We start from the raw sequence: 57,671 nt of genomic DNA, 5'->3' as shown, positions 1-57,671 counted from the left end.
GTTAAACATTGTGTATCTTTGAATTGTGATTGCGGAAAACAATTGCTATGAAAAAGTTTTTTGATTTTGTAATCAGATTGTTTATTAATTGGTTAGGTTGTTTAAAAGTGTGCTTTCAAGGGAAAGCACACTTTTTTTGTAAGGATCTACCTTGCCTCTAGACTAAGATAATGTTCAAAAAATAAATAAATAAAATAAACATAAATACAATATATTATGACTGCTAAAGCTGCTGCAAAAAAGCCTACTAAAGAGAATATCATATCTGCTTACATGAATTTTGTGCTGGAAAATGAAACCGTTCCTAAATCTGTTTTTAAATTTTGTAGGGAAAACAAAATAAAAGAGGAAGAATTTTATAAACTTTTTGGTTCTGTCGGCGGAATTCAAAAGGCTATTTGGGATTTATTTCTGGAGAATACGATGAAATTAGTATCTAAAAATAAGGAGTATCATGAATTTTCCAGCCAGGATAAGATGCTCACTTTCTTCTTTACTTTCTTTGAAATGCTTAAGCTAAACCGGAGCTATGTTCTTTTTGCATTAAATGAAGATAAAAATCCTTTAAAGAATCTGGAGCAACTGAAGGGAATGCGCAACGGAATCAAAAATTTCGCAAAAGAATTGATTGAAGATGATAATAGCGAAAAAAGCTCCAAAATTACGCAACACAATCCGGGATTATTTTCAGAAGGTGCCTGGGTTCAGTTTTTGTTTATCCTTAAATTCTGGATGGAGGATACCTCAGCAGATTTTGAAAAGACAGATATAGCAATAGAAAAATCAGTCAAAACCATTTTTGATGTATTTGATAATACGCCTCTGGATAGTATCATTGATTTTGGAAAATTTCTTTACAAAGAAAACTTTTCTTAATCAACCTAACTGTAATTAAATGAAAACTCTAGATAAAATTCCCACGGGTAAAATTGAGAGGGCAGGTAAGCTTGTAACGACCGGGGTTAAAGTAGGTGGCAATTATGTCAAGTATTATGGCAAAAAACTGGTCAACCCGGAGCACGACAAAGAGGAGTTGAATGAGGACAATGCTTCTGATATCTACAATGGTCTCAAATCATTAAAGGGCAGTGCACTCAAAGTAGCCCAAATGCTCAGCATGGAGAAGAATTTGCTTCCATCAGCATATGTAGAAAAATTTTCTTTGGCACAATTTTCTGTGCCTCCCCTTTCCGCTCCTTTGGTTCGTAAAACTTTTAAAAGGTATTTGAACAAATTCCCCGAAGAAGTCTTTGATTCCTTTGAACGTAACTCCATAAATGCTGCAAGTATAGGGCAGGTGCACAAAGCAACAAAAAATGGAAAGGAATTGGCGGTTAAAATACAATATCCCGGCGTAGCGGAGAGTATAAGCAGCGATTTGGCAATTGTTAAGCCCATAGCAATACGCATGTTTAATCTTCAGGGAAAAGATTCGGATAAATATTTTAAAGAGGTAGAACTTAAACTTCTAGAAGAAACCGACTATAGCCTTGAATTTATTCAAAGTGAAGAAATAACAAAAGCTTGTCGAATAATCCCGAACCTGGAATTTCCAAAGTATTACCAGGAATTATCCAGTGAACGAATACTTACCATGGACTGGATGCATGGGAGGCATTTAAGTGAATTCACCAGGCAAAGTTTTAGTTCAGAATTGGGAAATAAGTTAGGTCAGGCCCTATGGGATTTTTATATGTTCCAGTTACACGGGCTCAGAAAGGTTCATGCAGATCCGCATCCCGGAAATTTCCTGGTTAGTAAACAGGAAACACTGGTAGCCATTGACTTTGGTTGTATAAAGGAGGTCCCCGATGAGTTTTATGTGCCGTATTTCGAACTTGCAATAAAGGAGAATATTGAAAATGATACCATTTTCATGGAAAAGTTATATGAGTTAGAAATACTTTCACCATCAGATTCAGCAATAGAAGTTAAATTTTTTAAAGCCTTATTCAAGGAAATGCTTGGTCTTTTTACAACTCCTTTCCATGACGAATTCTTTGATTTTGGGAATGAGGAATTTTGGTCAAAAATTGCTGCACTCGGAGAACGGTATTCTAAAGACGAGCATATACGAAAAATGAATGGAAACAGGGGGTCTAAGCATTTTTTGTATATTAACAGAACCTTTTTTGGCTTGTTTAATCTCTTACATGATCTCAAAGCAAATGTTGAAGTAAACTCATATAGAAATTACTTAAACTAGTCAGCAAGCCTTCTTAAATCATCAATTATTTTTTAATTATCTTAGATTTTGGAAATAAATTTCCTGATCCGACATTTTCCGGAAGTTAAGGCAATTCTTTTTCAGACTAACTAACTCACAAACCAGGTAATGTATAATTCAAAAATTAGTGGACTGGGGTATTTTGTACCCGATAATGTGGTAACTAATGATGATCTCTCTAAAATCATGGATACCAATGACGAATGGATTCAGGAGAGGACGGGTATTAAGGAACGGAGACACGTGATAAAAGGTGAGGACACAACTTCTACTATGGGCGTTAAGGCGGCCAGAATAGCAATTGAAAGGGCCGGACTGGATAAGGACGAAATAGATTTTATAGTGTTTGCAACCTTGAGCCCGGATTATTACTTCCCCGGACCTGGCGTATTGGTACAAAGAGATCTTGGAATAAAGACTGTTGGAGCAATAGATATAAGAAATCAATGTTCGGGTTTTGTTTATGGAATATCACTGGCGGATCAGTATATAAAGAGTGGTATGTACAGGAACGTGCTGGTTATAGGATCAGAATTACATTCTGCAGGCCTTGATATGACCACAAGGGGTAGGGGAGTATCCGTAATATTTGGCGATGGTGCCGGTGCTGTTGTGCTTAGCAGAGAGGAAGATAATACGAAGGGAATTTTGTCTACCCATTTGCATTCGGAAGGTGCCCATGCCGAAGAACTTTCCTTAATTGCTCCCGGGATGGGTAAGAGATGGGTCCTGGATATACTGGAAGACAACGACCCAAATGATGAATCCTACTACCCTTATATGAACGGACAATTCGTTTTTAAAAATGCTGTTGTTCGTTTTAGCGAGGTAATAATGGAAGGATTAAAGGCAAATAACCTTGGGCCTGCAGACATTGACCTGCTAATCCCCCACCAGGCCAATTTGCGAATTTCACAGTTTGTTCAGAAAAAGTTTGGGTTGCGGGATGACCAGGTTTACAATAATATCATGAAATACGGAAATACTACTGCTGCTTCAATACCCATAGCCCTCACCGAAGCATGGGAACTGGGAAAAATAAAGGAAGGAGACCTGGTAGTCTTGGCGGCATTTGGGAGCGGATTTACGTGGGGAAGTGCTATAATACGATGGTAACACTTAAACCAAATACAGATGGGAAAACGTTCTGAAAGTCTGGATTCAAAACAAATAGATTTTATAGCTAAGCAAAAACTTTTTTTTGTGGCAACTGCCATGAAAGACGGATCCATTAATCTCTCTCCGAAAGGAATGGATTCTTTCAGAATTATTAATGACACAAATATTCTTTGGTTAAACCTAACAGGCAGTGGTAATGAAACGGCCGCACATCTGCAATACAATAATAGAATGACGATTATGTTTTGTGCATTTGAGGGGAAACCTATGATTTTACGCCTGTATGGCGAGGCCAGGGTATTCCACGAGCGAGATTCCTTCTGGAAAGAACATATTGATCAGTTTCCTGAAATTGCCGGCAGCAGGCAATTAATTGATATGAAAATAAAGCTCGTCCAGACTTCTTGCGGGTTCGGTGTTCCACTTATGGATTATAAAGGGGAGCGAAATACGCTCAATATCTGGGCAGAAAATAAAGGGAAGGACGGCCTGAACGAATATATGGGTCTTAAGAATGTTAAAAGCCTGGATGGGTTGCCTACGGGAATATTTAAATAATCTTCCTGAATCTAAAACCCCCGGCTAATTAGCAGGGGGTTTTTTAATTGACAAATATTACATGAGATAACCAACCAATACTCCGAATATTTTATCAATTAATATTTATAAAATACCACCCCCCCCTTGCTTGGTATTACTATCTCTTCTTTTTCGTTTAGCCGCTTTGTTTTTTCCACTTCCAAAGCGATATGAAATTCCTGCAAAGACCGTTTGGCTCTCCCAATTAAATTCGGCTACCTGGGCAAAAGGCCTATCCCCGCTGGCTGCAAATCGCATTGTATTAAAAACGTCATTGAAATTAACACTCAAAGTACCCTTGCCCTGGGCAAAATTGTAACGAGCACCCAGATTCACAAAATACATGGGCTCTACATCAAACTGTATGGTCCTGTTTTGTCCTCTGTAGAATCCAAATAGTTGAAAAGTTAAATTTTTGGCAGCCTTGAAACTATTATTCATTCTAAAATTCCAGGCCGTATTTTCCACTTCAATTTCCTCGGTAACAATGTCATCTATTGTTGCGGAATTATTATCACTTTGTAAGCTCTCGGTAATTCCCCGCTGGGTTTGCGAATACAGGTCAAAACTGGCATTAAAACTCCACCATTTAGTCAGTTTATAATTACTTGACACCTCAATACCATATGCGGAAGTGTCATCGAAATTGTCAAAGGTTAATATAAGTTTGTTCAGGTCTAATCTGTCTACAAAAATAGCCCTGTTAATTTCATCTTTAATATTCCTGTAAAATATCCCTGATGTTATGCTTCCATTCTTCAGGCGTCTGGTATAATTTATTTCATAAGAAAATGTAAATTGAGGAACAAGTGTTGGGTTTCCAAATGAAGATAATAAAGGAGTAGACCACTCTCGAATAGGATTCACCTGTGTAAGTCCCGGACGGTCTACCCTCCTGCTAAAACTAAATTGAAACTGATTTTTATCTGTTGGACTATAGGTGACAAAACCGGAAGGATATAATTCAGTATACTTATCCGTAAAGGACCTTACCTGGTTGGTATCGGCTTTAACCTCAACGTCTTCAACACGCAGTCCAACCTTGTACCCCCATTTATCATAATTCTGTCCGAAACTGGCATAGGCTGAGTAAATGTCCATGCCATAAACAAAATCGGTATCCGGAGTTGGAATTATACTTCCATCGGGTGAATATGAAAGTCCGGTTGAGGAATAATCCACATTGGTTTCAAAAATTCTTGCTTCCAGACCAACTTCAAGTTTGGATATGGAATCCAAAGGATTTACATAGTCCAGGTTTACAAGAGTTTGATCCCTTTTGGTATCTACAAAATCCTGATAATCGGGGAATAATGTATTTCCGGTCGATTTAAATTGGGCATTTTCTTCATCAGTAAACTTATTGTAATCTACTTCCAGTTCAATGTTATGCCCTTCTTTATTAAAGTCAAGTTTATAGTCAAAATTGTACTGCTGGCTGTGATTATCACTCTTATTTATGAATATTTGATTTGTATTCAGCGGTGGATCATCAAAATAGGTAACCTGCGTCTGTCCGTTAGTTTTACCATCAAAGTAATTCTGGTTTGTGAAAAATGAAATGGTGTTTTTATCATTGAGATAAAAATCCATTCCAACTTTAAATAGATTAGATTTCCTGTTATCTATAATATCAAACAATTGTTCAGAATTCTCGTCTATTCTGAATATGTATCCATCGTTTACATATTTGCCGATATTGTTTCCGAAATTTCCATACACATTTACCTTGCCATTTCTATAATTAAGATCGATTGAACTGTTGAACTTTGCTTCCTGACCTACGGTTAGACCAGTATTCAGATTCCCGTTAAAACCATTATTTGAGTTTTTGTGAAGGATGATATTTATGATGCCACTCATCCCATCAGGATTATATTTGGCCGAAGGATTAGTAATTAATTCAATAGACTTTATGGAAGTTGACGGTATTTGTCTTAATAATTGTGCAACGGGCACATTGGTAAGTTTGCCATCTACCATAACCCTTACATTTGAGTTCCCCCTCATGCTGAGTTGTCCGGTTTGCTGATCTACGTTAATTGAGGGAATATTATTCATTATATCAGAAGCGGTGGCCCCGGCCGTGGTAAGGTCTTTGCCTACATTTACCACTTTGCGATCTATACGTTGTTCTATAGTCGTTCGCTCTGCCACAATTTCGACCCCTGCAAGTTCTTCAGCTTCTTCTTCAAGGGAAATAATCCCTAAATCCGGATTGCGGTTGTCTTTAGACAATGTAATCTGCTTTATAAACGATTTGAAGCCTATAAATTGAACCTCTACAATAAAAGATCCTTCCGGTAATTTTTTTATTTGAAAAATACCGTCTTTATCCGTGATTCCACCGGTAATTGTGGTGTTGTCTGAAGTCCGCTTTATAACTATTGCTGCGTATGCAACGGGTTTATTCTGGATATTGTCCACTACCCTTCCGCTAATGCTTCCAAATACAATATCGGGATCAGATATTTCCGCTTTTGCCGGGTATACCGCACCTAATAGAAGGATGTAGATTAGAACTTTTTTGATCATGAACTTTGTGATTGTGATTGATTGATGATACATACATGACGACAATAGATGGGTAATGTTACCATGAATAAAGATTTTAACATATATTCATGCCTCAAATACTGGTTTTTATTTTAAGCCTTTTTTGAATCTGATTTGAATAAATTCAAGTAATATATTAACTTTTTTAAGGGTAATGGATACCTTCAATGGGCCTATTGTAATGAAATAATAAAACCCCGACCAAATTGTCGGGGTTTCTTTCGTTGATGAGCTATATTAAACACTAACCATTAACTATAAAAATATAGCACCAACAACGAATTAATTCTTTGAGTTACTATTTAAAGACGAATAATAATTTGAAAAGTTACAGTCATTAACACACTTTAACGCAACAGGAATTATTTTATGAAAACTACTCTTGTTTTTGGGGCTTCCCTAAATCCGAATCGCTACAGTAATCTGGCCATAAATAAATTGCGGTCAAAAAAAATTGAAACTACTGCTTTTGGTCTCAGGGGGGGTACTGTTGCAGATGTACAGATAGGTACAGATCTTAATAAAATTCAGAACATTCATACCATTACCTTATATCTTAATGCCATACGGCAAAAGGAGTATTACGAACAAATCATTGAGCTTAAACCGCAAAGGGTGATTTTTAATCCCGGGACCGAAAACCCGGAATTCTATACACTCCTTCGAAAAAGTGAAATCATGGTGGAGGAGGCATGTACTTTAGTGTTATTAGCCACAGATCAATATTAAATAATAGGGCAAAGGCATTTATTTTTTTCTTGAAGACCTTGAGCTTCTAAAAGCAACAATCATTGAAAAGCACTAATCGTGTTTTTTTCTTATCAGATATAATCCAAAAAAAGTAAATAATCCGTTAACAGGCAACAGTTCATAACCTACGGCATATCCTCCCAGGTAAACAGGGGGAATATTCGAAATCCCAATTGCCATTAGAACCGCAGCACCTGCTACAATCCAAACGTAGTTGTCTTTTATCTTATAAGGCGTAAAGATTCCAAATGCAAACAGGCCCAACAAAGGGCCATAGGTGAAGGTTGCAACCGTTAAAAGGCCGTCAATAACATTCCTGTCTAAAACATATTTGAATAGTATAACCATTAGGATCAGGAGCACACTCATCCAGACATGGGTTTTTTTTCTTATTGTTTTTTGAAGGTTGGCCGGTTTCTTTTCAATTCCCAGAAAATCTACACAAAACGAAGTGGTCAGGGAAGTAAGAGCACTATCTGCGCTACTGTAGGCTGCCGCAATAAGCCCAAGCATAAAAGTTACGGCTACGGTTATACCCAAACCGCTGTTTAATGCAATCTCAGGAAATAGGAGATCAGATTTGGGTTCCCCATCCATTAGCGGTGTTGCGATATCAAATTTAGCCGCGAAAATAAAAAGCAATGCACCCAAAAGCAGAAAAACAAAATTTACCACAATAAGGATAAGGCTGAAGGAAACCATATTCTTCTGAGCATCTTTTAAATTCTTGCAGGTTAAATTCTTCTGCATCATATCCTGATCCAGTCCTGTCATACAAATAGTAATGAACATGCCCCCCAGAAAGGATTTTATAAAGTGGTTTTTTGCAAAAAAATCATCTGTAAATAATACCTGGCTGTACTCCTTTAATTCCTCAGAATTAATATACTCCGTAAAGCTCCAGCCTAATTTTGCATTGATAAAGTAGATAGACAGGCCTACAGATAATAACATAAACAGGGTTTGCAAAGTGTCTGTCCAAACGATAGTTTTAATCCCCCCCCGAAAAGTATATATCCAAATTAAAAGGATAGATAAAACCACAGTAACTTCAAATGGAACATTCCAGGCGTCAAATACAAACTGTTGCAGCACAATGGCTACCAGAAAAAGACGGAACGAGGCTCCCAACACCCTGGAGACAAAGAAAGACAAAGCCCCTATTTTATAACTAACGTTTCCAAAACGCTCCTTTAGGTATTCGTAAATGGAGGTTACATTTGAGCGATAATAGATTGGCAAAAGTATAAAGGCAACAACAAAATAACCCACTAAATACCCAAAAACAACCTGCATATAGCTGAATTGGGAGCTTTCTACCCAGCCGGGCACGGATATAAAAGTAACCCCGGATAAGGATGCACCAATCATACCAAATGCTACCAAATACCAGGGTGATTGCTTTCCTGCCTTAAAAAAATCAGCATTGGAATCGTTTTTTCCGGTGAAGTAGGAGATAAGCAATAGCAAGAAGAAATAACCGCCAATAAGGAGCAGAATATGCGATGCTGTCATAAAAATAAATTACTAGCGCAAAGTACAAAAACTTAAAACATTATGTAATTTTGCCTTTATGGAATTTTCATCTAAACTCTTGGAAAATGCAGTATACCATATGTCTCAGTTGCCGGGAATTGGTAAACGAACTGCTTTGCGGTTAGTACTTCACCTTTTAAACCAGCCGGAGGAACAAACTTCAGATTTATCCCGTTCGCTTCAGGCGCTCAGAGGGGAAATTAAATTTTGCTCAAATTGCCATAATATCTCGGATGTTGAACTTTGTCAAATTTGTGCAAATCCAAAAAGGGAGCAGGATGTGGTATGTGTAGTTGAGGATATTCGGGATGTCATGGCCATTGAAAACACGGGTCAATATATGGGGTTATACCATGTGCTTGGGGGCAAAATATCCCCGATGGAGGGCGTTGGTCCACAGGATTTAACTATTTCCTCTCTGATCACAAAAGTTAGTCAGGATAGGATAAAGGAACTGATATTTGCCCTGAGCTCTACCATGGAAGGCGATACCACCAATTTTTATATCTATAAGCAATTAAAACCTTATGATGTAAAAATATCTACGATTGCGAGAGGTATTTCGGTAGGCGATGAATTGGAATATGCAGATGAAGTTACACTGGGCAGAAGCATACTTAACAGAATTCCATTTGAAGGTTCCTTAAAGGCTACGTAAAGATAATTGATACAATAAATTTAAAAATAAGGACGTTTTTTTAGTATTTTTGCAAAATATTTAATCAAAAAAGCACTTTAAATAATAATATGGCAAAGTTTGAATTGAAATTGCCGCAAATGGGTGAGAGTGTTGCTGAAGCAACCTTAACAGCCTGGTTAAAGGAGGTTGGCGATGCTATAGAAATGGATGAGGCGGTTTTTGAAATTGCTACGGATAAGGTAGATTCTGAGGTGCCCAGCGAAGTTGAGGGAGTGTTGCTGGAAAAGCTTTTTGAAATAGACGATGTTATAAAAGTCGGACAGACTGTAGCTGTAATAGAAATGGAAGGCGGATCTGATGTTGCGGACATTGCTGATTCAGAACAAAAAGAGGAAATTACGGAAGTTCTTCCACAGGAGGCTTCAGTTTTAGAAGAAAACGTTGCAAATGTTCAGGAACTTGTTGGTAGTGCCACGCAAAGTATAGCGGATACTACCAGGTTCTATTCGCCCCTTGTTAAAAATATTGCCAGAGAAGAAGGCATAACCAGGGAGGAACTAGATGCAATAGAGGGTACTGGAAAAGAGGGCAGGGTTACCAAAAATGACATCCTGGCCTATGTTAATAAAGACAAGCCTGAAATTACTCCGGTTTCAAAACCCCCGGTAACCATGGTTAAGGAAACCGAACCTGCAATAAAGCAAACCACTGTTCGGTCAGAGCCACATCAGGTTACAAGGGTGCAGTCTAATGGTGAAGATGAGTTAATACCAATGACCAGAATGGGTAAACTCATTGCGCATCATATGATAGAGAGTATCTCAACTTCGGCTCACGTTCAGAGTTTTATTGAAGTAGATGTTACCAATGTAGTTGCATGGAGAAATAAGGTTAAGGATGAATTCCAGAAAAGTGAAGGCGAAAAATTAACCTTTACCCCAATTTTTATGGAGGCCGTTGCCAAGGCCCTAAAAAAATATCCAATGGTTAACATTTCAGTTGAAGGGGATACCGTGATAAGGAAAAAGAATATCAATATTGGAATGGCTGCGGCATTGCCCGATGGAAATCTGATAGTACCGGTAATAAAAAATGCAGATCAGCTGAATTTGGTTGGAATGGCCAAAGTAGTCAATGACCTCGCGAACAGGGCAAGAAACAATGCACTAAAACCAGATGAAATAAAAGATGGTACCTATACAGTGACCAACGTAGGTTCTTTTGGAAGTGTTTTCGGAACGCCTATCATAAACCAGCCACAGGTTGCAATATTAGCACTTGGGGCTATTCGTAAAATGCCTGCTGTTATAGAAACTGAGGAAGGGGATTTTATTGGGATCCGAAGCAAGATGTTTCTTTCACACAGTTATGATCACCGGGTTGTAAACGGCGCATTGGGTGGTATGTTCGTTAAAACGGTTGCGGACTATCTTGAAGCCTGGGATGTGGATAGGGAGATTTAGAAGTAGAAGTAATTTTTTAATTCTTCAGGAAAATATCCTGATTTGCGCTCATTTAGCTAAAATTGTACAAATCCCAACTATTTAAGTACGATTCAACTCTGTTTTATAAACTATCTTTGCCTAAAACCTCACAAATGGAACTAAAACTCAGCAAGCCCATCTGTTTTTTCGATTTGGAAACCACGGGGACCAATGTGGCCAAAGACCGCATTGTTGAAATTTCTATCCTGAAAGTTTATCCTAATGGCAATAAAGAAGGCAGGACCTGGCTGGTTAATCCTGAAATGACCATTCCCGATGAGGTAATTGCAGTTCATGGCATTTCTAATGAAAAAGTAGCCAATGAGCCTACCTTTAAGGAGCTGGCCAAAGAAATTTACAGCATAATAAAAGACTGCGATCTGGCCGGCTTTAATTCGGACCGCTTTGATATTCCGCTTCTGGCAGAAGAAATGCTTCGTGCAGAGATTGATTTTGATTTAAAAAACATGTCATCTGTAGATGTGCAGACCATCTTTCATAAGATGGAAAAACGAACCCTGGAAGCTGCCTACAAATTTTATTGTGATAAGGATTTAGCGGATGCCCATAGTGCTGAAGCAGACACCATTGCTACATATGAAGTGCTACTCTCCCAGTTAGATCGTTATCCGGAATTGGAAAATAATGTAAAGAAACTGGCAGAATTCTCTACACATAGAAAATTTGCCGATTTTGCCGGCTTTATCAGTTTTGATGAAGACGATGAGGAAATTTTTTCCTTTGGGAAGCACAAGGGCAAAAAAGTGCTGCAGGTCCTGGATCAGGAGCCGGGATATTTTGGATGGATCCTGAATGCGGATTTTCCACTTTACACAAAAAAGGTTCTTACTCAGATAAAACTAAGTCAGCTTAATAATAAATTAAGCTAAAATAATCAGAAATTACGGATGAAAATTATTTGTATTGGTCGTAATTATGTAGATCATATAGAGGAGTTGGACAATGAAAGGCCCAAAGATCCCGTAATATTTATAAAACCCGATTCTGCAGTTCTTCCGAAGGAACAGGATTTTTATATTCCGGATTTCTCAGACGAAATTCATTACGAATTAGAAGTACTGGTGAAAATTAAAAAAGTGGGGAAACATATTAATGAGAAGTTTGCACATACGTATTATAACGAGATTGGACTTGGGATAGATTTTACAGCCAGGGACCTGCAATCACGGTTGAAAGAAAAAGGTCTTCCCTGGGAAATTTCAAAGGGATTTGATGGTTCGGCTGTAATTGGAAAATGGGTTGACAAGAATAAATTTGAAAATTTGAACAAATTAAATTTTTCACTTTTTAAAAATGGTAATCTGGTTCAACAGGGAAATACAGGCTTAATGCTTTGGAGCATAGATTCCCTGATTTCCTATGTATCCAAATACTTTATGCTCAAAAAAGGAGATATTATTTTTACCGGAACTCCCGCCGGGGTTGGTAAAATAAGTGCAAATGATTACCTTTCCGGTACGCTTGAAGGGGAAGAACTACTCACAGTAAAAATTAAATAAATGATCTACAGTTTAGATAAAATTAATGAGATGGCCGAAGGGGATGAAGATTTCATAAACTCCGTTATTACTGTATTCCTTGAAGAAGTACCACAGGATTTGGAAGATCTTGAAACTGCCATTGAAAGTGGGGATTATGAAAACGTTTATAAACTGGCACATAAAATAAAACCCAATGTAGATTTATTGGGCATGGAGCAAAGCAGAGAGGTTGCTCTCGACATTGAAACTTTAGGTAAAAGCTCCGCAAATAAAGATGAAATTGAAAAAAAGTTCCCGCTACTGAAAAAAGATATACAGCAGGTAGTTTCTGAACTTAAAAAGGACTTCAATTTCTGATGTTAGCAGAAATTATTACCATTGGCGATGAAATTCTGATAGGGCAAATAGTAGATACCAATTCTGCTTTTATTGCCGCCGAATTAAATAAGATAGGAGTTTCTGTGTTCCAGATCACTTCTGTTCAGGATGACAGGCCTCATATACTCAAGGCTTTTTCAGATGCCGAAAAAAGAGCAAAAATCATCATTATTACCGGAGGTTTAGGCCCAACCAAGGATGATATAACAAAACGTACACTTTGTGAATATCTGGACGATAAACTGGTTGAAGACAAACAGGTATTAGCCCATATTGAAGAGTTATTTAAAAATTATATTGCTACCCCGATTTCGGATGTCAACAGGCATCAGGCCCTTGTGCCGTCTAAAGCTCAGGTATTGCACAATGAATATGGCACGGCTCCGGGAATGTGGATGACTACGGAAAAAGCCACTTTTATTTCCCTTCCGGGAGTACCTTTTGAGATGAAAAATCTTTTGAGCAATGCCGTTATACCAAAGATTGCCGCTACTTTCCATCGTCCGCATATTTACCACAAGACAATTATGACTTATGGCCTGGGAGAAAGTGCGATAGCTGCGAGAATAGAGGATTGGGAGGACAATTTGCCGTCTTTTGTTAAACTGGCCTATCTCCCTAATCTGGGTAAAGTAAGATTGCGATTGACAGCTAAAGGGCCGGACAAGATGCTCATAGAGAAGGCTGTAAAAAGTGAGACGGAAAAATTGTATGCCATAATCGGGGATATCATTTATGGCGAAGAGGAGGATGGATCCATAGAATCCGGAGTTGCTGGATTACTTACTGCTAAGAAGATGACCCTGGCCACGGCTGAAAGTTTTACCGGAGGTAAAATTGCAGAGCAACTCACTGCCATTCCGGGAGCCTCGGCTTATTTTTTGGGAAGTGTGGTAGGTTATGCCACTCAGGTCAAAATAGATATTCTTAAAGTGCCTGAAGAGCTGATAAAAAAGAAGTCTGTAGTAAGTGCGGAAGTTGCAAAAGCGATGGCTATAAATATCAGGGAATTGCTGAAGTCAGACTTTGCCGTTGCAACAACGGGCAATGCAGGCCCTTTAAAAGGAGATTCGGATGCTCCTATTGGGACAGTTTACATAGCAATTGCCACTCCGAATGATGTATTAGTTGAAAAATTTACCATGGGAAATCACCGAACCAGAATCGTGCAAAAAGCAGTACACAAGGCTTTTCAGATGTTGCAAAAAGAAATTTTAAAATTCTAGAACAGAATTTTGTCCATCACACAAAAATGAATTAAATTTGCACCCTGTTTAAAATCAAGTAAAAAGTAGCATAATGTCAAAAGTTTGTGAACTTACCGGGAAGAGAGCTATGTTTGGAAACAATGTATCCTTCTCTATCAATAAAACGAGGAGAAGATTTGATGTAAATCTTTCCAAAAAGCGTTTCTATATTCCGGAAGAAGATAGATGGATCACCCTTAAGGTTTCTACTAGGGCGCTTAAATCAATAAACAAAAAAGGCATTTCTGCTGTTTTAAAAGAGGCTAGAGCAAAAGGGTTGATTAAATAATCCTTTATTATATAGAATACAATGGCAAAAAAAGGAAACAGAGTTCAGGTAATATTAGAGTGCACAGAGCATAAAAACTCAGGTATGCCGGGTACATCCAGATATATTACAACCAAGAACAAGAAGAATAGCCCGGATAGGCTGGAGATTAAAAAATTCAATCCTATTCTAAAGAAAATGACGGTTCATAAAGAGATAAAATAAGAAAGCATGGCAAAGAAGACGGTAGCAAGTTTACAATCCAGTTCCAAAAGACTTACCAAAGCTATAAAAATGGTAAAATCACCTAAAACAGGTGCTTATACTTTTGTAGAATCTGTTATGCCACCAGAAATGGTGAACGAATGGTTGACTAAGAAGTAACAAACTAACTAAAATTTAGTTCGGAGCCGCTTTCTGTTGAGAGCGGCTTTTTTAATTTCATATATTTGCTCAACGACTTTTAATGGTGCTATGAGCTTATTCAAAAAAATATTTACCTCACAAAAAAAAGAAACACTGGATAAAGGTTTGGAGAAAACTAAAACCAGTTTTTTATCCAAACTTAGCAAGGCTGTAGCGGGCAAGTCTAAAGTAGATGATGATGTTTTGGACAACCTGGAGGAAGTTTTGGTGACCTCTGACGTTGGAGTGGCAACCACCCTTAAAATCATAGAACGGATAGAAGCAAGGGTTTCCAAAGATAAATATATGGGTACCGATGAGCTGAATGGAATACTCCGTGAGGAAATCGCAGGCCTTTTATCAGAAACGAATGTGGGTGAAGCGGAAGAATTTGGGATACCCGAAGGCAAAAAACCTTATGTTATTATGGTTGTTGGGGTAAATGGGGTAGGTAAAACAACTACAATCGGAAAACTCGCCTATCAATTTAAACAGCAAGGCTTGCAGGTTGTAATAGGAGCAGCCGATACTTTCAGGGCAGCAGCAATAGATCAGCTTCAGGTATGGGCAGATCGCGTGGATGTCCCTTTGGTGAAACAAAAAATGGGTAGTGATCCCGCATCTGTTGCCTTTGATACGCTAAGTTCCGCAGTGACTCAGGGTGCAGATGTTGTTTTGATTGATACCGCAGGGAGATTGCATAACAAAGTGAATTTAATGAATGAACTTGGCAAGGTAAAGCGCGTTATGCAAAAAGTGGTGGATGATGCGCCACACGAAGTGCTTTTGGTACTCGACGGGTCTACCGGCCAAAATGCATTTGAACAAGCCAGGGAATTTACCAGGGCTACAGAGGTAACTTCATTAGCGGTTACAAAATTAGACGGCACTGCCAAAGGGGGCGTTGTAATAGGTATTTCAGATCAGTTTCAGATTCCCGTTAAATATATAGGCGTTGGTGAAGGAATAGAGGATCTTCAGGTATTCAACAAATTTGAATTTGTGGATTCATTCTTTAGTATAGCTAATTGAAAGCCTTAAATTTCATACTTATTTTATTGTGCTCAACAGTGCTTGCTGCGCAAATTGAGATTCCTGTAGCCAGTCCGTTTTCAAAAGTAGAACAGGACGTTGGATTTACAAAAATCACGGTTGCATATTCAAGACCCGGAGCCAAAGGCAGAAAAATTTTTGGCAGTCTGGTGCCTTATGGGCGTATTTGGAGGGTTGGTGCAAATGAGTCTACCAAATTTACTGTAGATTCCGATATATCTGTTATGGGTAATTATTTACCCAAGGGCACATATGCCCTTTATGCCTTCCCATATGAAGAGTATTGGGAGGTGGTCTTTCATAAAAACACTGAACATTGGGGTGATGGAAGAAAAGCATACGACCCTGCGGAAGATGCCTTCAGGATCCGGATCAATCCTGTGAATAATTCTGATTATCAGGAAAACTTCCTTATCACTTTTGATGAAATTGATCACAACTCTAGCAATATGTTATGGATTTGGGAACATACGCTTATAAAAATTCCAATCGCAGTAGATACAGATAGTAAAATGATGGAGGGGATTGCAAAAGGAATAAAGGAAAACCCCACGGCTCAAACCTATTATGAAGCGGCACGCTATCTGCAGGAACAGGGAAAATTATACTCCCGGGCCTTGTTATATTTAAATAAAGCTATTGAAATTGGAGGGGATACCTATTATTTTTACAGGGTTAAATCTTTGGTTGAAGCTGCTTTGGAAGATTACAAGAGTGCAATTATTTCGGCACAAAAATCACTGGAATTAGCTCAAAAAGAGGATAAAGATGAATTTGTTCGTATGAATGAACAAAATATCTCTCTTTGGAAGGATAAACAAATAACTACGAAACAATGAAAAAGCAAATTTTCTTACTTGGCTTATTGGTCATTATTTCCTGCAAGGAGACTACAAATAGAGATTATTCCTCTATTGTGCTTTGGAAGGACAATGATGAAACCAGTGAGATAGCCGCAAATCAGGATCACGAGAAACCCCGGATGCAATACAAATTAATACAATCCAGGGTTTCTGACAAGAATGAGATATTCCGGCCGCTGTACCATGAAGTGGCAGAAATGTCAGAGGCGGAATACGAACAATTAAAACCTTTAATACTGGAACAGGATATTCCCACTATTCAACAACATATCAAAGACGGGAAAATTAATTACGAAAAACTGGTTCGTTTCTTTCTGTATAGAATTTATCTGTTTGAACTCGATAGTAAAACGAGTCTGCATACAATAATAGCTCTAAACGAGAATGTAGTAGAGGAGGCCAGGGAGCTTGATAAGTTAACTGCTGCAGACCGACATCCAATTTTTGGCATGCCCATCCTTCTTAAAGACAATATTGGTACGGAAGGCATGAATACAACAGCCGGGGCAATTGCCTTAATGGGGAATGAAACAAATGATGCTTTCATTGTTGAGCAGTTAAAGAAGAACAAAGCTTTGATATTGGGTAAGGTCAATCTTAGTGAATGGGCTTACTATATGTGTAATGGCTGTCCTTTGGGATATAGCGCTATTGGTGGTCAAACACTAAATCCGTATGGAAGGCGAGTTTTTGAAACAGGTGGTTCCAGTGCAGGGAGCGGAACCGCAGTAGCTGCGAACTACGCAGTGGCAGCCGTAGGTACAGAGACTTCGGGATCTATTCTTTCTCCTTCGGGTCAGAATTCCGTTGTTGGGTTAAAACCAACGATTGGACTTTTAAGCAGGACAGGCATAGTGCCAATTTCCAGTACGTTGGATACGCCGGGACCAATGACCAAGAATGTGGTGGACAACGCCATCTTATTATCGGCAATGACCGGCAAAGATGCAGCGGATGCAAAATCAGTCAGCACCAGCGAAGATTTTGTTGGGGCTGTTAGTGTTCCGGGAAGCCTTAAAGGAAAACGTTTTGGTGTTTTCAAAGACCTGCTGGAAACAGATTCTATTTATTTGAAAACGGCAAATAAACTTAGAGATCTGGGTGCAGTAATAATTGAGTTTACTGCACCGGAAGTATCCATGGATGGGTTTCTGACACTTCTCAATATAGATATGAAAAATGATCTACCGGAATATCTCAATGCACATGTTCAGAACAAGGAGGTAATTCCTATGCGCACTCTTAAGGATATTGTCGAATTTAATCTGGCCGATTCACTACTTCGTGTTCCTTACGGGCAATCTATTTTTGATGGTATCCTTAAAGATTCAACTTCATTGGATGAATTGCAGCTTATTAAAAACAGACTGGAGAAAAACGGACGATTATTTTTTGATACCCCTATGGATCAGCACCAGCTAGATGCTATCTTATCCATAAACAATTACCATGCAGGTTTTGCCGCAGTAGCAAAATACCCGGCATTGACTGTGCCCATGGGCTACAGGGAAACCGGAGAACCGATAAGCCTGACTTTTATTTCAAAGCAATTCCGGGAGCGTAGCTTACTTAAATTGGGCCATGCATTTGAGACCGCCACCAAAATAAGAAAACTACCTGCGACCTTTAAATAACCCCAGCAAATACTTATCTTTTCATATAGAATTTTAACATTAATTGACTAAGTTCTATAAATGATAATACAAAAGTAGAATTTGAAGAAGACTACGATACATATTGTTCTATTACTGATTGTAATGATCTTTTCCCAACTAAACTGTTTCTCGCAAAAAACGGACACCATTGTTCATAAAAACGGAAATATACTAAAGGGGGATTTTAAAAAAATGGAATATGGTATCGTTACCTGGAAAATGGATGGGATGGGAACCATAAGTGTTGAGGAACCTTATTTAGGTACTATTATTTCGCAAAAGCAATTCGAGATTTTAATGAAAAATGGCCTGCTTTATTATTCTTCTTTTGAAGCTTCCGATAGTGAAGGAGAAGTAATTATTACAGTGGGTGGCCGGAAAGTATCGATATTAATTGATGATATTGTTGAAATACATCCTATAAAAGGGAATTTTTGGCAGAAATTTTCTGGCAATCTAAGCCTTGGGGGTAATTTTTCAAAAAGTAGCGCCTTAACAACCATAGCCTTCTCGGGAAATCTGGATTTCAGGAATAAGAAAACGTCATTTAATACAGACTGGTTTTTAAACTTGTCTTACCAGAATGATAGCTTAATTACCAATAACTCGCAAGTTAATGTTGCCTGGCAGCACCTGTTTAAAAATAAGTGGTCCTCATTGTTAGCTCTGGGCAGGAGCCAGAATTTGCAATTGGGGATAAAGCAAAGGTACAATCTGGCTATAGGGGCAATAAAGGATATTACGAATAATACATGGAGCAGATTATATATTACGGGAGCTATGACAGGTATTTCAGAAAAATCATTCGATCCAAATAGCCAGACAGAACAGGATTTGGCCGGAGTAATTCAACTTGCCTATGATATTTTTAAATACACAAGTCCAAAAATCTCATTGAAGTCTAACATAACTTACATCCCTTATTTTACGGGAGACAGAAGATCCAGAATGAATTTTAATCTGAATCCAATGGTTAGCATTTTTAATAATAACTTTAAGGTTGGGTTTAACTTTTACTATAATTATGATAGCAATCCTCCTGCCAGTTCGCTTTCCAACGAGGACTACGGAATAAACCTTCAATTAACCTATTCCTTGAATTAAGAAAGGTTTCAGTAAGCAAAGCAAATCCCGCAAGGAAGTTTATTTTATAAGCTCGCTCATTTTTCCCCAAAAGTTTTATTGAAGAATTGTTAATTTCATTTGATTTGATTTTTTAATTAAAACGGTAAGATGAATAACGTTTTAAGGTAGAATCAGAAGAATTCATCCTAAAATGATGCCCTTCTTCTATTCTATTGTATTTTTGCACGGCTAAAGAAAATCCATGCGAACAAAGTCGGTAAAGAAAAACAGAATAAATGTAGTAACACTTGGATGTTCCAAAAACGTCTATGACTCTGAAGTTCTGATGGGGCAACTCAGGGCAAATGAGAAGGAAGTAGTGCATGAGGAGGAAGGAAATATCGTAGTTATAAACACCTGCGGATTCATAGCCAATGCCAAAGAGGAAAGTGTAAATACCATTTTGGAATATGTAGATAAAAAGCAGTCAGGTGCAGTAGATAAAGTTTTTGTGACGGGATGCCTTAGTGAACGTTATAAACCGGATCTGGAAAAGGAAATTCCTGATGTTGATGAATATTTTGGAACAAGTGATTTACCTAATTTACTAAAGGCGCTGGGTGCGGATTATAAGCATGAATTAATTGGTGAACGCCTCACAACCACCCCAAAGAATTATGCCTATCTAAAGATCGCCGAAGGATGTGACAGGCCCTGTTCTTTTTGTGCAATACCCATAATGCGCGGCAAACACAGAAGTAAGCCCATTGAAGAATTGGTTGCAGAATCAGAAAAATTGGCGGCTAAAGGAGTAAAGGAGCTTATCCTTATTGCCCAGGATCTAACCTATTATGGCCTGGATCTGTACAAAAAAAGAAATCTGGCGCAATTGTTAAAAGAACTCTCCAAGGTTGAAGGTATTGAATGGATTCGCCTTCATTATGCCTTTCCAACAGGTTTTCCTATGGATGTTCTAGAGGTTATGAAAGAAGAACCAAAAATCTGTAATTACATTGATATACCACTCCAGCATATTTCCGACCCTATTCTTAAGAGTATGCGCAGGGGAACAACCAAAGCCAGAACTACCGGCCTGCTTAAGGATTTTAGGCAGATGGTGCCCGAAATGGCTATCAGAACAACGCTTATTGTTGGTTACCCAGGTGAAACAGAAAAAGATTTTTTAACCTTGAAGGAATGGGTAAAAGAAATGCGTTTTGAGCGGCTTGGTTGTTTTACCTATAGCCATGAAGAAAATACCCACGCCTATAATTTGGAAGACAATGTACCGGAAGAAGTAAAACAGAATAGGGCAAATGAAATAATGGAAGTCCAATCTGCCATTTCCTGGGAATTAAATCAGGAGAAAATAGGCAAAACATTTCGTTGCATCATTGACAGGAAAGAAGGGAATTATTTTATCGGAAGAACAGAATATGATTCTCCTGATGTGGATAATGAAGTTTTGGTGGATGCAAGGGACTTCTACGTCAAAATTGGCGATTTTGTGGATCTTGAAATAACAGAAGCTTCTGACTTTGATCTTTATGGACAACCTGTTATTTGATAGTTGGGGGAGTTTAAGGCGACTTTCCGGATAACCGGGATTACGCAACTCACTTTAAAGAAGAACATTCGAAATCAGGTTTTCAACTGTAGGGTGATCGTTACCGCCGGCTGGTTCAATCGTAATATTGAAAGATTCCGCCTTGTCTATGTATTTCACGGGTATCAAATCGCTGTCTGCGGGTAAAAGGCCCATATTAATCATAACTCCATCCACATCAGCCCACATCTGATAAGTTTTGTCTTCTTCTAAAGGTGGAAGTCCCTGAGAATTTACAAGGACGCTCTTGGTTTCATGATTGACATATGCCACAGCTCTCGATTCGGGTAATATCTGATTTCCTTTAAGCAGTAACGGAATTACATTACGGTTATTAATGGTCATGTAACGTTGTGTGGTGACCTCAATATTTTGTTCAAGAAGCATTAATCGTTCCTGCAAGGCAATAGTCTGCTCCTGCAGGCTATTCAAATTTTGTTCAGAAGCCTGCCAGCGATTGTACAACCAGAATGAACTCAACGCGAAAATTGCAGCCATACTTGCCGCTACGGCGAGACGCCCGGAATAGAGAGTGTTCCTTTTTTGAGGTACATTAATGTTACTGATTGTGATATTTTCCTTGGATGATTCCAATTCACTTGTCAAAGCCTTTTTTACTTTTTCCGGAGGTTTAATCGCATTCTCGAAGGCAATTCTCTCAAATTCCTCTTCGATCTCATTAAATTTGCTTTTTAAATCCTCATCCTTATCGAGTATATTTTGAATAAGAATTTCCTGTTCTTTAGGAAGTTCACCTAAAAGATACTGCTCTAAAATTCCATCGTCTAATATCTTTTTCTTATCCATGTCCACAAACATTGATTACTAATACTAGCATTAAAAGCTCAGAACGCCTTTCACGTAATTTTAGCAGGGCTTGCCTGATATACGATTTAAATGATCCTAATGGTACGTTCATTTCTTTATGGGCCTCCTGATGCGTAAGCCCTTTAAAGTAAACCAAATTAATGGCTAATTGGTGCTGGGGCTCCAGTTCTGCAAGTAATCCATTCAAATCTGAGTAATCTTTAATTTCCGCTTCAGGGTTCTTATTCTCATATACACTTAAATCATCTGTTTGGATGAGCGGGGTTGATTTTCTAAGAGAATTTAAGGTGGTATTTTTAGCAATTCTATAAGCCCATGTATAAAACTTTCCCTTTTGGGAATCGTAGCTACCTATATTTTGCCATATTTTTATAAAACTTTCCTGAAGAAGGTCCTGAGCTATATCTTCATCCCCGCACATTCTTAGGATTACCCCGTAAAGTGCCCCCGAATACTTGTCATATAGCAGGTATAGTGCATGCTCATCTCCATTGAGAAGTTGTTCGATATAGAGGGTGTCATTGGGGTCTGTTGCCATAAACTTGTGTTAAAGATATGATAAAAAATAACTTTCCTCATCCATGGCCATCACCTGTGTGTATTTACTAATGCAAAGTGCACACAAATACTAATATTAAATCTTTAAACAAATCATGAAAAAAATTTTCTTAATCCTTTCAACTGTAGCTTTGATGTTCTCTACTCAAACTACCACAGCTCAAGACAATTCTATGGACATCGTGGATATCGCAGTATCTGTAGATGATTTCTCTACCCTGGTTAGTGCTTTAAAAGCAGCAGACCTGGTAACTGCTCTTCAGGGCGATGGGCCTTTTACAGTTTTTGCACCGGTAAATGCCGGATTTGCCAAAATAGATACCAATACACTAAATTCACTTTTAGCTCCTGAAAACAAAGAAAAGTTATCTGCAATTTTAACCTACCACGTAGTAGCAGGTAAAGTTGATGCCGCCGCTGTTGGTGCTGCTTTGGAGGCAGGAAACGGTAAAGCCGAACTGACAACCCTTAATGGCGCAACGCTTACAGCTGTTGCTAAAGACGGAGGGATTTACCTTATGGATCAGAGTGGTAATTACAGCAAGATCGCTAAGACAGATGTAATGGCTTCTAATGGGGTTATCCATATCATTGAAGACGTGGTTATGCCTTAATTCCAGACATAATTAAATTTAAAAGCACCGTAATTACGGTGCTTTTTTTCTTTCCAGCTCATACTGGTAAAATTCCCTCCCAAGCGCAGCTAAGAAAGGAATTCCTATCTCATCATATTCATATTTGTCATCATTGAAAATGCCATCTTCATTAACTAATATGGTTGCCGTAAGCATAAATTCTATTTGGTTCTTCTCATCTACTATGTATGCGCAATCCGTTAAGGTGCCATAAGCAAACCCCACTTTATTGTATATTCTAATATGTTCCGGGATATTTTCTTTAGAGTCTCCATAGATAAAAAATTTGCAATAACTGTCATAATATTCTTCCTGGTCATAACCCGCATCTTTAGGTAAAGTATACATCGCGTTTAGCAGAAATTCTCTTTGATCCTCACTAAGATTAAACCTTTCGGTTGCATCGAATAACTCCGGGAATATTATTCTTTTCAGCACCTGGTGCTGTGAACCAATGGGATAGTAATTTTTAAAGCTGAAATCAAATGGTTCATTATGTAATGAGTCTTTTTTGTAGTATCCAACGCCCTTTTTTATTCGGTTAAGATTTAAAGGCAATGGTTCTGAATTATTTATTGGTTCAGATATTCCGGTGGTACTATCATTCATATATAGGACAAGTGGCTTTGTTGTTAAATCATCTGAATGTATGCCTAGCCTGTGAGAAATCCTTACAGGGGCTATGCCCTTTGCCTCCAGCCTTGCATTAATAGCATCTTGTCCCTGAAATTCAAGCAATCTATTGTTTGCATGGTTGTCGCTAACCGCTAAAATTTTCGAAATATCTTCGGCAAAGGTATTTTCAACCGAATCTCCTTCAATATAGTACCTGGTATTTCTATCTAATGTATCTGTAAGGTTCAATTTTTCAAGAGCTAGCACTGCAATTGGTAATTTTACCGTACTCGCCGGATAAAAATAATTCGTATGATCCAGTTGAAATTCAAAATCAGTGAAGATAATGCTATCAGGGCTGCGGTCTATTTGAGTATATAGTATTTGCACTTCATATGGATCAACATTGTCCAAAACCTTCCGTAGCGATGAATTTTGAGATGCCAAAACCGTTGCCATTGGTTTGTTTTCTTTTTTCTTGGTCTCACATGAAAGTGAAACTAAAAAAAATAGTAATAAAGTTAGTTTTAAAGTTTTCAATACGTGGAAGTTTGGTTAATGCTGCTGTTCCGAATAAACTTCACCTCTATGTGGTTTTAGCGCGTCTCGTACGCCGGGCATATCAGCTTCTTCGACAACCATATATGCTATGCTGTGCATGGAACTTAATTCTGTATTGCCGGTAATGTTTAAGCTAAGCTTTTCAGCTGCTATAAAATCTATCAAATGCCTTTTGTGATGTATGGCAATTTCTTTGGCTTCAGGTCCTCTGAAATCCCAAATTAATTTAATTTTTCTGCCCACGACTATTTAGTTTATTTGGTTAATGAAATGCCTTTATATACAAATCCCGACCCGGAAATACTATTGAACCATTTAAAGATAAGCCTATAGTTAGTTCCACTAATGTACTAAATAAAAAAAATGACGTACTAAAAATCTGTTAATCCGCATTGGTATTGCTTGCCCGGCAGGATTGAATTCTTATTTTTGTCGAATGCGTTTTTTAAACCAAGAGACAGGAAAAATAAGAATATCTGTGGGGATTGCCACATTGGTGGCCTTTTTATTTTCATGTAACTCCTTTTTAAAGAGTGATATAAATGGAGAACCCCTGGCCAGGGTTGGTGATACTTATTTGTATTGGGAAGAGGTAGCAGCTGTTCTGGGTAATACTATTACAAAACAGGATAGTGCATCCGTAGTCACCAATTACATAAATAATTGGGCCACAAAACAAATACTTCTGGATAAAGCAATAATTAATTTGCCGGATGAGAAGATTTCAGAATTTGAACAATTGGTTTCTAATTACCGCACAGATTTGTATACAAGGGCCTATAAAGAAGCATTGATCAATCAGGTAGAGGATACTATAGTTACTCAGGAAGAATTAAACAGGTTTTACGAAAAGGAGAAAGAGAATTTTAAGCTTAAGGAAAAAATAGTTAAACTCAGGTTTATTCATTTGCCCCTTCAATTTCTAAATACCAAAGAAGTTACAGAAAGCTTAAGGCGTTTTGAACAGGAAGATATCAGGTATTTGGATTCCATTGGGGTGCAGTTCAAAAAATTGAATTTTAATGATTCGCTTTGGGTTCCTGCTTCACGCGTCATAGAAGAGATACCACCCCTGAATATTGATAATGAAGACAGATACTTAAAAAAATCACAATTTTTTGAATTGGAGGATGCAATGGGGGTATATTTGACAAAGGTAAACGATGTTCTTGGGGTCAATGAAATTGCACCACTCTCTTATGTCGAACCCCGCATAAGGCAGGTACTTCTTAACAGAAGAAAATTGGACTATATAAGAAAACTGGAAACAGAAATTATAGATGAAGCAACTAAGGAAAAAGTATTCGAAGTTTATGAGAAATAGGAACAGCATACTAGGTTTTTTATGCTTTTTTATGGTTTTTATCAGTGTGCGGGCACAGGAAAATGATTCTATTCCCGATACTCAGATAGAACCACCGGAAACGCCTATGCTCGCTGATGCCGGAGTTAAAAAAGACACGGTTAACACGTTTAAGAAAATAAAGCTTGACGGTATTTCGGCAGTAGTAGGAGACTACCTGATCCTGGATTCGGATATCGAAAAAACCCTTATAGATCTCCGTAGTCAGGGGGCTGCCATGGACGATATTACCCATTGCGGTTTATTGGGAAAATTAATGGAAGACCGTCTTTATGCTCATCAGGCCGTACAGGATAGTATTTTGGTATCTGACGATGAGGTAAATGCTACAAGCGACCGCCAAATGCAACAGTTGGTGCAGCAGGTTGGATCTATGGAAAAGGTGCTCGATTTCTACAATAAAGAAAGCGTGGAAGATTTCCGTGAAGAATTGTACAATATTAATAAGCTGAGAATGCTTTCGGAGAAAATGCAGCAAAAAATTATCAGTGAAATAGAAGTTACGCCCGAAGAAGTAAGACAATTTTTCAATAAAATTCCCGCGGATGAAAAACCGGTGTTTGGGGCAGAACTGGAAATTTCTCAGATCGTGAAGATTCCGGAAATTCCTGAGGAGGAGAAACAAAAGACAATTAATAAACTAAATGAAATCAAAGCAGATTGCGAAGACAATGATGCAAGTTTTAGTGTAAAAGCTATATTGTATTCGCAAGACCCCGGTTCCAAGTCCAAAGGCGGTTTTTACAGTATGACAAGGGAAACACCTTTCGTAAAGGAATTTAAGGATGTGGCTTTTAGTCTTCGCCAGGGAGAAATTTCAGAACCATTTGAAACTTCTTTTGGATACCATATAATTTATATTGAAAAGATAAGAGGCCAGGAATTGGACTTACGTCATATTCTGTTGCAACCGGAGATTCCTCAATCTTCTATCGACAAAGCAAGAGTTGAATTAGACACGATTAGAAAGCATCTGATTGAAGGTAAATATACATTCGCGGAGGCGGCTTTGAATTTTTCGGACGAAAAAGAAACCAAGTTCGACGGCGGCTTATTAAGAAATCCAATTAACTTTGATTCTCGTTTTGAACTCACTAAGATGGATCCAGCACTCTATAACCAGGTAAGGAACTTAAAGGATAATGAAATATCGCAGCCTACGCTTGAGCAGGATCCAACCGGAGGTCCTCCAAGGTATAAGATTCTGAAGGTGACAAACAGATATGACGAACATGAAGCGAACTTTGCCCAGGACTATATTAAAATTCAGGAACTTGCATTAAGGGATAAACAGTTTAATACTATCAGAAAATGGCTAAATGATCATATTGCAGATACTTATGTAAGTGTAGGCGTGGAAAATAGAGATTGTGAATTTGCCAATAAATGGGTCAAGGAATAACCGGATGTCTGACGTTACAGCAATCAATAATTTAGTAGCCAAACATAAGGCTCTAAGAAAGGAAATAGCCAAGATTATTATAGGTCAGGACTCTGTCATAGACCAAATTCTTTTATCTATTTATACCGGAGGTCATTCGTTGTTAATTGGTGTTCCTGGATTAGCCAAAACCTTAATGGTAAATACAATTGCACGTACCCTGGGACTCGACTTTAAGAGAATACAGTTTACGCCAGATCTTATGCCTAGTGATATTTTAGGTAGTGAGGTGTTAGACCAGAATAGGAATTTCAAATTTATAAAAGGACCTATTTTTGCCAATATAATTCTGGCTGACGAAATTAATAGAACCCCACCTAAAACCCAGGCAGCTCTATTAGAAGCTATGCAGGAAAGGGCGGTTACAATAACAGGAGTACAACATAAACTCTCCGCACCATATTTTGTTCTCGCCACGCAAAATCCTATTGAACAGGAAGGCACGTATCCCTTGCCCGAGGCACAGCTGGATCGGTTTATGTTTGCAATTGAATTAAAATACCCATCTGTTGAGGAGGAAACCCGGGTAGTAAAGACGACTACCAATGATGAATTTCCCGAAGTGAATGCCTTGTTCAATGCAGATGAAATTTTGGAAGTACAGCATCTGGTGAGAAGAATACCGGTTCCGGATAATGTAGTAGATTATGCCGTGAAACTGGTAAGTAGTACACGACCGGGATTGGATACTTCTTCGGATTATGTAAAACAATACCTGGATTGGGGTGCCGGACCACGGGCTTCTCAAAACCTTATATTAGGAGCCAAGGCCCATGCCGCCATTAATGGTAAGTTCTCTCCGGATATAGAGGATGTGCAAGCCGTTGCCATGGGAATTCTCAGACATAGAATAATTAAAAACTACAAGGCGGAAGCCGAAGGTATCTCGGAAGAAGATATAATAAATAAACTTCTTTAATAAATTTTCAGTAACATTCTATGAACCTGGTCCGGAGTTAAAATTTAGTTGAACGACTTTGATGGTAAAACCCGTTTTGAGTATTGATTACGAGTCTTAAATGTATATGTTTGTGGAATGAAAAAAAGGGAATTTGATTTCTGGTTTTTCGCATGGCAGGAAGGATTGAAAAATAAAATATAGAATAGCGAAATTAATAATGTAATCCTATTCTAAAAATTTCCTTTAGCCCGGCTATTTTACTAATTTTACGGAATTCAATTAACAGATAAACTCAAGAATAATGGCATTTGATATTGACATGATTAAAGGGGTCTACGCCAATATAGCGGAAAGTATTGATACCGCACGTGATATAGTTGGAAGACCATTAACACTATCCGAAAAAATATTATATGCCCATCTTTGGGATGGTAAGCCAACAAAAGCTTTTAGGCGTGGCAAGGATTATGTAGATTTTGCTCCGGATAGGGTAGCTTGTCAGGATGCAACGGCCCAGATGGCTCTTTTGCAATTTATGCAGGCTGGTAAACCTAAAGTAGCCGTTCCTACTACGGTTCATTGTGATCATTTAATCCAGGCCAAAAGCGGTGCAGCAATTGATTTAAAAACGGCTAATAGTACAAGTGCTGAGGTATTCAATTTTCTGGAATCGGTTTCTAATAAATACGGAATAGGGTTTTGGAAACCGGGGGCCGGAATAATTCATCAGGTAGTACTGGAAAATTATGCATTTCCCGGTGGCATGATGATAGGAACAGATTCTCACACTGTTAATGCGGGAGGTCTGGGAATGTTAGCAATTGGAGTTGGAGGTGCGGATGCAGTTGATGTTATGGCTGGCATGGCCTGGGAACTGAAGTTTCCAAAATTAATTGGGGTTAAGCTTACAGGTAAGATTTCAGGTTGGACTTCAGCAAAGGATGTGATCTTAAAAGTGGCGGGCATTCTAACAGTAAAAGGGGGTACCGGTGCAATTGTGGAATATTTTGGAGAAGGCGCCAGGAATCTTTCCTGCACGGGCAAAGGAACAATCTGTAACATGGGTGCCGAAATTGGGGCTACAACATCTACATTTGGTTATGATGATTCAATGGAGCGATATCTCCGTGCAACAGACAGAAGTGATATTGCCGATGCGGCCAATGAAGTGAGGGAGTATCTCACGGCAGATCCGGAGGTTTATGCAGAACCTGAAAAGTACTTTGATGAACTCATAGAAATAAATTTAGATGAGCTGAGGCCACACCTTAATGGTCCTTTTACGCCAGATTTGGCAACACCTGTTGGTGAATTGGGGGCGAAAGCCAGGACAAATGACTGGCCAATTCAGGTAGACTGGGGACTTATTGGGTCCTGTACCAATTCTTCCTATGAGGATTTAACAAGGGCGGCATCTATTGCCAAACAAGCTGTGGATAATAATATAAAGCCTAAATCAGATTTTGGAATTAATCCGGGTTCAGAACAAATTAGATACACCGCTGAACGCGACGGATTATTACAGATATTTGAAAATCTGGGTGCAACTATATTTACCAATGCATGTGGGCCTTGCATTGGACAATGGGACAGAAGTGATCTCAAAGGGGAGGAGAAAAATACTATTGTACATTCGTTTAACCGAAATTTTTCTAAAAGAGCCGATGGCAACCCCAACACTCATGCCTTTGTAGGTTCCCCCGAAATGGTGGCTGCGATTGCACTTTCCGGAAGGTTAGATTTTGACCCTATGAACGATACACTACTAAATGAAGATGGAAAGGAAATTAAATTACAGGAACCTGAGGGAATTGAATTGCCCCCGAAAGGTTTTGAGGTGGAGGATGCCGGTTACCTGGCACCCGATGAAGATGGCAGTGGGGTAGAAGTTGTTGTAACGAAAGACTCTGAAAGGTTACAGGTTTTAGAGCCTTTTGAACCAATTTCAGCGGATAGCCTTCAAAATATGAAGCTTCTTATTAAAGCATTTGGCAAATGTACAACAGACCATATTTCAATGGCCGGCCCATGGCTCAGATACAGGGGACACCTTGATAATATTGCCAACAATACTTTGATAGGGGCGGTAAATGCCTTTAATAAAAAAACAAATTTTGTAAAAAACCAACTAACCGGAGAATATGGTGGCGTGCCGGATACACAGCGAGCTTATAAAGCCAGTGGTATAAAGACCCTTGTAGTTGGTGATCATAATTATGGTGAAGGATCTTCGCGTGAGCATGCTGCTATGCAACCCAGACATTTGGGTGTAGCTGCAGTCCTTGTAAAGTCATTTGCGCGTATTCATGAAACAAACTTAAAGAAGCAGGGAATGCTTGCTTTAACCTTTGCCAGGGAAAGTGACTATGACCTTATACAGGAAGATGATACTTTTAACTTTGTGGATATTAAAGAATTTGCTCCGGACAAACCATTGACTATCGAGGCAGTTCATGCCGATGGAACAAAAGATCTGATCGAAGCCAGGCATACCTATAATCTTCAACAGATTGAATGGTTTCACGAAGGTTCTGCTTTAAATGTGATAAAGAAAGAAAATGCAGCATAAAATACATCCAAAACGAAGTAGTATAACTCCCGATATTCCTCGGGAGTTATTTAGTTTTACCAATCTGTGATAGTATGAAAAAAAGCAGGAAAACTATACTAAATGTACTTCTCATAGCTTTCGTGCTTGCTTTTTTTGTTACTCCGCTGGGGTATCAGGGAAAAATTTTATTGAACAGAATATTTTCTTTTAGTCCGGACGTAATTGAGGTAGATGAAGAAAAAAGAATAACAGACTACAACTGGAAATTAAAAGATGCTAACTGGGAGTTCTTCAATTTTGAAAATTCCAGGGGTAAAGTTGTTTTTATCAACTTCTGGGCATCGTGGCGATTACCATGCGCGGCTGAACTGAAAAGCATACAGAATCTGTATGACAGCTATAAAAATAAGGTCGATTTCTATATAATAACAGATGAGGAAAGGCTTCCGGTAGAAGCATTCATGAAGGAAAATAAATTTACTTTCCCTGTAACCTATCTTATTATTGGAGAGAGAACACCCCTTACTCTTCTTGAGCCTCCTTCATCATATATAATTGATAAAAAGGGCTATATTAGGGTAAAGCAAGAAGGAATAGCCGATTGGGATAATAAGACAATCTATAACCTTTTAAATGAATTAACAGATTAGAAGTGAAATTAAAAAGGACACAACTAATAAATATTGGCATTATTCTATTGCTGGCACTTTATTTTTTTACGCCTCTGGGGTTTCATGCCAAAGTATACCTTAACAGGTTAATATCACACAATCCTGTAGCGGTCCCGGAGAGAACCCAGCAGATTCTGGAAGATTATGATTTTAAACTGGTAAATTCAGAAGGTAAAGCGGTAAATCTGGCAGATTACAAGGGCGAAGTTATCTTTATTAATTTCTGGGCTACCTGGTGCCCGCCTTGTGTTGCAGAAATGCCGGATTTACAATTATTATTTAATGCGTACGGGGAAAAGGTTACTTTTTTGTTTATTGCGAGGGATAAAAAGGAAAAAGTGTCTGACTTCTTAAGAAAGAAGAATTATAATTTACCGGTTTATTTCGAATCCGGCTTTACTCCAAAAACCCTTTACACGGCGGCTTTGCCAACCACATTTATTATTGATAAAAAAGGAAGCATTATTTTGGCAGAAACCGGATCTGCGGATTGGAACGCTGAAAGTGTTCATGAATTATTGGATGGCCTGTTAAAATAATTTCAGGACTTCCTAATCACTTTAGAAGCCTCTCAAATTAAGAAACTATTCATTTCTTAAAATATTTGAAGGGAACAATCAGCATACCAAAACACTCGCCATCTTCCTTGCCAATATGCTTATGGTGCATTTTATGTGCCCGCCGCACACCGCGTGCATACCAATTATTGGCATTTCTGAACATTTTAAATCGCTGATGAATAAAAATGTCATGAACCATGAAGTAGGTTGCCCCATACGCCATTATTCCAAAACCCAATGGCCAGCCGTACCAAAAGGAGGTAAAGGTTGCCAGGTAAAAGAAGGTCATACTGACAACTGCATAAAAAATAAAGAATGCATCATTGCGTTCAAACCATGAACCATGATCTTTTTTATGATGATCTTTATGCAAACTCCATAGAAAACCATGCATTATGTACTTGTGAGTAAACCAAGCCATAAACTCCATAAAACTAAATGTACCAAGGAAAATTAGGATCCAAATAACAATTTTCATGCTAATATAAGTTCAGTTTATAATTTACGTAGGACTTTGCAAGAAGTCCGAATTTTTGATAGTTAGGTACCCGAATGCGGGCATTTTTTATTTCCAACGATGGCGTATTTTGTAATTTCCGAAGTAGCTTGTAGTAATATTTATAGGCCGTATAAACGCCAAATTTTGCTTCATTGGGAAGTTGCACTATTCCTTCATACCCTTTTTTGAAATCTGCTTTTATTTCTTCAACAATTCTCAGTTTAGAGGTTTCATCCAACTCAAGGAGGTTCGTATTTGGAAAATAGGAACGGTTTAAATGCTCATAATCTGCCTTAAGGTCCCGCAGAAAGTTAACTTTTTGAAATGCTGACCCTAAAGCCATAGCCGATTCTTTTAAGGATTCGTATCGTTCATCGTCACCTTTTACAAAACCCGAAGACACATTAAACCCACTACATCTGCAGACCCGTATATGTATTCTTTAAATTCTGCTTCCGTATGGTAGACACTCTTATTCAGATCCATTCTCATGCTCTTCATAAATGAATTGACCAGATGCCGCGGAATTTTGTAATTATGGTACGTATGCTGAAATGCATTTAATATAGGATTAAGGCTTATCTTATCTCCCAGGCTCCTCTCAAGATCCCCTTCAAAATTATTGAATAAGGTTTCTTTGTCATAATCGTGAAAGGCGTCGACTATTTCATCAGCACATCGAACAAAACCATATATGTTGTATATATCATTCCTTATCGAGGAAGATAACATCTTTGTAGCGAGCGAAAATGAGGTGCTGTAAGATTGGGTTACATTTTTGCTGCATTCAAAGGAAATTTGATCGAAAATTGCTTTCATCTCCTAACAATTAATTTTTTTTCTCCATAATCTCAGAAACTAATTTTCCTGAAATTAAAGAAGGCGGAACTCCTGGCCCGGGCACAGTTAATTGTCCGGTGAAAAATAAATTAGTAACTTTTTTACTCTTCAAACCGGGTCTCATAAAAGCTGTTTGCGATAATGTATTAGCCATACCATAAGCATTTCCCTTGTATGAGTTGTATTGTTCTTTAAAGTCGTTGACACAAAAAGATTTTTTAAATATAATATTATTTTCCACAAGCTGCCCTGTGCGTTCCTGGAATCTTTTTAATATTATATCAAAGTATTGGTCCCTAAGTTCTGGTGTGTCCTCTAATCCAGGGGCTATTGGAATTAAAAAAAAACCGGTTTCACTATTAGCCGGCGCCATGCTTTTATCAGTAACTGAAGGGAAGTTTGCATAAAACAAAGGCCTGGATGGCCATTTTGGGTTATCATAAATTTCAGTGGCGTGCACACCAAAATCTGTGTCAAAAAACAGATTGTGATGTTCAATATTATTTAATTTTTTGTCAAAGCCAACAAAAAAGAGGAGAGAGGAAGGGGCAAAGGTTTTTCTTTGCCAATATTTCTCGGAATATTGCCTGTATTCCTTATCCAACAGGGTTTCTGTATGATGATAATCAGCCCCGCTTAATACCAAATCGGCATCTATTTTCCGGGAATTTACAATGATCCCTGTAGCCTTGCCTTTCTCTACAATGATCTTGTCTACGGCGCTGTCTGTATGGATGCTAACACCCAATTCCAGGGCCAAACTTTTCATTGCAATGATTATCTGGTACATACCTCCTTTGGGATGCCAGGTACCGAGGCCAAAATCTGCAAAATTCATAAAGCTATAAAAGGCCGGAGTTTTATTTGGCTTCGCCCCAAGGAACAAGACCGGAAATTCCAGGGTGGAAATGAGTTTCGGGTTTTTGAAATTTTTCCGGACTTCCTGGCTGATCGTTTTAAAGAATTGATCTACCCTCACAATAGTGTCCTTTGTGACCAACTCCAAAGGAGAAAGCCCTGGGCGATAGACAATTTCATTTATGGCGATATCATAATTTCTTTGGGCCTTGGCGATAAATTTTTTAAGATGTCCGGAACTGCCTTTTTCAATTCGTTCAAATTCTTCACAAATTTTATCCATGCAGTCGCCTATCGTGATAATATCGTCATCAAAGAAAATTTTATAAGCAGGGCTTAATTTATCTAACTGGTAATAGTCAGAGGTTTTTTTTCCAAAATCTGCAAAGAACCTATCAAAAATGTCGGGCATCCAGTACCAACTTGGGCCAATATCAAAGGTGAACCCATCCTTCATAAGTTGCCGGGCCCTTCCGCCAACAGTGTCGTTCTTTTCATAAAGACTAACTTCAAAGCCCTTTTTGGCCAGATAGCAGGAAGCCGAAAGTGATGAAAACCCAGATCCAATGATTACAACTTTTTTGTTGTTGATATTCATGGTTTGAAAGCTAAAAGAAATTTATAATGCTTTTGATAATTGTTCAACAGAATCAAAGGTACGAATGTGCTGCGGAAGTTTATCTTTATTTATATGACGAATTTGCCTGCCTAAAATCCACAATTTAGAATTGCTATTATTTATAATTTCTGTGAAGTCATCCATATATTTCTCCAACCTGTCTTTATCCGGTACTACAGTGAAATAGGATACATAGTGTATATTGGTGTAATAACTTTCCAGGTCTACAAGGTTTTCCAAAGGCATTGTCTGCCCCAGATAAATTGTTTTATACCCATGTAAAAGAATTTCATAATTAATAAACAAAAGTCCAATTTCATGAATTTCATTTTCCGGCAGAAAGAGCACGAAAACCTTTTCAGGATTAGTGGGCTCCATCAACTGCAATTTTTCTGTACTCGTGTAAATCTTCTGTTTAATTAAATTGGTGATAAAATGCTCGTGTGCCGGGCTGATAGTATCTGTCTGCCATAACAGCCCAAGCTCACTTAATAAAGGAATGAAGTATTCCCAAAAAATTTCGCGAAATGATTTTTCCGCAAGAAGGCTGTTATATGTATTTTGGAATAAAGAGAGGTCAAAGTTAATCATGGAAAGTTTGAAGGCATTAATTGCATGATTTTTAGTGCTGCTTTTGGCAACGATCTCTCTCACCACCAGCGGGATATCTGTCTCCTGAAGTTTTGCTATCTTGGATATTTTGTATCCGTTATTGTAGAGAAGGGTAATATTCAGCAATTTTTGAAGACTCGCCAGGCTGTAGGTCCTAATGTTGGTGCTGGTTCGCTCAGGTGATAACAATCTATATCTTTTTTCCCAGATTCGAATGGTATGCGCTTTTATGCCGGATAGGTTTTCCAAATCCCGAATACTAAAAGATTTTTTTACATTGTTCATTATTTATATATAAACGTTAAACAAATTTACAATTTAAAAAGCGGAAGTATTACATAGTTTCGTTAATTTTTTCAAAATGATTTGGCAAAAAGGATCATTTTATTTGTTTTATGTCACTTATTTTTCAAAAATTCTATTATAAATGGATATATTTATCCTTCTTAATTCAGGAAAATTATGTCAAGAAAAACCACCCAGACCAGGAAGCAGTTTTTAAAGAATATTGGAGCCGGAACTTTGGCATTGGCAAGCGCACCGGCAATCATTGGCGCGGGAAAAGCATCTCATATTTCTTATTTAAGCAGAAAAAAATATAGTGCAAACAGCAATATTCAAATTGCGCTCATCGGGGCAGGAGGAATGGGATCGGAGGATACCTATACCGCATTAAAACACGATGGAGTAAAATTAGTTGCGGTTTGCGACCTTTATGATGGTCATTTGGAAAGGGCCAGGGAAAGATGGGGTAAAGATCTGTTTACAACCAAACAATACAAGGAAATATTAGCCAGAAAGGATGTAGATGCGGTTATCATTGGGACCCCGGATCATTGGCATAAGCAAATTTCAATAGACGCCATGCGGGCAGGAAAACATGTGTACTGTGAAAAACCAATGGTCCATTCTTTGGACGAGGGACCCGATGTTATCAAAGCCCAGAATGAGACTGGTATGGTATTCCAGGTGGGTAGTCAGGGAATGTCTTCGCTTGGAAATGAAAAGGCTAAAGAATTGCTGGCTCAGGGAGCAATCGGGGATATCAATTATGCAGAAGGCTTTTGGGCAAGGAGAAGTCCTACAGGAGCCTGGCAGTACAATATTCCAAAAGACGCTTCTCCTAAAACAGTAGATTGGGATACTTTTTTGATGAATACAAATAAACGACCTTTCGATGCTAAGCGGTTTTTTAGATGGAGAAATTACAAGGACTATGGAACCGGGATGTCAGGAGACTTGTTTGTGCATCTTTTTTCCAGCCTTCATTTTATAACCCAATCAAAAGGCCCGAATCAAATTTATTCATCAGGGGGCTTGCGCTATTGGAAAGACGGCAGGGAAGTACCGGATGTACTACTCGGAGTATTTGATTATCCCGACTCTGCTGAACATCCAGCTTTTAACCTTTCATTGCGTTGTAATTTTGTAGATGGTACTTCGGGAACAACATATTTGAGAATTGTTGGAAGTGAGGGCTCTATGGATGTTCAATGGCGAAAGGTAATTTTAAGAAGAAATAATGAGCAATTTGACAATGACCCGTTTTTACAGGCCAAAGCTTCACAGGCCGGGGTAACCACTTCCAGAAAAAAGATGCTGCCTCCTGAAGAAATTATTTTTGAGGTAGAGGAAGGGTATCAGGGAGCGCATTATGATCATTTTGGTAACTGGTTCAATGCCATCCGGGGTGGCAAGGCTGTATCGGAAGATGCAGTATTTGGTTATCGGGCAGCGGCGCCTGCTTTAGCGTGCAACGATAGTTATTTTTTAGATAAGGCCATAAAATGGGACCCTGTTGCGATGAAACTCCTTTAAATATTAAAATTATGAAACTGCGAATTGTTATAATAGGTTTAGTGCTTTTAACCGGAGCATGCAAGAATACGGAGAAGAAAAAAGTGGAAACACCTGCTGCGATAGAAGATAAAATGGCAGAAAGTGAATGGGTAGATCTTATGGATCCATCAGACTGGAGGGGATACAACCAGGACTCACTGCCATCAAACTGGTCAATTAAAGATAATGTCATAGAATGTTTCGGAGAAGCCGGAGATGTAGGAGGTGATATCATTAGCAGGGAAACTTATGACAATTTTGAATTCGCCTTTGAATGGAAAATAACCAAAGGGGGCAATAGCGGTGCTTTTTATCATGTAGTTGAGGATACCATATATCACTCACCTTATGAGACGGGACCGGAATACCAGTTACTGGATGATGTTGGATTTGAAGAACCCCTTGAAGATTGGCAAAAAACCGGAGCAAATTACGCCATGCATGTAGCCAATGAAAATAAAACCCTGAAACCGGTAGGGGAATGGAATACCAGTAGAATTGTTTTTAACAGGGGCAAAGCCGAACATTGGCTCAATGGTCAGAAGATTGTTGAATTCGATAAGAACTCACAAGACTGGTTAGAAAAACGCAATAGCGGTAAATGGAATGAGTATCCAGATTACGGAAAAACCAATGATGGTTATTTAGCGCTTCAGGACCACGGCGCAGGTGTTTGGTTCAGAAATGTTAGGGTAAAACGCTTATAGAATAGGGCTATATTTAAAAAGAAAAACTGCTTCTGTTTAAACAGAAGCAGTTTTTTTGTGCCCACGACTGGAGTCGAACCAGCACGTCCTTTCGAACACTACCCCCTCAAGGTAGCGTGTATACCAATTTCACCACGTGGGCTTTACTGAATTTGCGGTGCAAATATAGCGAAGAATTTCTATTTAGCAGTGCATCCCCTTACTTCATACGTTAAAGGATACAATCCGAAAAATTAGTTTAAAAGGATATATAGGGATTTCTATTATCGATCAGGATTTAAGAATATCAGGCAACTCTTCGCTGTCTATGATGTATTCTGTAATTTTAAATACCTCTTTTCTGTTGGACCGGAACAATTTCACGAAATTTGAAACTTTCTCTTCCAGGACTTCATGATCCTTCAAAAATTGTGGATTTGAACTCTGAACCGGATTTTCTACCATGAGCCCCAAATTTCCCTGGTGGGTACTTAATTCCTTCCTCAAGTCTACACTTTTCTTCTTAATCTCAAAAAGGTTTTTCTCTATATCCTTTACCAGGTTAAGGTTGTCGTCTTTTGTAATCCAGATGATATATTTATCTATCAAATGATGTAAAAACCGAAGGTCATCTTTATAGAAATCCAGATCCGACTTCCAATGATCGGTAAGGATATAAAGTTCCTGCCAGTTGATCTCTCTGATATTATTTTGCTGCGTTGATTTAGTGTCGTTATCCATAATTAAATTATCTTTTTTTCTTCACTTAAAAGTAGGTCAGTCAGAGTCTAATTTTTATGATATAAGTCATGTTGATCTTTTGTGACCAATATCATATTATGCGGATATAAAAGGAGGTAAATTCACCTGATCTTTAAATGATTTTGTATGGATACTATACTCTATGCCACGGACTGCACCAGAAATTCTGTTTCAGCATTAAATTATGCGAAGAATCTTAGTGAAACTTTAAAAGCCAAACTTTCTGTTTTTCATGTATATGATATTCCTCCGGTGCGGACATCCAATATCCGTTCTTCTGCACAACTAAATAAATTGGCAATGAATGAGCAAAAAGAATTACTGGAAGACTATTGCCAAAACAATCTGCATGAAAATTTAAATAAAGACCAACTAATTTGCGAGGTTGCTGATAATACCTCAATAAGCAAAGCAATCAGCGACAGAATAAAAAATGACACCGTTGATTTGCTTATCATTGGGATGAAAGATGAACATACTGCCCGGGGTTTCTTTAGCGGGAATATTGCGAATAAATTAATAGATAAGAACCTGTGCCCAATACTCATTATTCCTCAGGAATATAGTTATGAAAAGATAGAAAAGATTGTTTACGCCAGTGATTTTGAATCTGCGGATATTATTGCCCTGGAAAAATTATCAAAAATAGCGGAACCGTATGATGCTGAAATAGAAGTGGTACATATACCTACCTTAGAGGAATATGCCGCAGTGCAGCAGATGGAATGGTTCAAAGAATTATTGGAAGTTCAGGTGCCTTATAAAAAAATAAGTTTTCACATGGTGCTGGCCAACAGTGTAGAACAGGGTTTAAGCATGCATACAGCAGATAAAAATGCAGATATATTAGCCATGTTGGAACGAGAAAATAAGGGTCTCTTCGCTTCTGTTTTCGGTAAAGATATTGTTAAAAGAATGGAGAACCTGGTTACTGTTCCGATTCTTTGCTATAATTCCTGAAGTTGGGATTTGATCATTGGAATTCAGGAAATAATGGTACCATCTTCCATTTCTATTATCCTATCCGTGCGTTTTGCAAAATCTAAATCGTGGGTTACGACCAACAATGAAAGTCCTTCCTCTTCTTTTAACCTTTTAAATATTTGGAAAACGTTTTCCGCATTATAGCTATCAAGATTACCAGTAGGCTCGTCTCCCATTAATATATCGGGATTGTTAATAAGTGCTCTTGCAATGGCCACACGTTGCTTTTCTCCACCAGAAACCTGGGAAGCCCTTTTTTTGGCCAAATGTCCAATATTCAGCATATTTAGTTTCTCCATGGCATCATGCTCAATTTCCTGATAAGATTTAGAGGCTAATTTTTTTGCAGGAAGCATAACATTCTCCAGGACACTGAATTCAGAGAGCAAGTAATGAAATTGAAAAACGAAACCAATATGCCTGTTCCTGATCTGAGACAGTTCTTTACGTGGTTTTCCTGTGACGAGTTCTTCATTTAAAAACAGTTCGCCTTCATAATCGGTGTCCATGGTAGAAAGAATATAAAGCAAGGTTGATTTTCCCGAACCAGATTTTCCCATTATTGAAGCAAATTCTCCTTCTTTTACACGGAAGCTGATATCTTTTAAGACATGAAAATCTACAGGTTTTCTAAAATGCTTGTTAATAGTTTTTGTTTCCAGTACCGTTCCCATTAGTATGAATTAGGTTCCGCGAATAATTCGCACAGGATCTATTTTTCTGGCCTTGTTAGAGGGTAAATAACCGGCAATAAATGTGGAAATAAGGGCAAATGTAATTCCGATAAAATAATAACCCGGATTATAATTTACGGGAAATGTACTTATCGTTGGTAGGGCCTGGGTTTCGAATGGGATATTATCAATAACTCTGGATAGGAAGAAACCGATGATCAAGCCTACAAAACCACCTATAACACCTATTATCATAGCCTGACTCATAAATATAAGCTGAACATCGGTCCCCGAAAACCCCGTTGCCTTAAGTATGGCGATGTCTTTCATTTTTTCATAAATAAGCATATTCAGAATATTGTAGATGCCAAAGCCGGCCACAATGAGCAGGGTTATTGAAACTGAATAAGTAATTATATTGCGAATATTGCTGCCCGTTTCAAACTGGGCATTTGCTTCATTAATGTCCGTGGCTTTAATTTTAAACTGCTTTTCTAATTGCCTGGCCATGGCAGGAGCCTCGGAGATATCAAAGAGTTTAATATTGATATCGGTTATATAATTTTCAGCCTCCCCCAGGATTCTCTGTACCGTTTTAAGATTTGCAAAACTCTGAACGTTGTCTATTTCAGCAATACCACTCTGATATATTCCAACTATCTTCAATGGAAAAACAGTGCCCTTTACGGTGCTCACCTGCAGGCGATTCCCTACACCAAGAGACATTTTTTTGGCCAGCCCGGATCCCAGTAAAATTCCATTGTCCGTATTTTTCAGTGCCTCCGGACTTCCCTCTACAATATTATCCTGAATATTGGACAGGCTCACTTCCTCCATTATGTCAACGCCTACAAGATTGCCGCCAAGTTCTATGGACCCGGACAGGTAAAATATCTGAGACCGGAGTTGCGGTGTTGCGCCTTTTACATTTTCCTGATCTTTTAAATAATGTAATATCGGGAGGGCATTATGTATTTTGAGCTGGCTTTGTTTTGGCTTAATGGAATGGACAACGTTGAAACCTTCGTCAAATTTTTCGTATAAAGAAATGGGCTGTTCCGCCGAAGGTTCAATTTCATTAAACATGTGTATATGAGGAGTCTGATTAAGAATGAGGTCATCTAACATTCCATTCAAACCAGTCATAAAGCTCACCAGGGTAATGTAGGCTCCAATACCAAAGGTAACTCCAAGAGAGGCAGTTACCGTAGACTTCATTTTGGTTAACAGATGCGTTTTGGCAATATTAATTATTAATTTCCAATTGGTCATTCTTCGGGCTTTATAATGTACGTATTTGCATCCAGGCCAGAACGTACTTCTACGCGTTCCATATCTTCTATCCCCGTCACAATTTCTATAATTCCTTCTTCCGTTTTTACGTTATTATCACCAATAAGATATTCCTTGGGTATGGTAAGAGCATTTTCTTTTTGGGAAACAATAATGTTTCCCTCTCCTGCCAGCCCCGGATACAGTACTTCGGGCGGGTTCGTAAATAGGGCTTCAATTTTAAAAGTCTGGGAGCGCTCATCTTTCCTTGGATAAATTTTGCTTAGAACCGCAGTGTATACTTCTGATCCGTAGGCATCAAGTGTTATCAATGCGGTTTGACCAATTTTCAACTTTACTATATCAACCTCGTCTACTAACATTTCAATTATAAAATCAGAGGCACTCCCAATAGCAGCAATGGGTTCCATAGTATTAACAATTTCGCCCTGGTTTTTGTAAAGCGCATAGAGTTTACCATTAATTTTACTTTTTACTGTAAAATCTTTTGTTGCAATAATGGAGGTTTCATAATTGTTTTCTGCCTGCTTTAATTTTGTTTTTAATTCGGACTTTGTTCTTTCAAAATTACCTTTTAGCAAAGCCAGGTTGTTACTTGATAATTCATAGGCGAGTTTTCTGTTTTCATATTCTATTTTTGATCCTATATTTTGATCCCAGAGATTTTTTTGCCTGGAAAAATTTACAGAATCATTTTTATATTTGAGTTCTGCAGCGTTTATTTCATCGATCAGTGCCCTTATTATGGCATTACTCCCACTGTAATTCTCACGTGCCAATTCAAGGTTCAGTTTCGCATTTTCCATGTTTAGCTTAGGGGTATTGTTGATAATTTGAGCTATGGGCATACCTTTGGCCAGGGAATCACCTTCGTCAACAAAATTTTTATCCAGAATACCTCCAACAGCTGCGTATACCTGATAAAGGCTATCCGGTTGAATGGTTACCGATGAATATACAGATTCTGTAATGGTTACTTCTGAGGGCAGGATCTTTTCCTGGTCTTTATTGCAGGCTGCAAAGACAGAAACAAAGAGTAAGCTTAAAAGTAATCTATGTGAAAAAGGAATATATCTCATCAAGTTTATTTTGAGTTATCCGGTATAATTTAACTTGCTAATTATCCACCTTTTCCAAAAGCAGTTCAAGTTTTGCTTTTTGCTTTCTGCTCATTGGTAGCTGATATTGACCTACCTCCACACTCGTACAGCCGAATTTTTCTATCTTGTTTAAATTTACAATATATGCTCTATGAATCCTAAGAAATCTATCATTAGGTAGTTTATCAGAAATTGATTTCATGGAACTCAGGACAACCAGGGTTTCATTTTCTGTGATTATTTTAACATAATCGCCCAGCGCTTCCACCCATTTAATTTCTCTTATGTTGAGCTTCCGGTTATTCATGTTACTCCGCACCTTTAAAAATTCCTCCTCTTCAATAGGCTCGCGGACTTTGCCGTAAATAATACATGCTTTCTTAATGGCTTTATTGAAGCGACCGGTTTTTACAGGTTTTAACAAATAATCGGTTACTCCAAAATCAAATGCTTTTAGAGCATAGTTTGGATTAGCAGTTATAATGATAACCTGAACTTCTTTATCTAAAGATTCAAGAAGGTTAAAACCATTTATGCGGGGCATTTCAATATCGAGTAGAATTAAATCAATCTTTTGATTTTTAACAATTCTGCCGGCATCTATGGCATTGTTGCATATGGCTGATAAATTCAAATCACCATGATTCCGGACAAGCTGACTTATAACGGTCTGTTGAACCTTTGAATTTTCTACAACCAGGGTATTTAAGTACTTATCCTTCATACAAACGAATAATTTTTAGTATTTAAAATTATAATGGAATGAATGCTAAGATTCCTTTTGAATTATAGTTACAAAAAACAAAACTATGAGCATTTTGTAGATAAAGGAATGACCTGGATCATTTCCGTATTCGTTATTTCGCATGTCCCAAAAAGGAAACTAATCCCTGGAAGACCAATTGACATAATTTAAGTATAGCTATCGTTGTTTAATGTTATCGGATCTTTTCCGGGCTTTTATTCATTTAAGATGTCCTGATCCATAGTTATATAAATTGCAAAAGCTGACATTTGTCACATTTTATATTATTTAGGAACCTTAGTTTAGCTTTTTTTAAAATAAGATGAAAGAACTGGCAGCCCGTTTAATACATAGGAAATCAAAAGTCAATCTGATTTGGGTAAGCATTGGCGTCGTATATCTCTGGTTCGGGATGCTCAAATTCTTTGTTGGAGTAAGTCCTGCCGAAGATCTTGCCAAGGCAACCATTGATCAGTTGACATTTGGAATTCTTACCCCGGAAATATCCATAATACTGCTTGCAATTTGGGAAACCTCGATTGGATTACTATTAATAAGCCACCTTTTTATAAAATTTGCCTTAAAGCTGGCTTTGGTTCATATTATTTTAACTTTTTTGCCATTTCTTTTTTTTCCGGATCTGGTATTCACGCAGGCACCATTCGGCCTTACCCTCCTGGGCCAGTATATCATTAAAAATGTGATCATTTTGGGAGTCCTTATTGTTTTACTTAAAGAGAGTAATCCACTGCGATCCTGATTATGTTCCTTATTGTTTTTGGTCAGGTTAATAAGTATCTCTAAATTAGAGGATAGCGCATTTGTATAATTATGAGCAGACAGCTGTCAACAATGACAAATGTCATAGTTTACCATTATACTCCGTACGATCTTTATTCAAAACTCTAAACATTCAATTATGACAATAAATATTCAATATGTTCAAATGCCAACCAGTGAATCTATGAGTGCAATTGTAACTTCAAAATTAGAAAAGCTGGCGAATAAATATGATTGGATTATTAAAGCAGATGTATTTTTTAAATTGGAAAATGACCCGTCTGGCAGAGGTAAAATATGCGAAATACGATTAAGTGCACCGGGACCCAGATTATTTGCTAAATCTGATCAGGATAATTTTGAAAAGGCAGCTGCCACAACAATAAAGGAACTGGAAAACCAGCTAAAAAAGCGAAAGGAAACCTTTAGGAAGTATTGAATACCTACTATAAATAAATTACCATGAAAAAAATATTAGTGCCCGTAGATTTTTCGGAACATGCCGGATACGCACTTGAAGTAGCAGCTAATCTGGCAAAAATATTCAATTCGGAGATTGTTGTGCTGCATATGATGGGTCTTTCCGAAGCTTACTTAACGAAAAGCGAGTCTGAAGAAGCAGCGGAAGCTCACTTTTATATGAAATTGGCCAAAAAACGTTACGAGACCTTTTTGGATAAACCATTTTTGAAAGGAGTGAAGGTTACTGAAATGGTTCAAAACTACAAGATATTCAGTGAGATTAATCAGTTGGCAAAAGAGCAAAATATTGACTTAATAATCATGGGTTCGCATGGCACAAGTGGTGTCAGCGAGATATTTGTAGGTTCCAATACCGAAAAGGTTGTACGAACATCGGGCATACCGGTTTTAGTGATTAAAGAGCCTACTCCTTTATTTAACCCTAAATTGGTTGTTTTTGCCTGTGATTTAAGGGTAGAGAGTATTAAAGCCTATCATAATGCAAGGGCTCTTTTTGCAAAATGGGACCTTAAACTCCATCTGGTTTATGTGAATTTACCCAATGAAGAATTTATGAGTACCGGGGAGATGAAAAAGAAAGCAGAATTTTTCTTTAAAGTAGCGCACGACGGGGAGGTGCCTTCTAATACCAAAATCGTATATGTCTCGGACTATTCAATTGAAGGAGGTATTTTTAATTATGCAAATGATGTAAATGCAGATCTGATAGCTATTCCGACCCATGGTAGAAGCGGAATTGCGCATTTTTTCAAAGGAAGCATAGGAGAAGATGTAGTTAATCATGCCAATTTGCCGGTTATTACTTTCAGGGTTTAGTTAAGCTTGCAGTTTGCCTGCGGATAATTAATATCTTATTTTATGAAAAGGATGCATGTTTTTGATAAAAATATTGATATATGCAATTTACTATCCGAAGCAGTATCGGAGGGCATAATCGTTTTAAATGAGGACCAGTTAATTGTCTCTATTAACGAAAAAGCGGCCTATCTGTTTGAATATACGCATCATGAACTCCTGGGAAAACCACTTTCCGAATTAATTCCTGAGAAGAATAAAAAAATCCACAATGGACATTTTGCCAAATATTGCAAGAATATTAAGAAAGAAAAATTGGCCGGTGGCCGATGTGTAGAGGGGCTGCGAAAAACCGGGGAGGTATTTCCCTTAAATGTAAAATTCAATCCTTTTTTTGTATACCAAAACACCTATATCCTGGTATTGGTTAATGATTTATCTGAAAGGATCGAAATTGAAAAAAGCCTGGACATAAAAAGTAAAGCGCTGGATTCAACAGATAACGGCATTATTATTTCAGATGCATTGGAAGATGATTACCCTATTATATATGTGAATAGGGCATTTAGCAAACTTACCGGATATTCCCCTTCTGATGCCCTAAATAGAAATTGTCGCTTCCTACAGAAAGATGATAATGACCAAAAAGGTGTGAGAATAATGCGTAATGCAATAAAAGCAGGTAAAAAGTGCCGGGTACAGGTAAGGAATTATAAAAAGGATGGTACCTTATTCTGGAACGAGATATCCATTAATCCAATCCGCAATAATCAGGGGAAAGTCACGCATTTTGTGGGAATACAGAATGATATTACCAAACGAGTGAAAGCAGAGGAGGAGATACAGCATTTTTTAAAGATTTTTGATGATTCACTTAATGAAATTTATGTTTTTGATGTAAAAACGCACCGGTTTTCTCATGTAAATTACGGAGCACAGAAAAATACGGGTTATACTTTAAGAGAATTAAAAAAAATAACTTTAGAGGATTTACTTGGTGGTATTACGAAAGATCGGTTACGGGAAATTCTGGATCCTCTGCATCTAAACAATCAAAAGAAAATTACCTTTGAAACCATTTTTAAGCGTAAGGATGGAACTACCTATCCCGTGGAAGTTCATTTGCAATCCTCCACTCTGGGGGGCAGGGTATTAGCAGTTGCTATTGCCCTCGATATCTCTGAAAGAAAAAACTATACGCAAAAACTTGAGAAGACCGTAGCCCAGAGAACCCAGGAACTCAAAGAAGCTTTAATCAAAGAAAAGGAACTGAATGAGCTTAAGTCCAAATTCCTTTCAATGGTTTCTCATGAGTTTAAAACCCCATTAAGTTCAATTCTCACCTCGGCCACATTGGTAGGAAAATACTGCGATTCTGATCAACAGGACATGAGAAAGAAACACCTGGAGTCTATTTCCAACGGGGTGTATTATCTTACAGGCATATTGAATGATTTTTTATCTATTGAACGACTGGAGAAGGGTAAAGAGATTTACAGACTTGCTGATTTTTCGCTCAGTAAAGTAGTTAATCAGGTGGTTTATAATGCAAATATGTTACTTAAATCCGGTCAGAAAATAAATTATCCAATGAATATAGAGGAAGAAATGGTATATCAGGATGAAAGGATTATTTCATTGATACTAACTAATTTGTTGCATAACGCCATTAAGTACTCCCCGGAAGAAACCGAAATAGACATAAAATTTGACCTTCAAGAAGATCAGCTTTCTTTCAGCGTTGTAGACAGGGGGATTGGTATTCCGGAGAAAGACCAAGTACATATATTTGAGCGATACTTCCGGGCAGATAATGTACTACTTACTCAGGGTACCGGAATAGGGCTTAATATTGTCAAATTTCATATTGAAAATCTGGGAGGAAATATTAGCTTTAAAAGTATTGAAAACAAAGGGAGTACATTCACCGTTAAGCTCCCTGTTAATAGTATTAAATAACATTTGTCAATTGGTATAATGCCAAGAGATTCTTTTTAAAACTTCAAAGATTTTACTATGATCAAAAAGGTATTATTAATTGAAGATGACACTACTCTAAGAGAGAGCACCGCAGAATTATTGGAATTGGCAAATTACAAAGTCATTACAGCTCCTGACGGGGAAAAGGGAGTTTTGACTGCTAAAGCGGCTCACCCGGACGTTATCATATGCGACATTATGATGCCAAAGTTAGATGGCTATGGTGTTTTAAAGGCTTTGTCCGCTGACAATAAGACCAAGGCAATACCATTCATCTTTCTCACTGCCAAAACGGAACACAAGGAAGTTAGACTGGGAATGGAATTGGGTGCAGATGACTACCTCACTAAACCATTCGCAGAATCAGAACTTGTCGGTGCAATTGAAAGCAGGATTGCCAAGGCCAATATTCTTATGGAGTCCCAACAGAATTATACAACTGATACTTCAGGAAATGATATGCAGGTTAAGAGTATTCATCAGCTCAAGAATTTTATTGATGACAATGGGGATGATTTCTATTTTCAAATGGGCGATGTAATTTACCGGGAAGGAGACAACTCTAATTTGGTTTATTTGGTGATAAAAGGCAACGTAAAAACACATAAGTTGGATGAGCAAGGGAAGGAATTAATCACAGGAATTTACAGAGCAGACGATTTTTTTGGCTTTACAAGTTTTACTAAGAACATTCCTTATCGGGAATATGCCACAGCCATGGAAGATTCTACCCTAATTGGCCTTCACAAGGATCAATTAAAAATACTTTTGGAGCAAAACAGCGAACTCGTTATGGAGTTATTACAACTTTTATCAGAGGACTTAATACAGATAAAAGAGCAGTTATTGCAGATGGCCTATGGTTCTGTGCGCAAGAAAACAGCTTCTACCTTGCTGAAATTTGCAGATAAGTTACAGAAAGATGAAGCCGGTAATATTCATGTATTGAGGAGTGATCTGGCCAGTGTTGCCGGAATGGCTACAGAAACTCTCATAAGAACCTTGTCTAACTTTAAGAAAGAAGGCATTATTGAGATTCAGGATCGGGATATTAGAATTTTGGATATGGATCGGTTAGAAAAGATTCCTTATTAATTTTTGAAACCCGAATTTACTGGTACATGATGGTAATCATTTTACGGTTATCCTGCTGAATGTAATTTTGTTTTTTAACAAATCAGACTAAGATGAAACGTATTTTAATCCCAACAGATTTTTCAGAAAATGCACATAATGCAATAAATTATGGGCTTGAATTATTTAAGAAAACCAAATGTACTTTTCACATAATTCACATTAATCCAATCCCACCCTATTCGGGAGCCGGAACTTCCGTTAAGGGTAGTTCTGTAATGCTAAAGGAAAAAGTTTTAACTCAAAGCAAAAAAGATCTGAAAAAACTTGTGGATTTTATTAAAGAGCATCATAACAATGAATTGCATTCATTTGTTTCAAAGGCAAAGTATGATTTTTTCACAGATGGAATCAAGAAGGAAGTAGAAGATAAAGAGATAGACCTTATTATAATGGGAACTAAAGGTGCTTCCGGGCTTAAAAAAGTAGCTATGGGAAGCAATACCGGTGATGTGATAACCAAGGTAAAATGCCCTTTGCTGGCAGTTCCGGAGAATTCTGTTTACAGAAGACTAAAAGAAATAGCCTTCCCAACCGATTTTCATATTGCATATGATATCAAAGTCCTGGATACTTTACTTGAAATGGTTTCAATGAATAATTCTGTTTTAAGAGTAGTTCATATTTCTAAAAAAGGTGAAGTTTTAACGGAAGAACAAAACAGGAATAAGGACTTTTTACATGATTATCTGAGGGATATAGACCATAGTTTCCATACCCTAACCGGTGTAAAACTGGAAACTTCTGTTCAGTGCTTTATTGAGAGCAGAGACATTGATATGATGGCAATGGTGGCTAAAAACCTTAACTATTTCCAACGAATTCTTTTCAGGCCAACCGTAGAAGAAATTAGTTACCATACAGATATTCCTTTCCTGGTATTACACGAATGATAGTCGGCCGAAGTTGCTGTTTCTTTATGTGCTTGCAGAATCTAACGGGAAGATCCAAATGGTGGTGATACTTCCGGTTTTCATACATCTACCTATAGGACGTAATGATATTTATTATTTCATTTTTTGGCAAAACCCCGGATTGTCTCCATAGTTGCTTATTATTCTTGAAAAGAAGCATCGTGGGAACACCTCTCACCTGATATTTCGAGGCAATGGATTGATTTTTATCTACATCTATCTTAACAATTTTAATGGTGTCACCTAATTCTTCTTTAACCTGCTTTAGGATGGGGGCCAGCATTTTACAAGGGCCACACCAATCTGCATAAAAATCTACAAGCACAGGAATATCACCCGACGTTAATTTTCGAAAATTTTGTTTCATTTTTTTCAATCATTTGTGGCTAATTTAAAAAATATAAAGAGTTCAGTAACTGATTAATGTCATGGTTTACTGTCTTGTTAAGTGGTAATTTTAATGCAGTTCCAAAGATAAATTGGTTATGAGAAAAGTTGTAGTACCCACAGATTTTTCTGAAAATGCATTCAATGCACTAAAATATGCCTGCCAATTATTCAAATATACCAGGAGCGACTTCTATATCTTACATGCTTATGCAGATGAGGTTTATCAGCAAGACCGGATTGTTAAGCGAAGTTCATTAGACGAACTAAAAGAGGTAACCTACAATAATTCTGAAAAAAAACTGGCAAAAATACGCAAAGATATCTTTGAGTACTCACCCAACCCAAGGCATAAATTCAAGTCAGTATCGGCTTTTGGCACTCTTACAGATGAAATCAATGATCTTGTTAATTTGGAAAATGCGGATATCGTTGTAATGGGGACAAGGGGTGAAACGAATGACAGAACCATAACCTTTGGAAGCAATACCGTTCAGGTTTTGAAATACGTCCAATGCCCAGTTCTGGCAATTCCTGAAAATTACAAATACCATCAACCCAGAGAGCTCTTGTTTCCTTCAGATTATATGGTGCCTTATAAAAGGAGAGAATTAAAATTATTGTGTGAATTAACGGGTTCCTTCAAATCATCTATTCATATGCTCTATATTAACTCTACCAAGAAACTTTCACTTCGACAGGAAGACAATATGAGTTTTTTAAAAGAATGCCTGTACAAAGCCGACTTGTTTTTTGAAACGATAGAAGGAAAGGATAAAACCGTTGCAATCACCAAATATATTGTCCATAAAGAAATAGACCTTTTGATAATGGTTAATTCCAGGCATTCACATCTGGAGCAAATGTTGCATCAATCCACTATTGAGAAAATAGGGTTACACATAAAAATACCATTTTTGGTTTTGCAAAACCTGTCGCGTTAACTTTTAAAAACACGTATCATGAAAAAAATAATTCTTCCTACCGATTTTTCCTATAATGCATATAACGCTATCACTTATGCAATGAACCTCTTAAAGGATGAGGAGGCAACTTTTTATCTGATGAATACTTATACACCGGCAATTTACCAAACAGAATATTTGTTGCACAGCCCTGGTCAGATTGGTCTGGGAGATATTTACCAATCAGAATCTATAAATCAGCTAGAAGAACTTCAAAAACAACTTCAGAAGGAGTTTAAGAATCCAAAGCATACTATAATTACCCATTCTGCTTTTAATATCCTTGTAGATGAAGTAGCCTCAATGGTTGCCAATGAAAATGCTGATATGGTAATAATGGGTACTCAGGGAGCAACCGGGGCAAAAGAAATTTTCCTTGGCACACATACGGTTCATGTCATTAAAAAAGCTACTTGTCCTGTTATTGCAATTCCTGCAGATTTTGAGTTCGAAACACCTAAAGAAATATTGTTTCCTACGGACTTTGAAGTGGAGTACAGTGAGGAACAATTGACTGCTCTTCTTGATTTGGCTGAATTACACAAATCCAGGATTCAGGTAATACATATATCCAGCGGTTATGACCTTACCGAGTTTCAGGAACAAAATAAGGCCAAACTGGAACAACTATTAGAGAAAACTCCCAACTTGTTTCATGATCTCCCAAGTCAGGAAATCATAACCGGAATAAATAATTTCCAATTAAAAAACAAGATGAACATGTTGGCAATGATCCAAAACAAGCATACCTTTTTGGAAAGTCTTTTTATAGAACCTGTTATTAAGAAAATAGGATTTCACGTTAGCATTCCTTTTATGGTTATTCCGTAAAGAAAAACAGAAAATTTAATGAAAAATATTCTTGTTGCCACTGACTTTTCCAACAATGCCTATAACGCCCTTTTTTATGCCAAGCTCTTGTTTCAAGACTGTAATTGCTCATTCCATATAATCAATGCCTATACGGAGCATACCCCGCTAAAAAGTAATTGTCAGGCCGCAGGTCGTAATTTAAGTTTATTACAGCAATTGGAGGAGGAATCCCTGGAGGGGTTAAATGGATTTTTGCACAAAATAAATCTTGATTCAGGGAATCCCAGGCATCATATTAGTATTCATTCAAAAAATAAAAATTTAGTTGATGCTCTATCACAGGCCATTAAAGAAACGAAAGCCGATCTTCTTGTGATGGGCAATAAAGGGAAAACCGGGGCTAAATCCATATTTCTGGGTAGTAGCGTAATTAAATCCATAAATGCAATTAAGGATTGTCCCATATTGACTATTCCGGGGGAAAAGGAGTTTTTGCCGCCTGCCAGTATTGCTTTTGCCACGGACTACAAGAAGAATTACAATGCCAAAGTTTTGCAACCGCTCCAAACATTGGCATCAAATTGTAGTTCTAACATTTCTATAGTGCATATAAATGAAGAAGAAAGGCTAAGTCCGGTACAGAAATCTAATTTATATACCCTACGGGAGTATTTGGTAAATATTAGACATACCATACATTGGATGCCCGATTTTACTAACAAAACCAGGGCGATTACTGATTTTATTGACGAATTGGGTATTGATATGCTGGCAATGATTCATTACAAACACGGTTTTTTGGAGAAATTAACGCGGGAACCGGTAATAGAAAAAGTAAGTTTTAATATAAACATACCATTTCTAATTCTCCCATATACCGACTGATAGCCATCATTTTACAATTGATGAATGGATTAATAGTATAAGATCCTTACAATGCTGATATACAAACGCAATACTAATTCATAATTTATAGAGATGAAGAAAATTGGAATTTGGTTGGACAAGGAAAAGGCACATCTGGTAACACTGCAAAATGAAGATGTTAGATTCAATACCATTTATTCTGAAATTGATTTCTTTAATCCAAAGGGTGGATCGCGCTCTAAGACAAGATGGGGTCCTCAGGATGTAGTGCAGGATAGCAAATATCTGGAAAGAGAGAAACATCAATTGAAATCGTATTTTAAGGAATTGGCAAAAACAATGGAAGATGCTGAAGCCATAGCAATTTTTGGTCCGGCTGATACCAATGCAAAGCTTTTCAAAGAATTAAATGAAAATTATAAGACACTGGCTTTAAAGGTTAAGACCGTGGAGAAGGCAGATAGTATGACCGAAAATCAGGTCAAAGCCCTGGTAAGGGAATTCTTTAATAAAAAGGGTAACGCCTAGGATTAGATAAACTTTTTGTGGACCACCTCAATCAGGGAATATTATGGCAAAAGAAGATTTTTTCATAGTTAAGGCTTCGGGTGACAAAGTATTATTCTCTGAAGAGAAGTTACGATCTTCTTTAAAAAGAAGTGGCGCAGACAGTAAACTGATTTCTCAGATTTTGAGTCTGGTCAGGGAAGAGTTATATGATGGAATCACAACCAAAGAATTATATAACAGGGCCTATAGCTATTTAAAGCGCAAAAAGCCGGTATACGCATCCAAATATAAACTTAAAAAGGCTATTTATGAGCTCGGACCTACAGGTTTTCCTTTTGAAAGGTTTATAGGCGCCATATTAATGTATTCGGGCTATAAAATTCAGGTTGGAAAGAATGTTTCCGGAAAATGTGTAAGCCATGAAATAGATGTGGTTGCGGAGAAAAATGGTGCTATTCTAATTATTGAATGTAAATTTCATGGAGAACAAGGTCGCAATTGTAATGTAAAGATTCCTTTATACATTTATTCAAGATACCTGGATATAAAAAATGCCGGGGATAATGCTATTTCAAATATTGGGGAACCAGACGATTGCTGGGTGGTTACCAATACACGTTTTACCAAAGATGCCATAGTCTATGGAAATTGTACAGGGCTGTACCTTCTAAGCTGGGACTATCCAAAAGGGAATAGCATAAAAGAACGGATAGACAGGCTGGGGTTATACCCCATAACAGTTTCAACACTTTTGACGAAAAGAGAGAAGCAATTTTTGTTAAGCCGCGATGTGGTATTGTGCCGTCAATTGTTAAAAGATAGTTTCTACCTGGATCATTTGGGGGTTTCCGATATAAGAAAAACTAAAATTCTCAACGAAGTGGGGATGCTTTGTAAGACTTAATACCATTAAATTGATATAATGGTTAAAATACATTTTTTAGGCGCTTCAGGTACGGTAACCGGATCCAAATTTTATCTCGAAACAACGGAGAAGAATATTCTCATTGATTGTGGGTTGTTTCAGGGGAAGAAAGATCTCAGGATTTCCAATTGGAAACCATTACCCGTATCGGTTGGTTCAATAGATGTTGTATTGTTAACACATGGTCATCTGGATCATACAGGCTATTTGCCCAGGCTGGTGAAAGCAGGCTTTAAAGGCAACATTATAGGAACTGCACCCACTCTGGCAATCGCGAGGATAATATTGCTCGACAGCGCAAAAATAAATGAAGAAGAAGCAGAAATGGCAAATAGGGAGGGCTATAGCAAGCATAAGCCGGCAATGCCATTATATAGCTTGAATGATGCAGAACATACAATTACCCTGTTTAAAGCGGAAGAATTAGACCGTTGGATGCAACTTTCCGAGAATATCCAATATAGGTTCAGATACAACGGGCATATTATTGGTTCTGCTTTTATTGAATTAGACATCTCCGGTAAGCGTTTTGTTTTTTCAGGCGATGTTGGAAGGCCAGAGGATTTATTATTAGATCCCCCGGTTAAGCCCGAGTGGGCCGATTTTCTGTTTGTTGAAAGCACCTATGGAAACAAATTGCACCCGCCGGATAATGTTGAGGAAAGATTGGTTTCGCTCGTAAACAAAACCCTTTACGCCAGAGGTAATCTGCTCATTCCTTCCTTTGCGGTAGAGCGTTTGCAATCTTTGATGTATTTATTCTGGAAGCTTTATAAGAAGAACAAAATACCGCATATCCCAATATTTATAGATAGCCCAATGGGAAACGATGTGCTGGCCATTTTCGAACGTTTCCCCAAATGGCATAAATTATCGAAAAAGGAATACAAGGCGATGTGCAGGCACTTTAATATTATTGATTCCTATAGGCAAACATGGGAAACTATAGATGATCCCAGACCAAAAATTGTTATTGCCGGAAGTGGAATGGTCACCGGAGGAAGAATTCTCACATACCTGCAACAACTGGTCGATAATCCGAACACCAATATTTTACTGGTGGGTTACATGGCCGAAGGAACCAGGGGTAGAGCACTTTTAGAAGGGGCTAAGGAGCTTAAGATCTTTGGAAAATACTATTCCGTAAATGCCGGTGTATACCATGAAGAAAGTTTGTCGGCCCACTCGGATCAAAAAGAATTGTTGGATTGGATGGCGTCTATAAAAAATATTCCGGAACGTGTTTTTTTGATACATGGAGAGCAGGAAGCCCTGGCAGCGTTCAAAGATAAAATTGAAGATATCTATAAATGGAAAGTCCGGATTCCGGAATTATTTGAAACCGCAGAGCTTATTTTTTAATTGATACATGATTTTGATCATTGTTCATGCTGTAATTCGAGAGTAGTTTTAAAAACAGATACATTTTAATGAAAAATAAAACGAAAGATCGCAAACCATATGATCTGGAAAAATTCCATTTAGACTCCCGGCAATGGAAATCTTCCTTTCATCTGATGAAGGATGAGTTGGTGTTTATAGAAGAATTGCTCCACTCTTATGTTTTTGAACCCGATACGCCCAACTTGTTTGAGCGTTTACAGGATTATCTCGCCCGCCTGAAGACGGTTAAGAATTATGGAAAGGAATTAGAAGAACAAATAATACAACATGAAAATAAGCTGGGCGGTGCTTTGGAATGTAAGAGCGGGCATTGCGATGAAGATGTTCATGTTGAACATCAGCAACTAAAAGCCAACGTGGTGAACTGCTTACAACAATTTCAAGTGCTAAAATCAGAAGTATTCAATTATGCCGGGGGCATTTTAAGGAAACGAAGACCAGACTGAATTTGAAAGGAATAACCCCCAGGCCCTCCTGATAATTATCATTTCCTATTGTTCTTCTGTTCGCTAAATTGTAATCAGATAAGAAATAATCCTAAACCAAATCGAAAATAAATAGAATTATAGATATCAAACTATTTAGGTTTATACGAGTACTGATTAAAAATTGAATACAATGGATATAAAAGATAACACACACAGGTATATTGAATGGATAGATCCCGAAGAGATGCATAGGGCAACCATACTTTGGCTGTCAGAAGTGAAATTTATGAGAGATGAACAAATGTTTTTAAACAACCTCATAAAACATTATACCGTACAATTGGTAGATTCAAAAATCTTTGGTAAAAGCAAAGAAATTGTGTCCAGACTTACCGATCTTGAAAAGGAAGCCATTTCTCTTATGAAAAAAATACAGGCTCACGAAAACAAATTAGAAATTATGATCGACGATATTGATCAGCTGGAATTGGAAAAGGCCTACAGGGATACCCACAGAGAATTAGCCGGTACTATAGAGCATTATAAGGAAGAATACATGCAGATCAAATCCGGGCTTTTTAGTTTAGTTTCTAATGTAATTAAGAAGGAAAAACAAAAGCGATTGTTAAATTAGCTTAAGCATATGAAGAAGGCACTTATTTTAATTGTACTATTAGGTATGGGATGTTCCTCCACCGAGTTGGTAGATAGTTGGAAGAATCCTGACATTGTAATTTTCGATGCCAGCAAAGTACTTATTGTTGGTATGACATCTAACCTCAAAGCCAGGGAAGATTACGAAACCAAAATGAAGCGACATTTCACCAACAGGGGGGTAGAAGCAATGCGAAGCATAGATTTATTTGATGTAGGATTTACAGATTCAGAAAGGTCCGAGGAAGAACTGGATGAGGTGGAACAATCACTCCTGGATAAGGATTTTGATGCTATTTTATTCACTAAAATTCTAGGCGCGGAAGATAAAGCAACTTTTAGAAAAAGTATGGCTGATCTGGATAGCTATTATGGAACTTTCAAAGAAGATTATATCTCTCATCAGGATATTTATTATGATGAAAATTATTACGATGCATATACGGTATATCACTCAGAGACTTCCCTTTACTGTATTTGTGTTGGTAAGGAACGCGAACTCATATGGCGCGGAATAATCGATATTACAGACCCTTCAAACATAAAAAGTGCAGTAGATGATTATATAAAACTTGTTGTTTTTGCCCTTGAAGATCAAGATTTGATCTTTCACAAGGAAGAAGATAAAGAAGCTTCATCAAGCCTTTAATTTGCCCAATCCTATTAATTGAGATTGGTCAACTTCCTGAAATTTATTATCGGTAACCCTTATTGGCTGTACCTGAGATTTTACGTTTAGCGTATCAATTTAATTTGTAATTTAAACGTCAAAAGAAACCCTCATCATGCGACGTGTAATCGTAGATTTCAAAAAATTGAACAAGGATATTCTGGATCTCCTCGTAACCAGGTACCCGGATGGATATGATGATGACCACATTATCACTTTTAAAAATTCACTGAATGAAATAGTAGAATGTGTAGAAGTCAGGACGGATAATACGGTCTATTTAGTTAAAGTCAGCAAACGGCTCGTAGCAGCCATGGAAGATCATGATCCGGAAGAAGATGAAATAATAAATGAGGATGTCGAGAATGAGTTGCAGATAGATGAAATAAATGATGACGAAGAATAAATGAATATCTCCGCAGCGAAGGCTAAACTGTTCTTTACATTTATATTCCTTATTATCTTAAATTCCAGTGCACAATCATTTGGGGGATACGATTTATGGCTGGGATACCCAAAAATAGAAGATCCTGTAGTACTTTCAGAATACAAAAAATACACTAAATCCATATTTTTTAATAACCGGGGTGCCGTTTTGGAAACAGCGCAAAAAGAACTTTTACGAGCTGTTGAAGGATTATTGGGACAGCAACCAAATATGCACGATTCACTTAGTTTATTAAATACTATGTGGGTGTCTAGAAAAATGAATCTGGGCAAAGATATTACGAATGCTCTCAAGGCGGATTTTGAACGGATTGGCAATGAAGGATTTATTATTAAATCTGTAACGGTTAAGGACAAGAGTATTTTGCTAATCACTGCCAACGAAGA

General features: G+C 37.8%; 61 protein-coding genes, 1 tRNA gene and 1 pseudogene (1 of these 63 only partly in view). 46 read left to right on the top strand and 17 right to left on the bottom strand.

The genetic code is table 11. The features are described from left to right. Positions 1-216: 216 nt before the first annotated feature. The 4 genes from G504_RS0111855 to G504_RS0111840 all read left to right on the top strand — a co-directional run bounded on the left by G504_RS0111855 (position 217) and on the right by G504_RS0111840 (position 3,904). Complete coding sequence (locus G504_RS0111855; RefSeq protein ID WP_019670401.1) at positions 217-876, top strand: TetR family transcriptional regulator C-terminal domain-containing protein; 660 nt, start codon at positions 217-219, stop codon at positions 874-876. Between the two features lie 19 nt (positions 877-895). Next, positions 896-2,206 (top strand): ABC1 kinase family protein, encoded by a 1,311-nt coding sequence (locus G504_RS0111850; RefSeq protein ID WP_019670400.1) that lies wholly within the window; start codon positions 896-898, stop codon positions 2,204-2,206. A 129-nt stretch (positions 2,207-2,335) separates the two neighbouring features. Next, a complete protein-coding gene (locus G504_RS0111845) occupies positions 2,336-3,343 on the top strand; it encodes a 3-oxoacyl-ACP synthase III family protein (RefSeq protein WP_019670399.1) in 1,008 nt (335 codons plus the stop codon). 18 nt (positions 3,344-3,361) lie between these two features. After that, complete coding sequence (locus tag G504_RS0111840) at positions 3,362-3,904, top strand: pyridoxamine 5'-phosphate oxidase family protein (protein ID WP_019670398.1); 543 nt, start codon at positions 3,362-3,364, stop codon at positions 3,902-3,904. Positions 3,905-4,009: 105 nt separating this feature from the next. Here the strand turns inward: G504_RS0111840 and G504_RS0111835 are convergent, their stop codons facing one another. Beyond that, entirely contained in the window at positions 4,010-6,460 is a 2,451-nt protein-coding gene (locus G504_RS0111835) for a TonB-dependent receptor domain-containing protein (protein WP_026348541.1), read from the bottom strand. Between the two features lie 390 nt (positions 6,461-6,850). On the opposite strand from G504_RS0111835, the gene G504_RS0111830 reads away from it, so the two are divergent. Beyond that, the gene (locus G504_RS0111830; RefSeq protein WP_019670396.1) at positions 6,851-7,210 is read left to right on the top strand and encodes a CoA-binding protein; all 360 of its coding nucleotides are present in this window, start codon (positions 6,851-6,853) and stop codon (positions 7,208-7,210) included. A gap of 72 nt (positions 7,211-7,282) precedes the next feature. On the opposite strand, the gene G504_RS0111825 is transcribed toward G504_RS0111830, so the two are convergent. Continuing rightward, a complete protein-coding gene (locus G504_RS0111825; RefSeq protein WP_019670395.1) occupies positions 7,283-8,746 on the bottom strand; it encodes a sodium:solute symporter in 1,464 nt (487 codons plus the stop codon). Between the two features lie 58 nt (positions 8,747-8,804). On the opposite strand from G504_RS0111825, the gene recR reads away from it, so the two are divergent. From recR to rimO, 14 genes are all read left to right on the top strand, one after another. Next, entirely contained in the window at positions 8,805-9,425 is a 621-nt protein-coding gene (gene recR, locus G504_RS0111820) for a recombination mediator RecR (protein WP_019670394.1), read from the top strand. Between the two features lie 89 nt (positions 9,426-9,514). Next, a complete protein-coding gene (locus tag G504_RS0111815) occupies positions 9,515-10,870 on the top strand; it encodes a dihydrolipoamide acetyltransferase family protein (protein ID WP_019670393.1) in 1,356 nt (451 codons plus the stop codon). Between the two features lie 134 nt (positions 10,871-11,004). Continuing rightward, a complete protein-coding gene (locus G504_RS0111810; RefSeq protein ID WP_019670392.1) occupies positions 11,005-11,781 on the top strand; it encodes a 3'-5' exonuclease in 777 nt (258 codons plus the stop codon). An 18-nt stretch (positions 11,782-11,799) separates the two neighbouring features. Next, positions 11,800-12,411 carry a fumarylacetoacetate hydrolase family protein gene (locus G504_RS0111805; RefSeq protein WP_019670391.1) on the top strand — a complete coding sequence of 204 codons (612 nt, stop codon included), beginning with the start codon at positions 11,800-11,802 and terminating at the stop codon, positions 12,409-12,411. Beyond that, complete coding sequence (locus G504_RS0111800) at positions 12,412-12,750, top strand: Hpt domain-containing protein (RefSeq protein WP_019670390.1); 339 nt, start codon at positions 12,412-12,414, stop codon at positions 12,748-12,750. It begins immediately after the preceding gene. After that, positions 12,750-13,997, top strand: a complete 1,248-nt coding sequence (locus G504_RS0111795) for a competence/damage-inducible protein A (RefSeq protein WP_019670389.1) — start codon at positions 12,750-12,752, stop codon at positions 13,995-13,997. The genes G504_RS0111800 and G504_RS0111795 overlap by 1 nt, the downstream gene beginning before the upstream one ends. 73 nt (positions 13,998-14,070) lie before the next feature. Further along, entirely contained in the window at positions 14,071-14,307 is a 237-nt protein-coding gene (rpmB, locus tag G504_RS0111790) for a 50S ribosomal protein L28 (RefSeq protein ID WP_019670388.1), read from the top strand. A 21-nt stretch (positions 14,308-14,328) separates the two neighbouring features. After that, positions 14,329-14,511 (top strand): 50S ribosomal protein L33, encoded by a 183-nt coding sequence (gene rpmG / locus G504_RS0111785; RefSeq protein ID WP_019670387.1) that lies wholly within the window; start codon positions 14,329-14,331, stop codon positions 14,509-14,511. A 6-nt stretch (positions 14,512-14,517) separates the two neighbouring features. Then, the gene (locus G504_RS19505; RefSeq protein ID WP_019670386.1) at positions 14,518-14,670 is read left to right on the top strand and encodes a DUF4295 domain-containing protein; all 153 of its coding nucleotides are present in this window, start codon (positions 14,518-14,520) and stop codon (positions 14,668-14,670) included. Between the two features lie 90 nt (positions 14,671-14,760). After that, entirely contained in the window at positions 14,761-15,723 is a 963-nt protein-coding gene (gene ftsY / locus G504_RS0111775; protein WP_019670385.1) for a signal recognition particle-docking protein FtsY, read from the top strand. 26 nt (positions 15,724-15,749) lie between these two features. Next, positions 15,750-16,583: a DUF2911 domain-containing protein gene (locus tag G504_RS0111770; RefSeq protein ID WP_240473043.1), complete on the top strand. Its 834-nt coding sequence runs from the start codon at positions 15,750-15,752 to the stop codon at positions 16,581-16,583. Beyond that, positions 16,580-18,241 (top strand): amidase family protein, encoded by a 1,662-nt coding sequence (locus G504_RS0111765; protein WP_019670383.1) that lies wholly within the window; start codon positions 16,580-16,582, stop codon positions 18,239-18,241. Before G504_RS0111770 ends, G504_RS0111765 begins: the two co-directional genes overlap by 4 nt. 81 nt (positions 18,242-18,322) lie before the next feature. Further along, positions 18,323-19,366 (top strand): DUF481 domain-containing protein, encoded by a 1,044-nt coding sequence (locus tag G504_RS0111760; protein WP_157473280.1) that lies wholly within the window; start codon positions 18,323-18,325, stop codon positions 19,364-19,366. Between the two features lie 223 nt (positions 19,367-19,589). Continuing rightward, positions 19,590-20,894, top strand: a complete 1,305-nt coding sequence (gene rimO / locus G504_RS0111755) for a 30S ribosomal protein S12 methylthiotransferase RimO (RefSeq protein WP_019670381.1) — start codon at positions 19,590-19,592, stop codon at positions 20,892-20,894. Positions 20,895-20,948: 54 nt separating this feature from the next. Here rimO and G504_RS0111750 read toward each other — a convergent pair whose 3' ends face one another. Both G504_RS0111750 and G504_RS0111745 read right to left on the bottom strand, forming a co-directional pair. Continuing rightward, on the bottom strand, positions 20,949-21,740 hold the full coding sequence (locus G504_RS0111750) for an anti-sigma factor (RefSeq protein WP_169336910.1): 792 nt from the start codon (positions 21,738-21,740) through the stop codon (positions 20,949-20,951). Further along, entirely contained in the window at positions 21,733-22,299 is a 567-nt protein-coding gene (locus G504_RS0111745; protein WP_019670379.1) for an RNA polymerase sigma factor, read from the bottom strand. The genes G504_RS0111750 and G504_RS0111745 overlap by 8 nt, the downstream gene beginning before the upstream one ends. 115 nt (positions 22,300-22,414) lie before the next feature. Between G504_RS0111745 and G504_RS0111740 the strand changes: the two genes are divergently transcribed. Further along, positions 22,415-22,933, top strand: coding sequence for a fasciclin domain-containing protein (locus G504_RS0111740; RefSeq protein WP_019670378.1), 519 nt, complete (start codon positions 22,415-22,417; stop codon positions 22,931-22,933). Positions 22,934-22,966: 33 nt separating this feature from the next. Here G504_RS0111740 and G504_RS0111735 read toward each other — a convergent pair whose 3' ends face one another. Together G504_RS0111735 and G504_RS0111730 are read right to left on the bottom strand one after the other, a co-directional pair. Beyond that, a complete protein-coding gene (locus G504_RS0111735) occupies positions 22,967-24,109 on the bottom strand; it encodes a serine hydrolase (protein WP_019670377.1) in 1,143 nt (380 codons plus the stop codon). 15 nt (positions 24,110-24,124) lie between these two features. Further along, positions 24,125-24,373: a hypothetical protein gene (locus tag G504_RS0111730; RefSeq protein WP_019670376.1), complete on the bottom strand. Its 249-nt coding sequence runs from the start codon at positions 24,371-24,373 to the stop codon at positions 24,125-24,127. Positions 24,374-24,566: 193 nt separating this feature from the next. Between G504_RS0111730 and G504_RS0111725 the strand changes: the two genes are divergently transcribed. The 6 genes from G504_RS0111725 to G504_RS0111700 all read left to right on the top strand — a co-directional run bounded on the left by G504_RS0111725 (position 24,567) and on the right by G504_RS0111700 (position 31,596). Continuing rightward, a complete protein-coding gene (locus G504_RS0111725; RefSeq protein WP_019670375.1) occupies positions 24,567-25,454 on the top strand; it encodes a hypothetical protein in 888 nt (295 codons plus the stop codon). Beyond that, the gene (locus G504_RS0111720; protein WP_026348540.1) at positions 25,444-26,895 is read left to right on the top strand and encodes a peptidylprolyl isomerase; all 1,452 of its coding nucleotides are present in this window, start codon (positions 25,444-25,446) and stop codon (positions 26,893-26,895) included. Before G504_RS0111725 ends, G504_RS0111720 begins: the two co-directional genes overlap by 11 nt. A 4-nt stretch (positions 26,896-26,899) precedes the next feature. Further along, positions 26,900-27,853, top strand: a complete 954-nt coding sequence (locus tag G504_RS0111715; RefSeq protein WP_019670373.1) for an AAA family ATPase — start codon at positions 26,900-26,902, stop codon at positions 27,851-27,853. Between the two features lie 283 nt (positions 27,854-28,136). Continuing rightward, positions 28,137-30,404 carry an aconitate hydratase gene (locus G504_RS0111710; RefSeq protein ID WP_019670372.1) on the top strand — a complete coding sequence of 756 codons (2,268 nt, stop codon included), beginning with the start codon at positions 28,137-28,139 and terminating at the stop codon, positions 30,402-30,404. A 74-nt stretch (positions 30,405-30,478) separates the two neighbouring features. After that, positions 30,479-31,036, top strand: a complete 558-nt coding sequence (locus G504_RS0111705; protein WP_019670371.1) for a TlpA family protein disulfide reductase — start codon at positions 30,479-30,481, stop codon at positions 31,034-31,036. A 2-nt stretch (positions 31,037-31,038) separates the two neighbouring features. Further along, the gene (locus G504_RS0111700; protein ID WP_019670370.1) at positions 31,039-31,596 is read left to right on the top strand and encodes a TlpA family protein disulfide reductase; all 558 of its coding nucleotides are present in this window, start codon (positions 31,039-31,041) and stop codon (positions 31,594-31,596) included. A gap of 49 nt (positions 31,597-31,645) precedes the next feature. Here G504_RS0111700 and G504_RS0111695 read toward each other — a convergent pair whose 3' ends face one another. From G504_RS0111695 to G504_RS0111680, 4 genes and pseudogenes are all read right to left on the bottom strand, one after another. Beyond that, a complete protein-coding gene (locus G504_RS0111695; protein WP_019670369.1) occupies positions 31,646-32,095 on the bottom strand; it encodes a sterol desaturase family protein in 450 nt (149 codons plus the stop codon). A 1-nt stretch (position 32,096) separates the two neighbouring features. Then, positions 32,097-32,935 (bottom strand): annotated as a pseudogene (locus G504_RS18630) (phytoene/squalene synthase family protein). A 10-nt stretch (positions 32,936-32,945) separates the two neighbouring features. Next, the gene (locus G504_RS0111685; protein ID WP_019670368.1) at positions 32,946-34,412 is read right to left on the bottom strand and encodes a phytoene desaturase family protein; all 1,467 of its coding nucleotides are present in this window, start codon (positions 34,410-34,412) and stop codon (positions 32,946-32,948) included. Between the two features lie 21 nt (positions 34,413-34,433). Then, on the bottom strand, positions 34,434-35,330 hold the full coding sequence (locus tag G504_RS0111680) for a MerR family transcriptional regulator (protein ID WP_019670367.1): 897 nt from the start codon (positions 35,328-35,330) through the stop codon (positions 34,434-34,436). Between the two features lie 177 nt (positions 35,331-35,507). On the opposite strand from G504_RS0111680, the gene G504_RS0111675 reads away from it, so the two are divergent. Beyond that, positions 35,508-36,863 carry a Gfo/Idh/MocA family protein gene (locus G504_RS0111675; protein ID WP_019670366.1) on the top strand — a complete coding sequence of 452 codons (1,356 nt, stop codon included), beginning with the start codon at positions 35,508-35,510 and terminating at the stop codon, positions 36,861-36,863. Between the two features lie 11 nt (positions 36,864-36,874). Further along, positions 36,875-37,591, top strand: coding sequence for a 3-keto-disaccharide hydrolase (locus G504_RS0111670; protein ID WP_019670365.1), 717 nt, complete (start codon positions 36,875-36,877; stop codon positions 37,589-37,591). Positions 37,592-37,649: 58 nt separating this feature from the next. Here G504_RS0111670 and G504_RS0111665 read toward each other — a convergent pair. Continuing rightward, positions 37,650-37,733, bottom strand: a tRNA-Leu gene (locus G504_RS0111665). A gap of 128 nt (positions 37,734-37,861) precedes the next feature. Further along, positions 37,862-38,311: a hypothetical protein gene (locus G504_RS0111660; protein ID WP_019670364.1), complete on the bottom strand. Its 450-nt coding sequence runs from the start codon at positions 38,309-38,311 to the stop codon at positions 37,862-37,864. Between the two features lie 147 nt (positions 38,312-38,458). On the opposite strand from G504_RS0111660, the gene G504_RS0111655 reads away from it, so the two are divergent. Beyond that, entirely contained in the window at positions 38,459-39,292 is an 834-nt protein-coding gene (locus tag G504_RS0111655) for a universal stress protein (protein ID WP_019670363.1), read from the top strand. Between the two features lie 23 nt (positions 39,293-39,315). Here G504_RS0111655 and G504_RS0111650 read toward each other — a convergent pair whose 3' ends face one another. The 4 genes from G504_RS0111650 to G504_RS0111635 are packed head-to-tail and all read right to left on the bottom strand — an operon-like array spanning position 39,316 to position 43,107. Continuing rightward, a complete protein-coding gene (locus tag G504_RS0111650) occupies positions 39,316-39,990 on the bottom strand; it encodes an ABC transporter ATP-binding protein (protein WP_019670362.1) in 675 nt (224 codons plus the stop codon). Positions 39,991-39,999: 9 nt separating this feature from the next. Next, positions 40,000-41,262 carry an ABC transporter permease gene (locus G504_RS0111645; RefSeq protein WP_019670361.1) on the bottom strand — a complete coding sequence of 421 codons (1,263 nt, stop codon included), beginning with the start codon at positions 41,260-41,262 and terminating at the stop codon, positions 40,000-40,002. After that, positions 41,259-42,362: an efflux RND transporter periplasmic adaptor subunit gene (locus tag G504_RS0111640; RefSeq protein WP_019670360.1), complete on the bottom strand. Its 1,104-nt coding sequence runs from the start codon at positions 42,360-42,362 to the stop codon at positions 41,259-41,261. The genes G504_RS0111645 and G504_RS0111640 overlap by 4 nt, the downstream gene beginning before the upstream one ends. Before the next feature lie 37 nt (positions 42,363-42,399). Further along, a complete protein-coding gene (locus G504_RS0111635) occupies positions 42,400-43,107 on the bottom strand; it encodes a LytR/AlgR family response regulator transcription factor (RefSeq protein ID WP_019670359.1) in 708 nt (235 codons plus the stop codon). 343 nt (positions 43,108-43,450) lie between these two features. Here G504_RS0111635 and G504_RS0111630 point away from each other — a divergent pair, with 343 nt between their 5' ends. The 6 genes from G504_RS0111630 (at position 43,451) to G504_RS0111605 (ending at position 49,193) form a co-directional block, all read left to right on the top strand. Further along, positions 43,451-43,888 carry a hypothetical protein gene (locus tag G504_RS0111630; protein WP_019670358.1) on the top strand — a complete coding sequence of 146 codons (438 nt, stop codon included), beginning with the start codon at positions 43,451-43,453 and terminating at the stop codon, positions 43,886-43,888. A gap of 159 nt (positions 43,889-44,047) precedes the next feature. Further along, on the top strand, positions 44,048-44,347 hold the full coding sequence (gene hpf / locus G504_RS0111625) for a ribosome hibernation-promoting factor, HPF/YfiA family (RefSeq protein ID WP_019670357.1): 300 nt from the start codon (positions 44,048-44,050) through the stop codon (positions 44,345-44,347). A 23-nt stretch (positions 44,348-44,370) separates the two neighbouring features. Beyond that, positions 44,371-45,207 carry a universal stress protein gene (locus G504_RS0111620; RefSeq protein WP_019670356.1) on the top strand — a complete coding sequence of 279 codons (837 nt, stop codon included), beginning with the start codon at positions 44,371-44,373 and terminating at the stop codon, positions 45,205-45,207. A gap of 42 nt (positions 45,208-45,249) precedes the next feature. After that, the gene (locus G504_RS0111615) at positions 45,250-47,145 is read left to right on the top strand and encodes a sensor histidine kinase (protein WP_019670355.1); all 1,896 of its coding nucleotides are present in this window, start codon (positions 45,250-45,252) and stop codon (positions 47,143-47,145) included. 57 nt (positions 47,146-47,202) lie between these two features. Beyond that, positions 47,203-48,261: a response regulator gene (locus G504_RS0111610; protein ID WP_019670354.1), complete on the top strand. Its 1,059-nt coding sequence runs from the start codon at positions 47,203-47,205 to the stop codon at positions 48,259-48,261. 92 nt (positions 48,262-48,353) lie between these two features. Further along, positions 48,354-49,193 (top strand): universal stress protein, encoded by an 840-nt coding sequence (locus G504_RS0111605; RefSeq protein WP_019670353.1) that lies wholly within the window; start codon positions 48,354-48,356, stop codon positions 49,191-49,193. 88 nt (positions 49,194-49,281) lie between these two features. Here the strand turns inward: G504_RS0111605 and trxA are convergent, their stop codons facing one another. Further along, positions 49,282-49,581: a thioredoxin gene (gene trxA, locus G504_RS0111600; RefSeq protein ID WP_019670352.1), complete on the bottom strand. Its 300-nt coding sequence runs from the start codon at positions 49,579-49,581 to the stop codon at positions 49,282-49,284. Between the two features lie 118 nt (positions 49,582-49,699). Between trxA and G504_RS0111595 the strand changes: the two genes are divergently transcribed. The 11 genes from G504_RS0111595 to G504_RS0111545 form a co-directional block, all read left to right on the top strand. Beyond that, on the top strand, positions 49,700-50,545 hold the full coding sequence (locus G504_RS0111595; RefSeq protein ID WP_019670351.1) for a universal stress protein: 846 nt from the start codon (positions 49,700-49,702) through the stop codon (positions 50,543-50,545). A gap of 18 nt (positions 50,546-50,563) precedes the next feature. Beyond that, positions 50,564-51,397 carry a universal stress protein gene (locus G504_RS0111590; protein WP_019670350.1) on the top strand — a complete coding sequence of 278 codons (834 nt, stop codon included), beginning with the start codon at positions 50,564-50,566 and terminating at the stop codon, positions 51,395-51,397. A gap of 18 nt (positions 51,398-51,415) precedes the next feature. Beyond that, the gene (locus G504_RS18625) at positions 51,416-52,264 is read left to right on the top strand and encodes a universal stress protein (RefSeq protein ID WP_019670349.1); all 849 of its coding nucleotides are present in this window, start codon (positions 51,416-51,418) and stop codon (positions 52,262-52,264) included. Positions 52,265-52,357: 93 nt separating this feature from the next. Continuing rightward, complete coding sequence (locus tag G504_RS0111580) at positions 52,358-52,774, top strand: hypothetical protein (protein ID WP_019670348.1); 417 nt, start codon at positions 52,358-52,360, stop codon at positions 52,772-52,774. A gap of 43 nt (positions 52,775-52,817) precedes the next feature. Next, positions 52,818-53,660 (top strand): ATP cone domain-containing protein, encoded by an 843-nt coding sequence (locus G504_RS0111575; RefSeq protein ID WP_019670347.1) that lies wholly within the window; start codon positions 52,818-52,820, stop codon positions 53,658-53,660. A gap of 18 nt (positions 53,661-53,678) precedes the next feature. Next, a complete protein-coding gene (locus G504_RS0111570; protein WP_019670346.1) occupies positions 53,679-55,043 on the top strand; it encodes an MBL fold metallo-hydrolase RNA specificity domain-containing protein in 1,365 nt (454 codons plus the stop codon). A 68-nt stretch (positions 55,044-55,111) separates the two neighbouring features. Beyond that, complete coding sequence (locus tag G504_RS0111565) at positions 55,112-55,531, top strand: hypothetical protein (protein WP_019670345.1); 420 nt, start codon at positions 55,112-55,114, stop codon at positions 55,529-55,531. Between the two features lie 172 nt (positions 55,532-55,703). Further along, positions 55,704-56,147 carry a hypothetical protein gene (locus tag G504_RS0111560; protein WP_019670344.1) on the top strand — a complete coding sequence of 148 codons (444 nt, stop codon included), beginning with the start codon at positions 55,704-55,706 and terminating at the stop codon, positions 56,145-56,147. A gap of 9 nt (positions 56,148-56,156) precedes the next feature. Further along, positions 56,157-56,816: a hypothetical protein gene (locus G504_RS0111555; protein WP_040444099.1), complete on the top strand. Its 660-nt coding sequence runs from the start codon at positions 56,157-56,159 to the stop codon at positions 56,814-56,816. Between the two features lie 136 nt (positions 56,817-56,952). Further along, on the top strand, positions 56,953-57,243 hold the full coding sequence (locus G504_RS0111550) for a hypothetical protein (RefSeq protein WP_019670342.1): 291 nt from the start codon (positions 56,953-56,955) through the stop codon (positions 57,241-57,243). Then, a protein-coding gene (locus tag G504_RS0111545) for an alpha-glucuronidase family glycosyl hydrolase (RefSeq protein ID WP_019670341.1) crosses the window boundary here: on the top strand, positions 57,244-57,671 show its start. It continues 1,744 nt past the right edge of the window; the window shows 428 of its 2,172 coding nt (coding positions 1-428); its start codon is at positions 57,244-57,246; its stop codon lies beyond the right edge, outside the window. It begins immediately after the preceding gene.

The organism is Eudoraea adriatica DSM 19308, from assembly GCF_000382125.1.
Lineage (GTDB): Bacteria > Bacteroidota > Bacteroidia > Flavobacteriales > Flavobacteriaceae > Eudoraea > Eudoraea adriatica.
The sequence above is the reverse complement of the archived record's forward strand: the minus strand, read 5'-3'. Positions and strand labels throughout refer to the sequence as shown.

What these genes read in the sequence shown, in the direction of transcription:
- G504_RS18625 (WP_019670349.1), top strand. Translation starts at nt 51,416, where the DNA reads ATGAAAAATATTCTTGTTGCCACTGACTTTTCCAACAATGCCTATAAC.
- rpmB (WP_019670388.1), top strand. Translation starts at nt 14,071, where the DNA reads ATGTCAAAAGTTTGTGAACTTACCGGGAAGAGAGCTATGTTTGGAAAC.
- trxA (WP_019670352.1), bottom strand. Translation starts at nt 49,581, where the DNA reads ATGAAACAAAATTTTCGAAAATTAACGTCGGGTGATATTCCTGTGCTT.
- G504_RS0111705 (WP_019670371.1), top strand. Translation starts at nt 30,479, where the DNA reads ATGAAAAAAAGCAGGAAAACTATACTAAATGTACTTCTCATAGCTTTC.
- G504_RS0111560 (WP_019670344.1), top strand. Translation starts at nt 55,704, where the DNA reads ATGGATATAAAAGATAACACACACAGGTATATTGAATGGATAGATCCC.
- G504_RS0111750 (WP_169336910.1), bottom strand. Translation starts at nt 21,740, where the DNA reads ATGGATAAGAAAAAGATATTAGACGATGGAATTTTAGAGCAGTATCTT.
- ftsY (WP_019670385.1), top strand. Translation starts at nt 14,761, where the DNA reads ATGAGCTTATTCAAAAAAATATTTACCTCACAAAAAAAAGAAACACTG.
- rimO (WP_019670381.1), top strand. Translation starts at nt 19,590, where the DNA reads ATGCGAACAAAGTCGGTAAAGAAAAACAGAATAAATGTAGTAACACTT.
- G504_RS0111555 (WP_040444099.1), top strand. Translation starts at nt 56,157, where the DNA reads ATGAAGAAGGCACTTATTTTAATTGTACTATTAGGTATGGGATGTTCC.
- G504_RS0111620 (WP_019670356.1), top strand. Translation starts at nt 44,371, where the DNA reads ATGAAAAAAATATTAGTGCCCGTAGATTTTTCGGAACATGCCGGATAC.
- G504_RS0111745 (WP_019670379.1), bottom strand. Translation starts at nt 22,299, where the DNA reads ATGGCAACAGACCCCAATGACACCCTCTATATCGAACAACTTCTCAAT.
- G504_RS0111680 (WP_019670367.1), bottom strand. Translation starts at nt 35,330, where the DNA reads ATGAACAATGTAAAAAAATCTTTTAGTATTCGGGATTTGGAAAACCTA.
- G504_RS0111765 (WP_019670383.1), top strand. Translation starts at nt 16,580, where the DNA reads ATGAAAAAGCAAATTTTCTTACTTGGCTTATTGGTCATTATTTCCTGC.
- hpf (WP_019670357.1), top strand. Translation starts at nt 44,048, where the DNA reads ATGACAATAAATATTCAATATGTTCAAATGCCAACCAGTGAATCTATG.
- G504_RS0111675 (WP_019670366.1), top strand. Translation starts at nt 35,508, where the DNA reads ATGTCAAGAAAAACCACCCAGACCAGGAAGCAGTTTTTAAAGAATATT.
- G504_RS0111645 (WP_019670361.1), bottom strand. Translation starts at nt 41,262, where the DNA reads ATGACCAATTGGAAATTAATAATTAATATTGCCAAAACGCATCTGTTA.
- G504_RS0111575 (WP_019670347.1), top strand. Translation starts at nt 52,818, where the DNA reads ATGGCAAAAGAAGATTTTTTCATAGTTAAGGCTTCGGGTGACAAAGTA.
- G504_RS0111650 (WP_019670362.1), bottom strand. Translation starts at nt 39,990, where the DNA reads ATGGGAACGGTACTGGAAACAAAAACTATTAACAAGCATTTTAGAAAA.
- G504_RS0111710 (WP_019670372.1), top strand. Translation starts at nt 28,137, where the DNA reads ATGGCATTTGATATTGACATGATTAAAGGGGTCTACGCCAATATAGCG.
- G504_RS19505 (WP_019670386.1), top strand. Translation starts at nt 14,518, where the DNA reads ATGGCAAAGAAGACGGTAGCAAGTTTACAATCCAGTTCCAAAAGACTT.
- G504_RS0111655 (WP_019670363.1), top strand. Translation starts at nt 38,459, where the DNA reads ATGGATACTATACTCTATGCCACGGACTGCACCAGAAATTCTGTTTCA.
- G504_RS0111685 (WP_019670368.1), bottom strand. Translation starts at nt 34,412, where the DNA reads ATGAATATCAACAACAAAAAAGTTGTAATCATTGGATCTGGGTTTTCA.
- G504_RS0111635 (WP_019670359.1), bottom strand. Translation starts at nt 43,107, where the DNA reads ATGAAGGATAAGTACTTAAATACCCTGGTTGTAGAAAATTCAAAGGTT.
- G504_RS0111840 (WP_019670398.1), top strand. Translation starts at nt 3,362, where the DNA reads ATGGGAAAACGTTCTGAAAGTCTGGATTCAAAACAAATAGATTTTATA.
- G504_RS0111845 (WP_019670399.1), top strand. Translation starts at nt 2,336, where the DNA reads ATGTATAATTCAAAAATTAGTGGACTGGGGTATTTTGTACCCGATAAT.
- G504_RS0111850 (WP_019670400.1), top strand. Translation starts at nt 896, where the DNA reads ATGAAAACTCTAGATAAAATTCCCACGGGTAAAATTGAGAGGGCAGGT.
- G504_RS0111855 (WP_019670401.1), top strand. Translation starts at nt 217, where the DNA reads ATGACTGCTAAAGCTGCTGCAAAAAAGCCTACTAAAGAGAATATCATA.
- G504_RS0111610 (WP_019670354.1), top strand. Translation starts at nt 47,203, where the DNA reads ATGATCAAAAAGGTATTATTAATTGAAGATGACACTACTCTAAGAGAG.
- G504_RS0111565 (WP_019670345.1), top strand. Translation starts at nt 55,112, where the DNA reads ATGAAAAATAAAACGAAAGATCGCAAACCATATGATCTGGAAAAATTC.
- G504_RS0111725 (WP_019670375.1), top strand. Translation starts at nt 24,567, where the DNA reads ATGCGTTTTTTAAACCAAGAGACAGGAAAAATAAGAATATCTGTGGGG.
- G504_RS0111805 (WP_019670391.1), top strand. Translation starts at nt 11,800, where the DNA reads ATGAAAATTATTTGTATTGGTCGTAATTATGTAGATCATATAGAGGAG.
- G504_RS0111640 (WP_019670360.1), bottom strand. Translation starts at nt 42,362, where the DNA reads ATGAGATATATTCCTTTTTCACATAGATTACTTTTAAGCTTACTCTTT.
- G504_RS0111825 (WP_019670395.1), bottom strand. Translation starts at nt 8,746, where the DNA reads ATGACAGCATCGCATATTCTGCTCCTTATTGGCGGTTATTTCTTCTTG.
- G504_RS0111810 (WP_019670392.1), top strand. Translation starts at nt 11,005, where the DNA reads ATGGAACTAAAACTCAGCAAGCCCATCTGTTTTTTCGATTTGGAAACC.
- G504_RS0111590 (WP_019670350.1), top strand. Translation starts at nt 50,564, where the DNA reads ATGAAAAAAATAATTCTTCCTACCGATTTTTCCTATAATGCATATAAC.
- G504_RS0111830 (WP_019670396.1), top strand. Translation starts at nt 6,851, where the DNA reads ATGAAAACTACTCTTGTTTTTGGGGCTTCCCTAAATCCGAATCGCTAC.
- G504_RS0111795 (WP_019670389.1), top strand. Translation starts at nt 12,750, where the DNA reads ATGTTAGCAGAAATTATTACCATTGGCGATGAAATTCTGATAGGGCAA.
- G504_RS0111835 (WP_026348541.1), bottom strand. Translation starts at nt 6,460, where the DNA reads ATGATCAAAAAAGTTCTAATCTACATCCTTCTATTAGGTGCGGTATAC.
- G504_RS0111605 (WP_019670353.1), top strand. Translation starts at nt 48,354, where the DNA reads ATGAAACGTATTTTAATCCCAACAGATTTTTCAGAAAATGCACATAAT.
- rpmG (WP_019670387.1), top strand. Translation starts at nt 14,329, where the DNA reads ATGGCAAAAAAAGGAAACAGAGTTCAGGTAATATTAGAGTGCACAGAG.
- G504_RS0111740 (WP_019670378.1), top strand. Translation starts at nt 22,415, where the DNA reads ATGAAAAAAATTTTCTTAATCCTTTCAACTGTAGCTTTGATGTTCTCT.
- recR (WP_019670394.1), top strand. Translation starts at nt 8,805, where the DNA reads ATGGAATTTTCATCTAAACTCTTGGAAAATGCAGTATACCATATGTCT.
- G504_RS0111715 (WP_019670373.1), top strand. Translation starts at nt 26,900, where the DNA reads ATGTCTGACGTTACAGCAATCAATAATTTAGTAGCCAAACATAAGGCT.
- G504_RS0111630 (WP_019670358.1), top strand. Translation starts at nt 43,451, where the DNA reads ATGAAAGAACTGGCAGCCCGTTTAATACATAGGAAATCAAAAGTCAAT.
- G504_RS0111595 (WP_019670351.1), top strand. Translation starts at nt 49,700, where the DNA reads ATGAGAAAAGTTGTAGTACCCACAGATTTTTCTGAAAATGCATTCAAT.
- G504_RS0111815 (WP_019670393.1), top strand. Translation starts at nt 9,515, where the DNA reads ATGGCAAAGTTTGAATTGAAATTGCCGCAAATGGGTGAGAGTGTTGCT.
- G504_RS0111670 (WP_019670365.1), top strand. Translation starts at nt 36,875, where the DNA reads ATGAAACTGCGAATTGTTATAATAGGTTTAGTGCTTTTAACCGGAGCA.
- G504_RS0111800 (WP_019670390.1), top strand. Translation starts at nt 12,412, where the DNA reads ATGATCTACAGTTTAGATAAAATTAATGAGATGGCCGAAGGGGATGAA.
- G504_RS0111570 (WP_019670346.1), top strand. Translation starts at nt 53,679, where the DNA reads ATGGTTAAAATACATTTTTTAGGCGCTTCAGGTACGGTAACCGGATCC.
- G504_RS0111580 (WP_019670348.1), top strand. Translation starts at nt 52,358, where the DNA reads ATGAAGAAAATTGGAATTTGGTTGGACAAGGAAAAGGCACATCTGGTA.
- G504_RS0111695 (WP_019670369.1), bottom strand. Translation starts at nt 32,095, where the DNA reads ATGAAAATTGTTATTTGGATCCTAATTTTCCTTGGTACATTTAGTTTT.
- G504_RS0111660 (WP_019670364.1), bottom strand. Translation starts at nt 38,311, where the DNA reads ATGGATAACGACACTAAATCAACGCAGCAAAATAATATCAGAGAGATC.
- G504_RS0111615 (WP_019670355.1), top strand. Translation starts at nt 45,250, where the DNA reads ATGAAAAGGATGCATGTTTTTGATAAAAATATTGATATATGCAATTTA.
- G504_RS0111550 (WP_019670342.1), top strand. Translation starts at nt 56,953, where the DNA reads ATGCGACGTGTAATCGTAGATTTCAAAAAATTGAACAAGGATATTCTG.
- G504_RS0111720 (WP_026348540.1), top strand. Translation starts at nt 25,444, where the DNA reads ATGAGAAATAGGAACAGCATACTAGGTTTTTTATGCTTTTTTATGGTT.